The sequence below is a fragment of the Gottfriedia acidiceleris genome (assembly GCF_036421055.1).
GTDB classification, from domain to species: domain Bacteria; phylum Bacillota; class Bacilli; order Bacillales; family Bacillaceae_G; genus Gottfriedia; species Gottfriedia acidiceleris_C.
The window spans coordinates 346,029-403,699 of record NZ_JAZGQS010000002.1; the positions used below are offsets into that span (position 1 = coordinate 346,029).

Below are 57,671 nucleotides of genomic sequence, written 5' to 3' on the forward strand. Positions count from 1 at the left end.
CAGTAAGTCATGCAAGTGGATTAGCCGATCTTTCTGTTCCAGATGCTACTGCAATTGCTGAGAGATTTGCTGATTTAGGCATTTCAATTACTTCTACGGTTCCAATTTTTAGAACCATTCCAATTCCTTTACTAAGTGAAAAAGGTGTAAAAGTTGAACTAGGTAATGACAGCATTACAGATCATTGGACGCCATTTGGAATTGGAGATAATCTTGAAAAAGTTGGAAGACTTGCTGAAAGATTTAGATATATCGAAGAAAAAACACTTGCTAATAGTCTTGGATTTATTACAGGCGGAGTAACTCCTTTAAATAATGAAGGTGAAAAAGCATGGCCAAATGTAGGAGATGAAGCAAACATCGTACTTGTTGAAGCTACTTGCTCAGCTGAAGCAGTTGCAAGACGAGCAAAACGAGCTGCAGTTATTTTTAAAGGTACTGTTGTAAGTGGTTCAATTTCAAATCTTGAATCAACAACAGTTTAAGTTTTATTAAAGAGAGTGATGAGATGAATCAATCATATTGGCTTAAGAATGTAAAACTTGATAGTGGATTTGTATTTGAAGATGGAAAAATTGATAGTACTGAGACTACTCTTTACAATTTACTAATTAATGATGGGAAAATTGAACAATTACAATTGGCTACTTTTCCATTGCAAACAGATCTACCAGTTCAGGACGCAAAAAATTTACTGGCTTTACCTGCATTTAAGGAAATGCATAATCATCTAGATAAGACTTATCTTGGACTTCCATGGAAGGCTTGTATTCCTGCTGCAAATTTGGTAGAGAGATTAAATTTAGAAGCAGCCGAACTTGTAGAACTAGCTGAAACAGGACAACATCGTGCTGAACAAATGCTGCATCTATTATTAAAAGGTGGTGCAACCCATGTTCGAACACATGTTAATATTGATCCGTATATTGGTTTGAAAAATTTAGAAGAAATTCAAAAAGCACTTTATACGTATAAAGATAAAATGACCCACGAAATTGTTGCCTTTCCTCAGCATGGATTACTTCGCACAAATAGCAAATCATTTATGAAAACAGCGATGAGAGAGGGAGCAACAATCGTCGGAGGATTAGATCCTGGGGGTATTGATCAAAATATTGAACTTTCATTATTTGAAATGGTTGATCTAGCAGTACAATTTGATGCTGATATCGATATTCATATTCATGACCCAGGTCATCTTGGTTTTTATACAATACAAAAACTAGTTTCATTTATTGAGCAAGCTGGTTGGTATAATCGCGTAGCAATAAGTCATGCTTTTGCGCTAGGTGACGTACCGCAGAATGAGTCAGTTGAAATGTCTAGCAAACTAGCAAGCTTAGGCGTATCAATTATGTCGACTGTTCCGATTAACAGAGTAATGCCACCTGTTGATTTATTACATTCAAAAGGTGTACAAGTTGCTTTAGGTTGTGATGGTTTCTATGATTCTTGGTCTCCACATGGAACAGGAGATATGTTAGAAAAAGCAGGAAGATTAGCTGAGAGATATAACTGGAAAGATGAATATGGACTTTCTCAAACATTGCAATTTATTACGGGTGGGTTAAGGACTCTTGATGAAAAGGGTAACCAGTTATGGCCAAATGTAGGAGATGAAGCAAGTATGGTTTTAGTAGATGCATCATGTTCTGCTGAGGCTGTAGCAAGACGTGCAAAACGTGCCGCTGTAATAGCTAATGGAAATATTGTTTATGGTGGACTGAATTACGAATCAGCTTTGAAATAAAGTAACAATAGATTACAAGAAGAGGTGAAATTCATGAAATCTAGTTATTGGTTAAAAAATGCTCGTCTAGAAATTGGGTTTGAAAAAGAAAACGGAAATGTGATCGGTACTGCTACTGAATTATTTCATCTTCTTATTGAAAATGGAAAGATCATTCGAATAACAAAAGAAGAAACGGATATTACTAGTGAATTTACTGTTCAAGATGCAGATGGTTTACTAGTTTTACCTTCATTTATTGAAAAGCATGTACATCTTGATAAAACGTTAATGGGTGATGTATGGAGAGCTTGTACGCCAACTTCTAGTGTGATTGAACGATTTGAATATGAAAAAATGGTCTTACCGACGATTGCATCAAGTACGAAGGAACGGGCAGAAGCTTTACTTGAAATCCTTTTAGCCTCAGGATCTACACATGTAAGAACGCATGTTGATATTTATCCAGAGGTTGGAATAAAAAATTTAGAGCAAGTGGAACAAGCATTAATTAACTATTCGAACCGACTTAGCTCCGAAGTTGTTGCATTTGCTCAGCATGGTTTATTAAGATCAAACGCATTCAATTATGTGAGAGAAGCATTAAGAAACGGAGCAGGCATTGTTGGATCAGTTGACCCAGCTGTTGTAGACCAAAATATTGAAGAGTCATTATATCAGCTTTATAATTTAGCAGTCGAAGCAGATGCAGATATAGATATACATTTACATGATCCAGGTCATTTAGGAACATTTACGATGAAGCGTATAGTAGAATTTACTAAGCAAGCAGGCTGGGAAGGCAGAGTAGCGATTAGCCATGCATTTGGAATAGGTGATGTTCCAAGAGAAGAAGCATACGAACTAGCAAACAGCTTTAGAGACGCAGGAATTTCGATTGTCACGAGTGTTCCGATTAATAGACAAATGCCTCCAGTGGATTTACTAAATGAACGCGGAGTCGAGGTAGCTGTGGGGAATGATAATATTTTTGATGTTTGGTCTCCACTCGGAACAGGAGATATTCTTGAAAGAGCTGGAAGACTAGCTGAACGCTTTAGATGGATTGATGAAGTATCATTAGCACAAACATTAAAATATATTACCGGTGGAAAAACGCCATTAGATACTGAAGGGAACCAAGTATGGCCAAAAATAGGTGACCTTGCAAATTTAGTATTGGTAGATGCGACCTGTTCAGCCGAGGCAGTTGCTAGACGCGCAAATCGTAAAGCAGTAATTTATAATGGGAAGGTCGTTAGTGGATCTTTAAGTGAAGAAAGACTGATTCGTAAATAAATAGAACAATTAGAAAGATTAGGATAGGAAAAAGTTAAGTGGGTTTCCGCTAAACCGAAATAGCTAAGATTAAAAAAGGATGCCAAAAGCCTCCCCAAGGAATATAAACATCCAAACATAGACTAAAAACTACCTATCCTGTACGGAAAAATAGGATCAAGGCTTTGTTAAACAAAAATAGTAGAAGAAAAAGGATCTCTAGAAATATCTAGATTTCCTTTTTCATTTTTTCATTAAGCAACAACACATTTGTCTTCTCCTAAAGGCTCGTTTATCGATGAGTTTTAATAATTTGAGAAAGCAGGCTATGAAATGGTTCGTTCTTACCTATTATTACTTTTCTGTGTAATTTGTTGGGGGAGTAATTTTATTTTTGGTTCAATACTAGTAAAAGAATTTCCATCAGTATTATTGTCAGCTTTAAGATTGTGCTTTATATTACTATTTATGGCTTTCTATGCATTAATAAAGAAAAAGTGGAAAAAGATTAAGACAAAAGATTGGTTTATGATTATTTTATTAGGGTTAATTGGTACTTGTATTAATCAATGGTCATTTTATTCCGCTTTAGAAACAACCCATCCAACAACTTCTGCATTAATACTTGCGCTTGCTCCTCTTACTACATCTTTTTTAGCTTCAATATTTTTAAAGGAAAGACTAACAAAAGGTTTTGTATTAGGTTCAATTATAGCTTTTATAGGTGTCTTTTTTGTTATTACAAACGGACAAAAGCTTCAAATTACAATTGGTTTGATTTGGATTTTTCTAACGATGCTCTCGTTTTCAATTTCAATAATTATGATTAAAAAGCTAACTGTTAGCTATGAATCCACCACGATTTCGCTTTACTCGAATTTTATTGGTTTTGGAGGCTTATTACCGATTGCGCTTTTTTCACAAACAACTGGGGCGTTGAGTAAGGAAGAGATGCCTTGGATTCTATTAATTGTAACAGCGATTGTTATGCATGGGATTTGTACTTTAATTTGGAATCATCAAATTCAAATTGTCGGAGCATCAAAAGCGGCTATGTTTCTTAACTTAGAACCTTTTGTTGCAATGCTAGTTGGTTTGATTGTTTTAAAAAATAATATTACTCCATCTCAACTTTTAGGTGGAGCACTCATTATTATTGGTGTTTTTCTATCAACTTCATTAAAATGGAGAAAGGCGATTAATGATCCAGTCTATATAAAAGACACAAAAAATTTTTAAGCAAGAGGAGGAGGAAACTATGAAAAACGTGAGAGTTTCTACTACTCTTTTTTCATCAGTTCAATGGCTATTTTTTATTTTTGCAAATACGATTGTAGTCCCTATATCAATAGGAGCTGCATTTCATTTGCCTTCAGATGTTATTGAAAGTACAATCAGAAGTTCACTAATCTTTACTGGTATAGCATCCGTTTTACAAGGATGGATTGGTCATAAATATCCTGTCATGGAAGGTCATTCTGGTTTATTGTGGGGAGTTATGCTGAATCTAGGATTATCAGCCTCTGCGTTTGGGTTAAGTTATACAGAAATTGGAGGAGGTATGGCAACAGGATTTATTGCAGCAGGTATTGTTACATTACTTTTATCAGCATTCAATTTGATTTCTTTTCTTCAAAAAATCTTTACCCCAATGGTTATGACAGTTTATTTATTTTTACTTTCATTTCAGCTTATTTTTGTATTCTTTAAAGGTATGCTTGGAATTACGAGTAATGGTGAAATCAGTATATCAATCAGTATACTTTCTGTATGCATCGTATTATTTGTTAGTATTTTAAAATTAAAAGGTTCTCGTATTATCAGCAATTTTTCAATATTAATTGGCATTATCGTAGGGTGGTTATTCTATTCGATTTTATTTGGATCAGATGCAAAAGAAGTAGGGGCAGCAAGTGCGCATTTTTCTTTATTCCCTTTAGGCGCACCAAATTTAGAAATAGGTATAATCGCAATCTCATTTTTTGCAGGAATTATGAATTTAAGTAATACATTTGCATCAATTAAAGCTGCATCTGATTTATTAAAAGAAGAAGCGAGTACAAAACAATATCGTTTTTCACTATTTTTCACAGGCAGCTTTACAATTATTGCTGCATTATTTGGAATTGTTCCATATACACCATTTACATCATCACTTGGATTTTTACAAAGTACACAAATATATGAAAGAAAACCATTTATATTTGGAGGGGCACTGCTAGCAATAATTGGTGTACTTCCACCATTAATTTCATTTTTAGCAACAATGCCTGTAACAGTTGGAAATGCAGTATTATTTGTTGCCTATCTTCAATTGTTTGGAACAGCATTTAGTAGTACAAATGGAAAAGTATTTACATCAGATACAATTTTTAGATTGGCAGCCCCAGTTTTAGTTGGAGTAAGCTTAATGAATATCGCTCCTGGAACATTTGGAAATCTTCCTATGATTGTTCAACCATTTTTAACAAATGGACTGATTATGGGTGTCATTCTTTCAATTATATTAGAGAAATCAATTAACTGGAATCAGTTTGAGAAGGTAAAGGGATAAAAAATGGCTCGAGGAAAATATCCTCGGGCCTATTTTAATTTAGAAAAATCAACTAATTTTTGAAGCTCTTTTTTTAATTTAGTACTTGTATGACTAAGCCATCTTTTCGGAATAATTAGATGTTTGCAATTCTTACTATTTAAATAGCTGTAAATAATTTGAGCTTCGTCGATTTCATCGCGGCTTACATCTTTAGAAAATTGAATAGTATTATTTTTGAAGTAATTAAGTGAATTTGAATACATAAGTTCAATTAGCTGATCAAATGAATCGTCTTCAATTTCTACCAATTCACAATGCAATATTTGCGTCCGATGAATCAGAAAGTACTTAAATTTGTTGTCCTCTAATTGTTCAATCGTAATAATAGTATGATTTTGTTCAGTAAATTCAATTAGTTTTTCTTTATTAGTTAAAGACTTAACCATTTCAATCCAATCCCTGTATTTTGCTGCAGCTTCAAAATCAAATTGTTCAGATGCTGATAACATAAACTTTTCCATTTCTTCGAGCAGACCCAAGTCAGTACGATTAAGAAAACGAATCACTTTATCAATTATCATATTGTACTCTTCTAACGCTGATCCACCTCGACATACCCCATTACATGTCCCTAATGAATAATTTAAACAAGCGCTATTTTTAACGGTTGAATGACCACAATTAATTTTAAAGCACTCCTTAATGCCGGTAACTGCTCTTTCAACAGTACTTCTACTTGTAAAAGGACCAAATATAAATACATTTTCACTTTCAATAGGCTCATAGCTAATTTCAAATGAAGGAACCTTCTTATTTAAGTTGATGACTAAGTAAATAAATGATTGCGGACTTTTCATCATACGATTATACATTGGTTTAATTTCTTTAATTAAATGACACTCAAGCATGAAAGCATCGAATTCAGTATCAGTCAATAAATAGTCAAAATCCTTTAAATGGGTTACTAGTTTTTTTACTTTTGGTGAATGTCCCTTTGAATTTTGAAAATAAGATTGAACTCGTTTTTTTAAGCTTTTTGCTTTTCCAACATAAAGGATTTGACCTTTTGAATCCTTCATTAAATAAACGCCAGGGGATAAAGGCAGATTTTTTACTTTTTCTTGTAGATTAATTGTAGTTCATCCCTTTTCTTGTAAGTATAATTTCATTTTAACATGAGAAAGGAATGAAGAGTCAGGACAATTATGTGAAATAACTTCAACAAAACTTTATATAAAAAACATAATTTAAAGTCATTAATATACGCATAAAAGAACGACTACATGCGTAAAAATTGACTACAGATGATTTAAAGGAGAAGTGATTTTGATGAAAACAATCTATACGACATCCTCTTTCTCCAATTGGATTCTAGCTTGTATTGTTAATGTTTTAATTATTTGGTTATGCAGTCTATTTGCTGATTTAGTCAACTGGAAGTATGCTGACATGGGGTTCTTCCTATACTTTGTTATTCTAGTATTCTATATTATTTGTTTAAAACTGAATGAAGGATTCCCAGCACTTTTTCGGAAATTTGTACTCCGAAAAAAATTCGATTTAGTTAAAGTATCTGCTTACGAAGTAACGATTATTTTAGTAGCTATTTTTCATGTAGTAAGAGCAATCGTGATTTATAAGGATGCTCTTAGTACCGTATTTTGATTCAATGTAAAAAACCTTCATAAAAAACGAGGGAATCTTAACAGTCTAATTAGTTAGGAGAACCTCTTTTTTTATTTTAATGGATAAAAGGTCTTTAAAAACTTTAAATAAAGAGCAGTGACAAATTTAAAATAATAGTAGGGGCATTCAAATAAAAAAGAGTGATGACAAAAAAGCTTGAGCTGCAAATAAGTCTTGGAGTGCCGCAATAAAGAGCCATTATGTGGAAATAATAAAATCTGAAAATCGCAATTAAAACTAGCAAAAGTGCCATTAAATTTAGAGAATCGCAATCTGCAATTAAATTTAAGAGAATCACACATAAACGTAGTAATTACCTATACTTGTTAGTGGATTTGAATCGGGGAGTTGGTCGATTGCAGACAGTTTCAATGTAAATCTGTTCTTATTCTTACTAAAACGAATAAAAAATTCATAAAATTAGACAATTATGAATTGATTATGCAAGAAAAAATAAAAACGTAGCTGAGAATTTCAAGACAAATATGATGTAATTCTTTCTAATAAATTTTTAGATTAGGATCATCATTACTGTATAATCTTTATAGGTGATGAAAATGTTTTTAAAAAAAATTAAACTTTTGCGCCATGATGTTAATTCCTTTAGCCAATATCCGTTTTCAATTCCTTCTATTAAATCTTTTGATGAATTAAACCTGAGAAGTAATGTAACCTTTTTTGTAGGTGAAAATGGTTCTGGAAAGTCTACATTATTGGAAGCTATTGCTGATAAATGTGATTTTAATTCAGCAGGTGGGGGACGTAATAATAATTATGAAGTTTTTGCATCGGAGTCAGAACTTGGACATTACATAAGACTTTCTTGGTTACCGAAAATTTCGAATGGATTTTTCTTACGAGCAGAATCATTTTATAATTTTGCTACTTACTTAGATGAATTAGAGGATCCAGAAAATAAAAAATATGACAGCTATGGCGGACAGTCTCTCCATCAACAATCACATGGGGAATCATTTTTGTCCTTATTTTTAAATCGATTTAATGAAACGGCAATCTATTTGTTAGATGAACCTGAGGCAGCGTTGTCTCCAGCAAGGCAATTAACATTTTTAAAAATAATTCATGATTTAGTAGAAAATGAAAATTCGCAGTTCATTATTGCTACACATTCTCCAATTCTCCTCCAATTCTCCTTGGTTATCCAAATGCTGATATTTTAAGCTTTGATCATGGAGAAATTTCCAGAATTGATTATGAAAGTACCGATCACTATCAAATTACAAAATATTTTTTACAAAATAGGGAAAAGTTTTTAAGTGATTTGTTACGTGATGATGAGTGAAGCTAAAAAAACTCAGTTCACCTATGTGAAACTGAGTTTTTTGTTATTCTTGCTCTCTTAATTCATCAGGTAATATAAATTTTCCATTTTCGTCAGCGTGAAGATCAACAACTTTAAAAACAGCATCTAAATTTAACGGTCCATAAATATGAGGAAATAATTGTCCAAAGTTTTCGGTATCTTCATATACGATTTTTGACTTTGTTTTTTTTTCATTAATACAAAGTATTTTTAAATCAGTTGCACCTTTAAAGAATAAGTTTGCGATTTCAACAGTTTGCTTGAGGGTTGAACAATGGATAAAACCCTCGTTTTTTAAACTATCTGGTGAATATTCACCAGAACTATTTGCATTTTGCCAGTCTTTGTTTCTGAGAATATGTAATATCATTTTGGTTCTCCTTTCATCATTACTCAAAGTATAATTTAATTTTTCTTTTCATAGCTTCTTTATTTTCCGCAAATTGTTTATGTCGATGTCCATTCCCGCCAGATGTATGGGGGAATCCGTATAAAATGGAGTCGGATTTTAAATAATCATGCGTCGTTAGATAGGTTAAAACTTTTGAAACATTAACTCCTAATGGGATAATGAGGGGGGTGTCTAGTCTTATAATTTCTTCCGCAAAGGTGTTAACAATATACTTTTTAAGTAGGTCAGTCCTTAGAATATTCGGAGTTGAGCCATTATAGTTTCTTCCTTTATAAAAAACAGGGTATTTAATAACGGACGTAGTTTGGACTAAATGACTTGCTGTACTAAAAAGTTCGCTAGTTGAATGTAATCCAAGATAATGATGTAGTTCCAATTCATCTAACATAGCAATCAAGTTTTTTCGCATCGGTCCTTCAAAGCTAGAATTCTTTTTTACTTCGTGTAAAATTTCTTCTTCATCCATCACTTCGTCTTTAAGTCTAATGACAGTAGAATAAGATTGTTTCATTTGATGTAAGCCGGGAGTAATCCCAACTATGATGACTTTAGCTTGCTCATTAATGTATTCAAAAGGAGCATAATAAATTTCTAAATTTTTCGTTTCATCTTTATCTACTAGAAATTTTTCACTTTTTAATGTACTAGTTTCAAGTGAAGGAGATAAAGAAGATATCAATGTTTTATATTCTTTAAATTTTGCATTAGACAAGATTGCCATATTTGGTCCTCCATCACACCTATTTATAGTTTATTGTATCGAAAGTTCTCTGTGAAATCCAACTGTCTCCCAACCTAGCCTTTAAAGTATAAAAAAGGTGATTTTTGATAAAACTGATTAGCTGAAAGTAAGCTGGCAAATGATGAAAGGATGGAAGATTAAGTGGATTATTCCAATGAACAAAAGAAGCGTTTAAGAAAATATAATTTACGTTCTTCCGTTATTCATACTGAAGGGAATTTAATAGAAAACAGTGATATCATTCAAAAAATTTTTCCGACTTCCGATCTCATAAAAAAACAATTAAAAATTAACGATAAACCGGCTATGCTATTTTATCTGTCGGGTTTAGTTGATGAGAAAAAGATAGATCAATTTATCAATACAATTAGTTCAAATTCAAATGAAATTGATTTATATATTACAAATAATACCGAAAGAACAAGTCGAATATTAGATATTGAAAAATTCATTCTAGATGGGAAGAGTATTCTTTTAATAGAAGGTGATTCAACTTCGTTTGTTTATTCGACTGAAAATTGGCCACAAAGGTCATATATGCCACCTAGCATTGATAACTCTTTAAAAGGTTCTAAAATATCTTTTGTTGAAACATATCAATCGAATATAGCATTACTTCGTAGATTAATCCAAAATCGTGACTTTCAAATTAAGCAAACAGAGCTCGGTAAAGAAAATAAAACAATTGTAGCAATTTCATATATCGATGGATTAGTGGATGAAGATTTACTTTCAGGTATCAACAAAAAAATAACTTCGTTAGACATGAATTCCATACTAAGTGCAAATCATTTAGCACAATTGATGGAAAGGAATCCATTTTCACCATTTCCTCAATTTTTAACAACTGAGCGACCGGATGTTGCAGCATTGGCATTGCTAGAAGGAAAAGTTGTAATAATAGTAGATTGTTCATCTGAAGTTATAGTTTTACCAATTAATTTCGCTATATTTTTTAAAACAATTGATGATTATACTTCTAGAGCGATCGTATCCTCGTTTAATCGCATGCTTAGAATTGTTGCTTTTTTTATAACGATCTTTTTACCAGGGATATATATAGCAATTATTTCGTTTAATTATGAAATTGTTCCATTGAAGTTACTTCTATCGATCGGTGAATCTAGAGCAAAGGTTCCATTTGATCCTTTAATCGAAGCAATTGTGATGGAGATTACATTGGAAATGCTAAGAGAAGCGGCTATAAGACTACCTTCGCCCATTAGTACTACAGTTGGGGTAGTAGGAGGAATTGTTATTGGCCAAGCTGCGGTACAGGCGGGTATTGTTAGTAATATTATGGTAATTGTTGTGGCGATAACAGCTATTTCATCATTTATTATCCCAAATTATGAAATGGCTTCTAGTTTAAGAGTCATTCGATTCCCAGTTATGATTATGGCTTCATTATTTGGATTAATTGGTTTGATTGTTAGTACAATGGTCCTTATCATTCATGGTCTGAGTTTATCAAGTTTTAACAGACCATATACATCGCCTTTCTCTCCAGTTCAGCGCGAGGTATTTATGGACACTTTTATAAGGATTCCACTAAGATATCTTTGGAAAAAACAAAATAAACAACGTAATGAGGAATGAATGTTAGAAGGGATTCTTTCATGATAATTACGAAGTCAAAAATTACACAATTTCAATTTATTTTAATGATTTTTGGTATTCAAGTAGGGATTGGAATGTTGTCACTACCTAGAGAACTAGCTCTAAAAGGAGGTACTAGTAGTTGGATTACAATTCTTATTGGGGGGATAATTTCTACTTTAATTAGCATTGTATTTGTTAAATTAAGAGAGAAGGCTCCTAATTTAAACTACATAGGTTTTTTTACTTTTTATTTAGGAAAACCGATTGGATCGATTGTAGTTATGTTACAAGCAATTTATTTTCTATATGGAGGATATCTCGCATTAGTTAGAGCGATTTTATATATTCAATCCTACATACTTCAAGAAACAAAAACTTATATTTTATTAATCTTATTTCTTTTTCCAACTTATCAGCTAATAAGTGGAGGAATTCATTTAATTGCAAAATATATCGAAGCAATTTTTCCGATTGCTTGTTTTACCTTATTCATGCTGTTATTCACACTTAAAGATGCTGATATAAATTTTATTTTACCAATAATTAAGGATGGTTGGTTGCCGATTTTTAAGACGATTCCATTAACGGCAACTTCATTTCTAGGAATTGAATTAATCTTAGTTTATTACCCATATTTAAAGTCGAAGGAAAAGGCGATAAAAGGCGTAATTATTGGAAATGCTTTAACAACTTTTACTTACGTTTTTGTAACCATTATTTGCTTTGTTATTTATAGTCCATATGAAATCAAAATGACATTTGAGCCAGTAATCGATATTTTAAGTGTAATTGAATTTCAATATGTTGAGAGGTTAGATTTCATTTTATTCTCATTATTTTTAATGATAATTTCGAAATCATGGGTTACGTTTATATGGGCTGGAATGAATGGATTATCAGAGTTATTTAAATTTAGACTATTACCGATTGTCATTATTATTCTATTTCTAATTATTATCATCCTTACATTTATTCAAGTTCCAACATTTACAAATACAACTAATCATTTACATGTTTTAATGATTTCTGGATTATACATCACGATCGGTATCCCCATCCTGTTATTGGTCGGCGGTTTAATAAAAAATAGGTTAAGTAAGGTGAAAATCAATTGAAATATTTTCAAGTATGTTTGCTTAGTATTTTTTTAGTAATCGGCGTTTCAGGCTGTAGAGGGAAAGTTAATATAGAAGATGTCACATTATCGATGATTTTAGGAATCGATGTAAACGATGAAAATAAAGTAGAAGTATTTATGGCAAGTCCGGTCTTTAGTGGGGAAACAAAGGAGAAAACTGAACATTTTAACGTTCAAACTCTATCGATAAAAGAATCTAGAAATTATTTTGATACGCGAGCTAGTGGTGTTACTGGTGGGGGTAAAATTCAAGCAATCTTAATAGGGTCAAAAGTACTTGAACATAAAAATTGGTTTTCAATCATGGATATGTTTTTTCGAGATCCAAAATTTCGATTAAATGCAGATCTTATTTTTGTGGATGGTCCTCTTGCAGATGTTTTTAATTTAAAACCAAAGGATACACCTGAGTTGCCGATCTATATTCCTCAATTAATAAAAACTGCTGATTTTCGAAATGTTGCTTTCAGAACGTCTATCCGACAGTTTCATCAAATGTATTATGAGAAGGGGATTACACCTTTTGCACCTGAACTAGAAATACAAAAAGATCATTTAGTTGTCAATGGAACAACTTTGTTAACTAAAAATAATTTGTATAATCGAACCCTTTCAATGAATGAAACACAACTGTTAAAAATTTTAAAAGATCATTTAGAAGGGCAATTAGTTTTTGCATTAGGTCTTAACAAATTTAAAAAAGATGAAGATGATGTCTTTACAGATAAAGAAACTAGTTTTTATATTAAAGATGTAAAGCGAAAAATCGATAAAAAATATTCAAATGGTCATTATAGTTTTAATGTGAATTTGACATTACCGATCACGTTTACAGAATCTCCAATAGGTTTGACGAATTCAACAGAAGCTATCTTAAAAAAAGCGATCGAAAAAAAATTACAAAAAGAACTAAATAATTTAGTCCAATCTTTTCAAAAAGATAAAGTTGATCCAGTTGGTTTTGGTATTCTTGCTCACTCATTTCAGTATGCTGATTGGAAAAAAAATGAGGATCATTGGCTTGATACTTATCAAAAATCGAATATAAAAGTAAAAGTTAAGATTATTGTTATCGATAAAGGGATTTCGATGTAAATTAAGAAAACCCACCTAATTTGGTGGGTTTTAAATTTTATGCCGCTGCGTTTTCAAGATTTAGCGCTTTTCTTTGTTTACGATCATGCAATAAATAGTAAATAACAGTCGTTGACAATATAGCAATAGCTGTTATTACGTACATAATATGGAAAGATGTTTTCGCAGATACAATACCAAGTACGTAAGAGCCAATTCCCATACCGACATCAAAAAACATAAAAAATGTCGCTGTCGCCATTCCCTTTTTGGCAGGGGCAGCAGTGTTAATCGCTAATGTTTGAAAACTAGGTACGATTGATCCATACCCTAGACCGATTAAAGCAGCGGAAAATAAAAAGATTGTTGGTACAGTTGAAAAGCTCAAGACAACTAGACCAATCGTAAATAAAATGATCCCAGGGTAAACAATTATGTTTGCTCCTTTACGATCAAATAGTTTACCAGTGAACGGTCTTGATCCTAAAATGAAAACTGCATACACAATAAAAAAGAAACTAGCAACTTCTACAAAACCTAAATTCTTTGCGTATAATGTGATAAATGAAATGATACCACTGTAACCGAAAGAGATAATTGCTGAAGTAATTGAGATTGGTAATGCTGAACGCTCAATTAGTTGTGATGGTTTAATTCGAGTTTTTGCTTTTAATGTTTGTTTAGGAATCGCAATGAATAAACCGAAAATAAGTGAAAGAATTGCGAAGAAGCCACAAACAAAAAACAAAATATGGAAGGTGAAATGATTCATTAAATTAATACCAAGATAAGGACCAAATACCATTGCAAGGATCATTGATGAACTATAATAACTCATCCCTTCGCCCCTACGTGTTACTGGAACTATTTCAGCAACAATCGTTCCTGTTGCGGTTGTCCCTAGACCGAAAAATATCCCTTGTGCAAAACGCAATAAAAGTAATAATGCAAAGTTATTTATAAAAGGATATAAAAATGTTGTGAATGTAAAGAAAACTAATGAAATGATTAGTATTTTTCTGCGACCAATTGTATCAAGCCAGATGCCTGCAAATGGACGAATTGCAACTGAGGCGATAAGAAACGCTGTTACTACAAGACCAACTTTACTATCTTCTTGTCCTAAATTATCAATCACAAAAATCGGCAATGTCGCCATCAACGTATAAAATACTAAAAATACAAAAAATCCACTTAAGCTTACACTTAGAAAATCCTTTGTCCATAAACGCTCGTTTTTCAAACTTATTCCCCCTGTTTAGTAACCTCCGACGCTTTCATATTGTTCATCATTTTTTGAAAAACTTGAAGTGCAATATCAAGCTCTTCATCGGGTATATCTTTGATAACATCATTCTCAAATGAAATGATTTGCTCTTTCCAACTATCAAATTGATTTATAGCTTTATCAGTTAGGTGAATCATTTTCTCTCTCTTATCTGTTCCTTCTTTGCGAACGATTAAGTCTAAAGTTTCCATTCTACGTAGAGTTCGTGTCAGTGTAGGTGGCTCAATATTCAAATTCGAACAAATTGTTCGTTGAGTACATGGTCCATGTAAATGGATATAATGAATAACAGACCACTGTGCCAAGTACAATCCAGTAGGAACGAGATGCTCATTAAATGATTTCGAAAACTGACGTGTAGTCTGATTTAATAAAAAAAAGAAAGGCTGCTTTTTGCGCATAAAAAAGTCTCCTTGATAAATTAGTTAGCTAGCTAATTAAAATAGTTGTCTAGCTAATTATATTTGAACAAATTGTGAATGTCCAGTGAATGAACTTATTTAGTATAAATTGAGCATAAGAGCAAATATTAAATGTAGAAAAATTTTACAAAAAAGTTAGGACGGTATTTGAGATGGCAGAAGCAATACATTCTTCAACAAATGTTAAATCTCATAAAAGAAAGATTTTACAAAGAACAATCGCTATGCTAGTTGGGTCATTACTTGTAGCGACAGGTCTTGAAATATTTTTAGTTCCAAATGATGTTATCGATGGCGGAATAACAGGTATTTCGATTATGGTTTCCCATCTTACGGGGCTACCACTTGGCGTATTTCTTTTTGTATTAAACCTACCATTTTTTTATTTAGGCTATAAACAAATAGGGAAAACTTTCGCAATTTCGACGATACTTGGCATCACTGTTCTTTCTTATTTAACAAGTATGTTTCATCATATCCCTGCTTTTACAGAAGATATATTACTTGCAACAATCTTTGGAGGAATGGTTTTAGGGGTAGGGGTAGGATTAGCGATTCGATTTGGTGGAGCATTAGACGGGATTGAGATTCTAGCGATCATTATTAATAGTAAGATTCCTTTTTCCGTTGGTGAAATCATTATGGTTTTCAACTTATTTATTTTAGGGGCTGCTGGATTCATTTTTTCTTGGGATCGAGCAATGTACTCAATTATTGCATATTTAGTCGCATTTAAAACAATTGATATCGTAGTGGAAGGATTAGAACAATCAAAATCTGCATGGATTATTAGTGACAAAAATGAAGATATTGGAGAGGCAATTCTTTTTAGAATGGGCCGTGGTGTGACCTATATAAATGGTACAGGAGCATACTCAGGTGAAACCACAAAGGTTATTTATTGTGTTATCACTCGATTAGAAGAAGCGGAATTAAAAACAATTGTCGATGATATTGATCCAAGTGCCTTTTTAGCCATTTCAGATATTGCAGAAGTACGTGGTGGAAGATTTAAAAAGAAAAATGTACATTAGGATTTTTCAACAAGAGCATTGAAATATGGAGGAAGGTTCAGAATAGTTGGACCTTCTTTCCTTTTATTCTCTTGTTTTTTACTGTATTATTTAATTGATAACTGAATATTTAGAAAACTGTTTTTGTAGATAAATTTATAACTTGATAGATTAGAAGGTTTAAAAGGAGGGAGAAGTAGGATGGAGAAGTTCGATGTGATTGTTGTAGGAGCAGGACTGGCTGGTTTAGTAGCAACTGCTGAGATGGCTGATAGTGGGAAAAGTGTATTGTTATTAGATCAGGAGCCAAAAGCATCAATAGGTGGTCAAGCTTGGTGGTCATTTGGGGGGTTATTTTTAGTAGATTCTCCTGAGCAACGTCGGTTAGGAATTAAGGATTCGAGGGAATTAGCTTGGCAGGATTGGCTTGGAACAGCAGGATTTGATCGAGAAGATGATGAGGATTATTGGGGAAAGAAATGGGCAGAGGCATATGTCGAGTTTGCATCAGGTGAGAAGAGACAATGGCTTTATGATATGGGTGTGAGATTTTTTCCAATTGTCGGTTGGGCAGAACGTGGGGGATATCTTGCAGAAGGTCATGGCAATTCAGTACCCCGATTTCACATAGTATGGGGTACCGGTCCTGGAATTGTTGCTCCTTTCGAACGAAGAGTTCGCGAGCATATGAAAAAAGGTTTAGTAGAATTCAGATCCAGACATCGAGTAGACCAACTACTTACACAAGACGGAGCTGTAGTAGGTGTAAGTGGATCTTTATTAGAATCGAGTAAATCAGAGCGAGGAGAAGATAGTTCTCGTGAAGTAATTGGTGACTTTCAATATGGGGCAAAAGCTGTTTTAGTATCTAGTGGCGGTATTGGTGCGAACTTTGATTTAATACGCCAAAATTGGCCAAGTCGACTAGGTACTCCGCCAAAAAGGATGATATCTGGTGTACCAGCGCATGTTGATGGTCGAATGCTTGCCATTACTGAAAATGCTGGTGGTCGAATTGTAAATCGTGATCGAATGTGGCACTATACTGAGGGCATAAAAAATTGGAATCCGGTATGGAGCAATCATGGGATCCGTATTCTTCCTGGACCATCTTCAATTTGGTTAGATGCAAGGGGACAACGCTTTCCTGCACCAAATTTTCCTGGTTTTGATACTTTAGGTACATTACAAGCCATTCAACAAACTGGTTATGATTACTCGTGGTTTATTTTAACGAAAAAAATTATTCAAAAAGAGTTTGCACTTTCAGGTTCAGAACAAAATCCTGATTTAACTGGAAAAAGCATAAAACAAGTGATGAAAAGAGCAACTTCAGGGATACCAGCACCTGTAAAAGCTTTTATGGAAAAAGGAGAGGACTTTGTCGTTGCAGACACGTTAGAAGAGCTTGTTGAAGGTATGAATCAGATAACCAGGGAAAATTTACTAAAATATGATGAAATCGAACGTCAACTCATTGCACGTGATCGTGAAATGGATAATAAATTTACGAAAGACTTACAAGTTACTGCCTTAAGGGGAGCGCGAAATTATATTGGTGATAAATTAATTCGTGTTGCAACTCCTCATAAAATTTTAGACCCAAAAAACGGTCCGTTAATTGCTGTTCGTTTAAATATTGTCAGTCGTAAAACACTTGGTGGACTTCAAACAAATTTAGATGGTAATGTATTAAATTCTTTAGGTAATCCAATTCCTGGACTATATGCAGCAGGTGAAGTTGCTGGATTCGGCGGCGGCGGCGTACATGGATATCGAGCAATGGAAGGAACATTTTTAGGCGGTTGTTTATTTTCAGGTAGACAAGCAGGGAGAGCGATTGGTAGAGATTTGGACTAATTGAATTAAATCCATGCTAAAGTGAACAGTTTGATCGCAAACTAATCGATTATAAAGTAAAAAAATAAATAGAAATGAGGTATTAAAATGAAACTTACAGGAAATACAATCCTTATTACAGGTGGAAATACAGGGATTGGATTAGCTTTCGCAGAACGTTTTATTAAATCTGGAAATAAAGTCATAGTGACTGGACGACGTGAAAATATACTTAAAAATGCTAAAGAAAAATTTCCAGATCTTATTACACATGTGAGTGACTTGAGCTCTGAAACAGAACGTATTTCATTGTTTGAGTGGATAACTAAGAACTATCCAGAAGTAAATGTGCTAGTAAACAATGCAGGGATTCAACAACGTTTTAATATCTTAAAATCAGATGCCAAGAACGATTGGAAATATTATAATAATGAAATCATAACGAATATTGAAGCACCAATCCATTTGTCTATGCTATTTGCACCATATTTTGCTACAAAAGAAGCTTCAACGATCATTAATGTTTCATCGGGATTAGCTTTTACTCCATTGGTCATTGCACCAATCTATTCAGCAACAAAAGCTGCAATCCATTCTTTTACAATGAGTTTACGTCACCAACTTTCAAAATCATCTGTAGAAGTAATTGAAGTTGCTCCTCCGGCAGTTAATACTGATTTAGGAGGAGCAGGATTGCATACTCACGGAGAACCTTTAGATGATTTCGCGGATGGGATTTTCAATGGATTAAAAGAAGGCAAACAAGAAATCGGATATGGAACTTCAGTTGAACGACTTCGTATGTCACGAGATCAAGTCGATGAACATGTTACAAATATGTACAATATGTTGAAAAACACAATTCAGTAACTATCTATTTTAAAAATGGGCAAGTTCGTTAATTCGGATTTGTCCTTTTGTTATTTTGTCTTTATTTTTACATTATTCCTTATTCCAAACAACCGTATAGCTTGTTCGATGATAGGGTACGAATAAAAAGGGTACTAAAAAACTGAACAAGCTATTGATATTGAAAAGGAGTGGGTGTGTAATGGATAAAATGAAGAATACAGTTAGTCCCAACACACATGCTGGTATGGCACAAAAAACAGTTGGGCAGTTTTTGTTCGATTGTTTGAAGCAAGAAGGAATTACTGAAATTTTCGGAGTCGCAGGGGACTATAATTTTTCATTACTTGATACGTTGGAGCGGTATAACGGAATCCAGTTTATAAAAGGACGGAACGAACTAAACGCGGGTTATGCTTCAGATGGTTATGCAAGAATGAAGGGGATGTCTGCTCTTATTACAACATTTGGTGTTGGAGAGTTGAATGCATGCAATCCGATAGCTGGAGCATATAGTGAACACGTTCCGATTATCCACATTGTTGGTTCGCCAAAACAAAAAGATCAAAAAGAGCATAAGCTGATGCACCACACTCTAATGGATGGGGATTTTAATGTCTTTCGTAATATGTATAAACAGATAACTGCTTATAGCGCGGTACTCACACCTGAAAATGCCATGATTGAAATTCCTGCAGCTATTCGTATTGCAAAAGAAAAGAAACAACCTGTTTACCTCGTTGTGGCCGATGATTTAGTCGATCAACCAATTATAGAGCGGATCGAGCCAACACCACAACTAAAAACATCAAACTTAAAATCTCTTCAAGCTGCGACAGATCATGTCCGTCAGCTACTTGAACGTTCAAAGCGGCCGGTTATTCTAGTGGATGCAAAAACCATGCGATTTGGCCTTCAGGCTGACGTTCTACAGCTGGCAGACGCCATGAATATCCCCGTTGCATCCATGATGTTCGGTAAAGGGGCATTTGATGAAACCCATCCAAATTATATCGGAATGTACTTAGGCTCGTTTGGATGTTCTGAAGTCCAAAGTACGGTAGAAAATGCAGACTGTATTATTGCGATTGGCTTGGTACCCGCCGACACCAACACAGCGAATTTTACCGCAAAACTGAATTCAACATTGATAATTAATATCCAATCGGACCTAGTCAAGATTGCTGAGGCGGTATATCCGAACGTTCTTGCTACTGACATGCTTCAGGCGGTACAAAATGTTGGATATAAAGGTCAAGGATTGCCAGGAAAAGTGTCATTTCCATACGATCAATACAATGAAAGTAACGATGAACTTCTTAAGGCAGCTGGCTATTATCCACTTTTTCAACGGATGCTGAAAAAGGACGATATTATGATTGTTGAGATTGGTACATTCTACAATGGTATGGCAGAGGTGAGATTGCCTAGTAATAGTACCTATATTGGACAAGGAGGTTGGGGCTCCATCGGATATGCAACCCCCTCTACGTTCGGTGTTTGTGCCGCAGCAACAGAACGTCGGGTGTTGCTGTTTACAGGTGACGGTTCACTACAGCTAACTGCACAAGAAATCAGTTCGATGCTCTATTACGGCTGTAAACCGATAATTTTTGTCTTAAACAATGACGGTTATACGATCGAAAAATATTTAAATGTTAAAACTAAAAATCAAACATACAACAAAATCCCTAGGTGGTCTTACACTAAGTTAGCGGAAGCCTTTGGAGGCAATGCGTTTACTGCTATTGTTCATACTTATGGAGAGCTTGAACAGGCAATAAACCAAGCTGAAATTGAATGTTCCGAAAGACTCTGCATGATTGAAATGATTGTAAAAGACCCATTGGACGCACCAGAAAATATGAAAAAGATGTATAAGTATTTGGAGAAGCAGGCGATGCAACAAAGTAAAAAATAGTAGTCAGTATAACAAAAAAAGTTGGAATCAATAAAATGATCATTCCAACTTTTTTTAATTGTTATTGAGCTATTTTTCTTAAGTCTATTAGTTCAATAATTCGAGTGATCCAAAACCTGAATTTGCTTTAATATAGGATATATGAAATTTAATTTGATTTTTTCTCTTGACTTGAAATCGATTTCATAAATTAGATTGAAAGTAAGTTGATTTTCAACGAGACGTGAAAAAAGATGAACTTAAGCTTTCTACACGAAGTAATAACCATTGTTTACCCTTACAGTGGGGATAGGAAATCTTTGAAGATTTGTATTTAATTTATAAAGGATTATAGATAGTAAGAATTAAACGATAAATGGAAAAATCGTGCTGGTTTGAATGAGAAAGGAAAGAATTGAACTTTCTTTAAACGGTTTTTAACAATTTGAATGTAATGAGTGTTGGAGGTGTAAGATGACAAATATTAACGATATTGCAAGATTAGCAGGTGTATCAGTCTCTACTGTTTCTAGAGTACTTAATAAATATAAATATGTTGCGAGTGATAAACGAGAGGCTGTTCTTAAAGTCATTGAAGAAATGAATTATACACCAAATAAAAATGCAATTGATTTAATAAGAGGAGAAACAAGAGCAATTGGTGTTATTCTCCCATATAACAACAATCCAGCATTTGATCAAATATTAAACGGGATACTGAACAAGGCATTAGAGAAAGATTTTTTGATAACGGTACTTCCTTCAAATTATCGTAAAGAAAAAGAAGTCGAGTATTTGCAAAAATTAAAAAGCAAGCTTTATGATGGCATCATTATCACTTCACGAGCAAATGATTGGGAAACAATTATTCCATTTAGTAAATATGGTTCAATCGTAGCTTGTGAATATACGCAACACAAAGAGATTGGCTGTTCCTATTTAGACCGCTATTCGTCTTATCTAGATGCCTTTCAATTATTAAAAAACAAAGGACATGATGTGGTAGCATTTACAACTGCTAGGTTAGAAAGTAATAGCACGAAGCAAATGATTGATGCTTATACTGAAATATTTGGTGAACTTCAACCTGAATACCATCTTTCAGAATGTCATTGTTTAGAAGACGGATATGAGGCAGCAAAGAAATTTATGCATTTACGAAAAAAGCCAACAGCTATCTATGCAAATGGGGACGAAGTGGCTGGTGGTATGTATTTATACGCAAAGTCGCAACAATTAGAAATCCCTACTGATTTAGCAATCATAGGTCAAGCAAATCAACCAATTGGGATCGGTATGGGAATTTCTACAGTGGATCATCAATTAACGAAAGTTGGTGAACAAGCTTGTAGCCTTGTAATAAAAAAATCTAGAGACAAAGTAAAAATACCTTATCGAATTATAGAAAGAGATTCTGTTTAAAGTAAATTAAAGATAAAAAATAGAGAAAAATGGGGAAAGAAAATGAGGGGAAAATTTATTGTTTTTGACATAGATGGAACATTACTTACGACTGAAATGAAGTTTCTAGACAGTACGAAACAAGCTTTGGTTTCTCTAAAAGAAAATGGCCATGAAATCGTAATCGCGACGGGAAGAGACTACAATTCTGCAATTTCCATTGTTGACGAACTTGAAATTGATACTTATGTTTTATGCAATGGATCAGTAGGGTATGTGCGTCATGAATTAGCTCATGAGGAGATATTTTCAAAAGAATCTATAATGAAACTAATTGAAATTGCGAAGGAAAACAATGATCAGATTGTGTTCCAAACATTGAAAGGGGTAAAAAGACATTTTGAAGAACCTGGAGAGTCATTAATTAAGGCCTATGAAAGTCTAGGTTTGCTTATACCTGAATATGATGAGAGGTATTGGAAAGAAAATTCTATTATTCAGGCTATGCTGTTTTGCAAGACTGACGATCTCCATAAATATGATATCAACGAATTCCGATATGTGAGTTGGCATCAATTCGGCTCAGATGTCATACCTAAAGAAGGTTCGAAAGCAAAAACAATTTTGAAAATTGCTAAGGAAAATGGATTTAAGCGAGAAGATATTGTCTTCTTCGGTGATGGAATGAACGACATAGAACTAATGGAACTTTCAGGAATTGGTGTTGCAATGGGAAATGCTGAAACTGCAGTGAAAGAGAAAGCTAATTTAATTACAGATAGTTGCAATGAACATGGGATTTATAATGCTCTTAAGAAAATGTTATTAATTTAATACTTGAAAGAAATTAGATAAAAGTCAAAAAGCGCTAACACTTTGTAGCCTTGGCTTGAAAATTGATAATACTGGCTTAAATACTGTCTTCATGTATGATAATGTTGGAAAAACGAATAATAAGCTTCAGTTAACTCTTTTATCAGGAGGATAAATATGAAGCGCACTTTTAAAATCATTGGAATTTGTTTACTTATAATGATCATAATTGGTGTTGGATCGGTATTTCTATCCCCAAGACCTGTAACGTGGTTTTTGAAAAAGTCTTTTGCCGGTGGAATTGAAGTAGAGGCAGCTGATTATGGGATAGCAAAACAAAAAACAAGAATGGATACTGATATTGAGTACTCATCAAAATATAAAAGTAGTACATTTGACATAATTAAGTATAAAGGTGATCTACAATACGTTCCAACCATTTTTTGGATTCATGGTGGTGCTTTTGTAGCGGGCGATAAAAATGATGTACGGAAATACGCTACATATATAGCGAGTCATGGGTATAATGTAGTGAATATAAATTACCCCTTAGTTCCGAGTGTTGCTTATCCTATCCCTTTACAACAAATTGATCAAGCATACCGATTTATTAAAAAAAACGCTGGTAAATATGGACTGGATTTAAACAATATTTATATTGCTGGAGATTCGGCTGGAGCCCAGCTTACAGCTCAATTTGTAAGCATTCAAATAAATAAAAACTACTCCAATACAGCTAAAATAGATCAAAGCGTCGATCCAAATACAATACGTGGGGCAATACTTCTTTGTGGTCCTTATGATATGAAAGAAGTTCAGACACACGCTTCATCAAGGTTGATGAAATTTGTATTTAAGCGAGTTGGTTGGGCTTATTTTGGAAAATACAACTGGGAAGATGAAAAGATGACAAAAGAATCATCCCTTTTAAGAAATATTCCAGAAAAATTTGTTTCAACATTTATAACTGACGGAAATACAGGTTCCTTTGAATCACAAGGTAAGAAATTTGCAACATTACTAGAAAAAAGAACAGGTGTTAAACAAGTCTTTTATAGTAAATCAGAAGGAAAACTAGGTCATGAATACCAGTTCCAAATGAATACGAAAGCTGCTCAAAACACGTTTAGTGAATTACTCAATTTCTTGAATGGTACGAAAGTTTCTCAATAAAAAAGAGATGGAATTTTTTCGATTTCTGTTTCTATTCATAAAAAAGAGCCTCATAAGTAAAGTACTTCCACTTATGAGACTCACTTTTATTTATAAATTAAATTATTTTACACCAACTGCATCAAATGCATTATTAACAGTTGTTACTTCAGCAGAGCTTGCACCATATAAGTCAGCAGCAGATTGTACAAGTGCTGCACGAGCTTGACTAAATGTTGCTGAAGAAGTTAAGTAAACAGTATTTGCGCGATAGAAAATTTTTGCTAATTTATCATTACCGATGCCTGTTACAGATACACCATAATGAGTTCCACCTACTGCGATTAAGTAAGCAGCTTTATTGATGATACTACTATTTGTATGAACTCCTCCATTATCAGAAGTTCCAGTGTAACGTTTTGAGTAGTGATCTGGATCACCGTATTTAGTTGGATCACTCATTGAACGAAGTGAGTCACCAGCAATACCTGGTGTGTAGATATCTTCACCAATCTCGTAATCTGGATTATTATTATTATAGAACTCAATTACAGTTCCAAAAATATCCGAAATAGCTTCGTTTAATGCACCAGATTCATTTTGATAGATTAAATTCGAACTTCTTTCTGTAACAGCGTGAGTTAACTCATGCGCTACTACGTCAAGTCCACCTGATAAGTAAGTAAATGTTGTTCCATCACCATCACCATAAACCATTTGAGAACCATTCCAGAATGCATTGTTATAACTACGGCTATAATGGACAGTTGATTTTAAGGCAGCACCATTACCATCAAATGAATTACGTCCAAAAACAGTTTTATAATAGTCGTATGTTTTTCCAGCATAATAATGTGCATCAACTGCTGCAGCTTCACTTGTGCTATTTAGTAGTGTGTCAGTGCTTGACAAAAGAGTACCAGGAAGAGTAGTACGATTAGCTCCATTATATGTGAAAATACCGTTACCTCTTGTATTATCTTGTAAATAATAAGTTGAACCAGATTGAGTCATATTTAATGTTTTTGTATCACCAAGTACACCTTTACCTGTTGCAGTTACATTTGTACCAGTAACGGATGGTTTAGCAACTGATGCTCCAGCTGATTTACTAGCAGCGTGGATGCTGTCCATTGTATCAATACTATTGTATTTATTTAAAATTTTTCCTGTTGAAGCTTCAATGAAATAATTATAGTTTCCGGGTTTAGGAGAAAGGAAGTTTAAATTTACTACATAAGCATACGTAGCATCATCACCTTTTGTATAAACTACTAGTTGAGCTGTCGGGTCTTTTTCATAGACAGGGGTATATCCCAGGTCTGCTTCTGCGATTTTGATCGATTTATTTGCGTTAACTTTTTTAGTAGATTTTAACCCTTTTTTAGTATCTAAGTTTGGAATAACTGTACCAGAGAAAACATTTAGAGTTCCACTATCTCCAACTACAGCTGTTTGAGTAGATCCCCATACAGGAACACCGTTATAAACTTGTTGTAGTCGAAGTGCGGTACCATAAGTATCTTTTTTGCTAGACTCAACAATAAACGATTCTTCTGCGGATTTTGAACCAAGTTTGAACTTATCTTTGTTTGCATTTACATACCCTTTTACAACACTTTCAGCACTCTTAGCTGATGGTTTTGTCAGCTGGCCGGAAACGAATTCAGGTGATCCAACTGATTTATTGTACTTGTAATTTGATAATACATTTTTTGGTGCAGCATATGTATTAGTTACTGATAAACTACTTGCCGCCAAACCTACAGATAATCCAACCGCTAAAACCTTTTTGTTCATTAAAAAATTCCTCCCCTTAGTTAACAATGTGGTATTGAGGAATTCATCGTATCATCTGAAAAACTGGTTTATCAAACTACAAAATTCGTCATTTTTTGCGTTTTGTGAGGGAAAAATAAGCGGAAATATCGAAGAAAAAATAAGTCAGAATCTTTAAAATAGTTAAAAAGTATCAATTTTAGTTAAAAAATGGTAAATAAAAAATCGAATTTTATTAAGAATATGTATGATTTTGGTTAAAATTAACTCAAAAAAACAGAGCTTAAAGAGAAGAAAAACATTGGAATTATTATATTAGTAAAAGATTATTTTCTAATAGTTAGAAAGTAAACGGAACCTTTTCTAATGATATTTTAATTAATATCATTAATGGAAGACATTTAATATACGTTTTTTTAAACTATATGTATGATAAAGTTTATAAGCTCTAACGATTGTTACACTGTCAAAGCCAAGTATAAAATCACCCTAAAATTCCCAAAATAAAAAATAAAAACTAGTAAAAGGGTGATTTTCTTGAGTATCGAATTCCAAGTCGGAAAAGATTATGAAAATGGTTCGATTAAAGACGTTTTAAACGATTTAGGTTTTCAAGAAGATGGTAGAGCATTTAAAAAAGACGGTAAAAGATATAAATACGAAGGTTGCGATAAATATCAAAGCTATATCTTCTCTGTGACAATGAATCAATTAAATTAAAGTAATCTAACGAAACGACCTATCCAAATTTGGATATGGTCTTTTATTTTGTCCTGAAAATTTATGAATAAAGTTTACTAGAAAAATTTAAATTTTATTGTTTACTTTAAAAAATGACAAACTTTCCCAGAGAATTGGGTCGAAATATGTTCTTTTTTATTTGACTAGTTGATCTTACTGGTAATCAATAACCCGATTGACGATGAAAAAGTATTTTAAATAAGATGGTTATATAAAAGATAAAAGATTTTGATCGATTAAAATTAATGCATCTCATTCACTTCAATTAGGTAGTATGTACGGTGAAGCAGTTTATAAATTAGATCCAACTGGGTTACCAATTAAACTATTTGATTATTCGAAAATGGGAGCTTCTGTTAAAGTGTTTGATGAAGCTGGAAATCAATTTACAGGAAAAGTTTTAGAAGATCCTAATTTTGAAGTGGGATAACTGCCATGAAATAAAGAAAAAAATTAAATGTTAGAACTGGATATACCAGGGCATTTCACAATTCATAAGCGTTTCTATATTGGTTTAGACGATAATGTGGGTGAGAAAAAATACATTTGTACAAAATTGGCTAGTGCTGGTGATGTGAACAAAGACAATGTAATTGATATTTTAGACGCTATTTATTTAGAAGAACATTGGGGAACGAAATGACTATAAAGGAGATATTAATTTTGATGGTTTAATTAATATGAGAGATATGAACTATATTAAACAAAATTTCCTTAAAGAAAATCCAACAATTTCTCATCAAAATGTACCGAAAGCGACTGAAAATGGTCGTACACTGGATGATATAATTAATAAATTAACGAAATAGATCATGAAGCAATCTTTTTAAGTAAATGCTCTTTGGGAAATGTGTAATTCATACAGATTTTTCAAAAGAGCATTTTTTTTACCTATTCTTTTTCGCAAATTCAATAGCAATAAGAATGCGCAAATCCCTTCCAAATTCACTGTCGAAAGCAGTCGAAAAAACAGGATTTTTTTCGTATCGTTGATCTTATCACTCCAAAATAACCCGGTTGACCGTAGAATTAATTTTCTGAATAATTAAAAATGGAAGTTTGTATGATTGTGTCGTAAAAAGATAGAAACATGGAGGACGAAGATGGGGAGAAATATAGGTAAAAGAAAGATCCTAAAAGGTATGACTGTTATAGCGCTATCATCAAGTTTTATTTTGGCCTCTTTAGGAAATGTAAGTCATGTTTCAAAAGCCGTCAGCCATTCAAAAGCGGAGGATATACTTGCAAAATTAACACCGGCGCAAAGGGATTCTTTAAATGAACTTACAACAAATGAACAAAAAGGGCTACAAATTTCTTCTAATATTGATTTAAATTCAAACGAACAAACAAATGTTATTGTTGAATTTGTTAATAAGCCTGCAAAAGTCGCTCAAATTGAAGCAAGTTCATATGGTGAACAATTAACTAGGGCAGAAGCTGAAAACCTTGTAGACAAAGATCATGAAGACTTTCAAGATGATGTTAGTAAAGTTTTGATAGATGAGAAAAAATCAAAAGTAAATTTCAAAATTAATCGTTCATATAAAAACGCATTCAATGGTGTAGCGATGAGCCTACCAGCTGATCAAATAAAGAATCTATTAAAATCAAAAGCTGTCAAAGCTGTTTGGAGCAATGAAAAGTTCTCAATTGACCCACCTAAACAAGCAGAAAATAATGAGCAGTTAAAAGCTGATGAGTTTAATGTAGCAAATTATTCTCCATATGATGGCTTAGACCGTTTACATGCAGAAGGTTTTACAGGAAAAGGAATCAAAATCGGAATTCTTGATACTGGAATTGATTATAACCACCCAGATTTAAAGGATGCTTATAAAGGTGGTTATGATTTTGTTGATAATGATAACGACCCGATGGAAACAACGTATGCTGATTGGAAAAAATCAGGATGGCCAGAACTTTCGGGCTCAAGTAAATATTATACTGAACATGGTACACATGTCGCTGGGATAATTGGTGGTCGTGGTGTAGCAAATAGCGAATATAAAACAGTTGGAGCTGCACCAGAAGCAGAACTTTATGCTTATCGAGTACTTGGACCATATGGAAGTGGATCGAGTGCTAATATGATTGCTGCGTTAGACAAGGCTGTGGCAGATGGTATGGATGTTATTAATATGTCCTTAGGTGCATCAATAAATGATCCACTTTTTGTGACGTCAGTAGCTGTAAATAATGCTGTTTTAAGTGGGGTAACGACAGTAGTTGCTGCGGGTAATAACGGTGATAAGATGTATACTCTTGGTTCTCCAGGAACAGCAGCGTTAGCATTAACTGTTGGTGCTTCTTCAACTGCGATTAATATGTTCCAGTTTACTGGATTACAAAATGGTAAAAATTATACTGTAAGAGAAATGGCAAGAAATTATCTAGATGATTTAACATCTTTAAAAGGAAAAACGTTTAAATTAGTAGACGTTGGGCTTGGCAAGGCAGCAGATTATAACGGTAAAGACCTAAACGGAAAAATAGCTTTTATTTCTCGTGGAGACACTGTATTCGTAGATAAAATTAAACTAGCAAAAAGTAAAGGTGCAGCTGGTGTCATTATTTATAACAATGAAGTAAATAAAGCAGAAGGACTGATTCAAGCGTATTTAGGGGAATCGGTCAACTCAATTCCTAGTTTTACAGTTTCATATGAAGACGGACTAGCAATCTTATCAGCTATGAAAACAGGTGATACGGATTTCACATTTGGCGATTTTTCAAAAGTAAAGACGCCAGATGATGAATTAGCAGTATTTAGCTCAAGAGGTCCTTCAAGAGTAAATTATGATATAAAGCCTGAAGTTACTGGACCTGGTGTCGCGGTTCTTTCAACTGTTCCATTTTATGTAAATAATAAAACTGCAGATGGTACGAAGCCCGAAGATTATAAAATAGCTTACGAGCGCTTATCTGGTACATCGATGGCAACTCCTTATGTTGCCGGGGTTTCAGCACTATTACTTCAATCAAATAAAGATCTACAACCTGCAGACATAAAATCAATCCTAATGAATACTGCTGACCCTTTATCAAAAGATTACAGTGTATATGAGATTGGTAGTGGAAGAGTAGATGCTTATGAAGCTATTCATTCAAACGTTGAATTTAGTGTTGTTGATAAAACGTCAACAATCATTGATGGAAAAGAGAAATTAATTAGTGAGTTAACTGGTGCGATGAGTTTTGGATCAATTAGTTTTAATGATAATGACCAATCTTTAGCTCGAAATATTTCTTTAAAAAATAGAAGTGAAAAAGCGAAAACCTTTAGGATTGAAGCTAAATTTCAATCAGGACTAAGAGGTTCAAAAGATGCTGCAAAAAATAATGTAACAATTTCAGGTCCAACTTCCGTTAAGATAGAAGGCATTAGTTCAAAAACAATTAAAATGAATTTAAGCATTCCAAAATCTGCAGAAAAAGGAAATTACGAAGGCTATCTCGTTTTTACAAATAATGCCGACCCAACTGAAAATTATCAAATTCCATTTGGCGTACATTATGTAGAAGATGGATTTAATTCTATGGCAACATACAATAAGATGCAGACTTCAGACTACAATAATTACTATCCTTTATTAAATTACACTACTGGAGTTGTTTTTAACGTTAGATCGAGTATGGAAACAATTGATTTTGTCTTATTAGACAGTGAAACAGATCAAGAGATTGGCTATTTAGGAAAAATCAATTCATCTCAGATTAATGAAAATACGGATTATTATCAAGACGGAGTATTTGGCGGCTATTATTTTCCATTCACTGGAAATCCGAAGCAACCAATATCAGCTACAAAGGTTAAGGTACCATATGGACCTGGACATTATAAAGTAAAAATAATTGGTACAAATCGTGAAGGTAAAACATTTACGATGATTGACCATACGATGATTGATATTACAGGTCCCAAATTTACAACAGATTTAGAAGAAGGGGTTATTGAGTATAAGCCTGGTACAAAGTCTTATCCAATTTCAGGGAGAGTATTTGATATCAATCAGGATGAATACAAAAAACAAGGCATTTCAATCGATCAAAGTGGCAATTTCGTCATGGAAAAAAATAATAGTTCATTATTTACTAACGGATTTCACGTGGATGCAACCGGAAACTTCACATACAATATTCCAATAAGTGCGAAAAGCTTTAATGTAGAACTTGCAGGATATAACTCAGCGGCGATTGGTGACCGTTATAAATACTATACTTTTATTCCAGAAGGCACGCCAATTGTATATGGAAGTGTAGATAAAAAGATCGTAAATCAAGGTGAAAATGTTAAGGTGACATTAACGGCTAGTAATCTTACAGATGCGAAAAAGTTGGATACTAGTTTTGCATTTACAAGTAGCCAATTAGAGGTTATAGACGTGAAATTGAATCCGGCGATTGAAAAGTTTGGTACTGCTAAACTTACAACTATCTCTGTTCCAACTGGTTCTTTAAAAGTAAATGTAGAAATGACAGACGGTAAAGTAACAGGTGATGTACCATTTGCAGAAGTAACATTTAGGGTAAAAGATGACGCATTTAATATGCTATCAACATTCAGATCACCAACAGCCTCTTATGTAAATGAAACAAACCAAACTATCTCTATGTTTTCAACAATTACGCCAATTTGGAGCAAATCAATTAAATCAAAAATTTCTGGTGGCATTGGTATACCGGATTCATTGAAAAGAGAAGGTAGAAATTCGTGGAGGGTAGACCCTTCAAAAATTGGCGCGGTTCTTTCTGTAAAGGACCAAAGCGGTAAAAGCTATCCGGGAGTCATTAGTTCATTAGGTTTACCATCCGTTGAAAAGTTACCAGTTACAATAGAAGAGATGAATGCTTCACTTGATATACCTGGTCATTTCACAATGTATGTGCCTTTCCACGTAGGCTTTTTAGATGACGAAGCAACGCCAACTGCACACTGGAATCCAGAAGTAAACTATAGTACACCAATTGCAGGAGATGTTAACAAAGACAATGTAATCGATTTAATGGATGCATTATACATCCAAACATATTGGGGAACGAATAAACGAAGTGCAGACATTAATTTTGATAATATTGTTGATTCAAAAGATTTTGCTTTCTTCGAGAAAAATTACTTAATGCAAAATCCAACGGTTGGGGATGCACCAAAACCGGTTAAAAAATATAAAGGTAAAACGATTGATGACATTAAGGTAGAGTTAGGAATTAATTAAATAAGTATATGAGACAAACCCTTCTAGATGATGGCTAAAGTAGTTTTCTAGAGGGGTTTTTAATATGCTCTTTAGATTAATTTAGCAGTGAAATAGAAGAATCCATCGCCTAGTCCAATTGTATCTTATGGAAGCAAACAAATAAAACTTTAGAGGTATAATTAGTAGACATGCTAAATAGAATGATACAAAGAACTAGTCCTAAGTAGGTTTTAATAATAGGACTAGTTCTTTTTACGAAAATCGTTGTTCTATATAAGTAGGAGGGGCAATTATGAACTTTACAGATTATCTAATAAATGTAAAAAAACTAAATGAAGTAAGAGCGAGTCAATATAATCATAGACTTTCAACTTTAAAAAAATATAGAATTTATAACAATGAAAAAGTATTAAGTGTTCATATGCTAAAGAGGATTAAAAGTCTTTCCAAAGATACAACAAAACAATATTTAAGGACAATTAATTATCATATTGAATTTTTGAATGATCATTATAGGATGTAACAAATGTTCATTCCTTCTACAATTTGTTTATCTATCAAAAATAATGTTTGAAAGGACACTCTAAAGGATAAAATCCTGATAGATTGTCTTTTTTTATTAAACAGTTTTTGAAGGGGATGTAGTAAAGATGAAGAATTTTTATAGAGGAAGTATTTTATTTGTTTTAATGCTTTTTATCATGACCGGATGTAATGGGAAGACACTTCATACAACTAAAATTTCAGATGAGACAAAGGTGGCGAATGTTACAATGAACCCTTCTTTTTTTGTGGATCCATCAATTGACATTTCAACTAACCAAATGACTTCAATTATTATTGAATTTAAAACGAAGCCTGCTGTGGTAGCTGTTAAAGAAGCGGAGGCAGAGGGAAAACAACTTACTTTGGAAGAAGCAACTAAGCAAGTAGAAGAAAGTCATGCAAAATTTCAAGAAGAATTAAAAACGCTTCTAGAAGATCAACATGTACCGTATACGGTCAGGCATGTTTATAAGACTGCACTCAATGGCGTATCAATGGAACTACCTGGCAAGGATATTAAACGATTATCACAATCAACAGTGATTGCAAGAATCTATCTAAATAAAAAAGTGCATATTATGCCTCCTGTTACACCATTTAATCAGAAATAATCATTCATTTCCTGAGTGCCTCAAAAGTTTACACACTTTTGAGGCATTTTTTTTAGAAGGAAAATTTGAAATTTAACAATCACCTCATATACTATTTTATTAAAAACGATTAATGAAGCGTTTTTAATCTACAAAAACAAAATAAATTTGCTATTATGATATAAAAAAGCTAGAAGTGAAGGTGAAACACGATGGAAATTCATTTAGTTGCAAAAGATGAGTTAGAAGCTTCAGGGATTAGGTGGGTCGTGGAATCTCACTTTACTGGTATTAACCTTGTTTCTTGGAAAACGATGGGGGAGTTTGAAAAGGCTATTCAAAAGCAAAAGCCCGACCTGGTCATATTTGATATGGATCATTGGAAAAATGAGAGTGAGAGATTTGGTGATTTAATCCAAAAATTTTCAATTCATTGGTTAGGTATTTCGTCCGAGCGAATTTTTCAAACTGCCTATCTTGCATTACAATACAAAGCGGAGGATGTATTGTTTCGCCCCTTTTCTCCTACTGATTTAATAAAGCATATTCAACAATTACGTTATCAAATTCGTAATAAAGAAAGATACTTTACTAGCAACATAAATGAAGAAATAAACTCATTTAAGATAGATTATCCTGACCTTTTTTTGAATGAACGGTTGTATGATGGTCCGATTACGATGGTTGCATTTTTGACACCGAATTCAGGTACACTTCCTCTTGTTTATAAAGCATTAGAACGAAATCCTTTTACCGGGCAAAATCGTTTATTTGTAGGTTCTGACTTTATTTTATCCGTACATGAAGTCGATGAAGTGTTATTGCAGGACGAATATAATGCATTTCTTGCTCGCTGGAAAGAAATGATGGATGAGCCACTTGCAATCGTAATGAAAGTCGGAACTCAGGAAGAAACATTAAAAGATATTTTCGAGCAAACACTTCAGTTAACAAGAAGAATCTTCTTTGAAGGATATGATATTATTTTGGCTGAAAACGAACCGATGCCATTTCAAGAGAAGGATCCATTCCTGACACCTCTAGAACAACGCCAATGGATTGAAATGCTAGAAAGAAGAGATGCAAAAGCGATTCGAGACTGGATGGAACGAGAATTTTTAACATTTCAGCAACCTTACCCTGATCCAGAAATTGTTCGAATCCGATTAACAAGTGTGCTTGCACAAATAAGAAGATATATGAAATCAAATAATCTTCAAAATGCATCTTGGGAAGGTACTTACTATGATATTTTCCAAAAAATTGTACATGGACCAATCATCTATCAAATTGTTCAAGAATTGCTTGATTTTACAACAAGACTATTGCTACAAGGGCATGATTCTTCCCAAGAAGGCCATCGTACATTGGTTGAGAAAACAAGAGAGTTAATAGAATCCAATTATTGGGATGCCGGATGGAGTTTAACCGATTGCGCTGATGCACTTCGAATAAATAAAAGTACACTTAGCCGTCGCTTTGCGGCCGAATCAAATCATTCGTTTAGAGAGACGCTCCATGAAGTACGAATTAGAGAAGCTAAACGATTATTAGATGAAACAGACTTACCACTAGATGAAATTTCAAGATTAATTGGTTATTCTCACCAATCATATTTTAATGCAAAGTTCAAACAACTTGAGGGATGCACGCCTTTAGTTTATCGATCAGGATTGTAAAATTTGTTTAAGCTGCTAATATATAACAACGATTGACTGCTATTGCGATAGTAGTCTTTTTTTTGTCATATTAGTATTATTGTCCATGTCAAATGGTTCAGCAGCTTAAAAATATAAAGGTGAATTTCAAGACCTAGATTTGTGATGAATTTATAGATCAATTGATTTATCGAAAACCTTGCATAGTCATGTTGGAGTTTTTTGCTCAATTCTTGAGTATGTTGGGTGGGAAGAAGTTAATCAGTTAGAAAATCAATTAGAGGCTGTTCTAAACAGGTTATGTGAAGAGTATGGTTTGTCCATTCAGGAGTTTAAATAATTTAAAAAACGATAGTAGTTTACAAGGTTATCTATTTCAATGTAATTATAGTAAAATGCATCGTCATCATGCTAATGCATCATAATTAACTTTTTTCTATTGATTAATTATTATAAAATTAAATTTTGTGTAGAAAAAAGTGAAAGGGGTTGCAACTATGTACGAGTGGAACAAATTACTATTAGTTGGAGAACAAGACGGCGTAAAAGGAGATTTTAATACATTAATTTCTATGATGAATTATGTAAGATATACAACTTTGGAAGCTATTAATGATATTACAGTGGAAGAGTTAGATTACCTGCACACCCCAACAGGTAATACAATAGGGATGTTATTAACTCATATGGCAGGAGTTGAGTATTGGTATCAGCTTAATACTTTTGAAAATCGAGATTTAAATTCAGAAGAAGAAGAGAAATGGTTACCTGGTTTAGATTTAGATGATCATGCTAGAAAGACGATAAAAGGGAATGATGCAGACTATTATATTAAACTGTTAAACTCGGTTCGAGAAGTAACTTATGCAAAATTTAATACACTTTCAGATGAGTGGTTGTATGAGCAGACAGAGTTTGGTCGAGCAAAAGCTACAAATTATTTTAAATGGTTCCATGTTTTTGAGGACGAAATCAATCACCGTGGTCAAATCAGAATGATCCGTAAATTATATAAAAATGCTTAAAAATAGCCTGTATCATCGAATTTTAATAACGATGATACAGGCTTTAAATTATGGATTTTCTCCTACTATTCGCCCATATTACTAGTACAGATCATTAACACATTTCCATCCAAATCTTCAAAGTTAAAATATGCAAACTCTCCAATACGTTCAATTTCTTTTACGATTGTAATCTTATTTTTTTTCATAAAGTTATATGCAGCGTCTATATCTTCAGTGTGGAAATTAAATAACACATTTTTTGAAGGTTCAAACTTAAAAGTAGGATCAAAAGTATGATCATCTAATGTAAGTCCAGTAGTACCTGTTAGTGGGATGTTGAAAACTGGGGATTCAAACTGGCTATGATCGAGCGTAATACCAAGAAGTTTACAATACCAATTAACTGATTCTTTTAGATTTTTAACATGGATAAACACATAGTTAACTTTACTAGTAATTGGGGAAACTGTTGATTTCATTACGATACCCACCTTTCGATTTAATCAATGAATAAATTCAACATCACCCTATTTAAAACCTTTCTTATATTCCTAGTTTTCTTTTAAAAAGACTAACTAATTAATAAAAAATGAGATAATTTATAAAATTACAAATTAAAGTTAAGTAATGTGAAATGAATTATAAAATAATCATCATTTTATAATTAAATATCGGAAAATTCATGTTAGACTGAAAATATCACATCAAGGGGGTATGAAATTATGAATACGGTTACAGTAGATAAAGTAGTTAGATATAGAGGTACGGAATTAAATACAAAAGGTTGGCAACAAGAAGCAGTTCTTCGTATGTTAATGAATAATTTAGATCCAGATGTAGCAGAACGTCCAGAGGATCTTGTAGTATATGGTGGAATTGGTAAAGCAGCTCGTAATTGGGAGTGCTTCGATGCAATTGTTGATTCATTAAAAAATTTAGAGAATGATGAAACATTATTAGTTCAATCTGGTAAACCAGTAGCAATTTTTAAATCTCATACTGATGCGCCACGTGTTTTAATTGCAAACTCAAATCTAGTACCTGCTTTTGCTAATTGGGATACTTTCCACGAGTTAGATAAAAAAGGTTTAATGATGTACGGGCAAATGACAGCAGGTAGTTGGATTTATATCGGTTCTCAAGGTATTGTTCAAGGAACTTACGAAACATTTGCTGAATTAGCAAAACAACATTTCAATGGCACACTTGCAGGTACAATTACTGTTACTGCTGGTCTAGGTGGAATGGGTGGAGCTCAACCACTTGCTGTTACAATGAATGGTGGGGTTTGTATCGGAATCGATGTAGACGAAACAAGAATCGATCGTCGTATCGAAACTAGATATACAGATGTAAAAACAGATTCATTAGATGAGGCAATTCGTCTAGCTGAAGAAGCGAAAAAAGAAGGAAAAGCATTATCAATCGGTCTTGTAGGAAATGCTGCTGATATTTTACCAGAAATGATTGCTAGAAACTTTATTCCAGAAGTATTAACTGACCAAACTTCAGCGCATGATCCATTAAACGGTTATACACCATCAGGAATGTCATTAGAAGAAGCTGCAGAATTAAGAGCTTCAAACCCAGAGCTTTATGTAGCTCGTTCTAAAGCTTCAATGGCGACTCATGTAAAAGCAATGCTTGAAATGATGGAAAAAGGATCTGTGACATTTGATTATGGTAATAACATCCGTCAAGTTGCGAAGGATGAAGGCGTAGAAAATGCATTTGATTTCCCAGGATTCGTTCCAGCTTATATCCGTCCACAATTCTGTGAAGGGAAAGGACCTTTCCGTTGGGTAGCATTATCAGGAGATCCTGAAGATATTTACAAAACTGACCAAGCTATTTTACGTGAATTTGCTGATAATGAGCATTTATGTAACTGGATTCGCATGGCTCAGGAAAAAGTTCAATTCCAAGGATTACCTTCTCGTATTTGCTGGTTAGGTTATGGAGAGCGCGCTCGTTTCGGTAAAATCTTAAATGACATGGTTGCAAGTGGCGAATTAAAAGCTCCAATCGTAATTGGACGTGACCACTTAGATTCAGGTTCTGTAGCATCTCCAAATCGTGAAACTGAAAGCATGATGGATGGATCAGATGCAGTAGCAGACTGGCCAATCTTAAATGCAATGATTAATGCAGTAGGTGGAGCTACTTGGGTATCAGTTCACCACGGTGGTGGAGTAGGAATGGGTTACTCATTACACGCTGGTGTTGTAATTGTTGCAGATGGTACGAAAGAAGCAGAAGCACGTATTGAGCGCGTATTAACAACAGACCCTGGAATGGGTGTAGTTCGTCATGCTGATGCAGGTTATGAGTTAGCTAAACAAACTGCTCGTGAAAGAGGAGTAAATATTCCAATGCTTGATAAAGGGACTGATAAGTAATGACAAAACCACTTTGGATTAAAAATGCAGCTCAATTAGCAACGCTTTCTTCAACAGTGAAAGGACCACGCTCAAAGGAAGCAATGTCAGAGCTTGGTTTAATTGAAGACGGTAGCTTATGGATTGAAGATGGAGTAATCCAAGCTGTTGGTACAACAAAAGAAATTCAAGATCGTTATGCAGAAAAAATTCATGAAGCAGAAGTAGTTGATGCATCTAACCAACTTGTTACTCCTGGTCTAGTAGATCCACATACACATGTTGTGTATGGTGGAAGCCGTGAGCGTGAATTTGAAATGCGTCTTGAAGGTGCAACATATATGGATATTATGAATGCGGGTGGCGGAATTCATGCGACTGCCCGCATGACTCGTGAAGCGACTGAAGAAGAATTGATGGCACAAACGATGCGTCGTCTAGATTCATTCATTGCACATGGCGTTACTACTGTAGAAAGTAAGAGCGGTTATGGTATGGATTTAGAAACTGAGTTAAAACAGTTAAGAGTTATGAAAAAATTAAGATATATGCATGCAGTTGAATTAGTTCCTACTTTTATGGGTGCTCATGCTGTGCCAAAAGAGTTTAAAGGAAGAGAAGATGAATTTGTTGATCACCTAATTAACGACATGCTACCAATCATCGCAGAAGAGAAATTAGCTGAATTTAATGATGTATTTTGTGAAAAAGGTGTATTTACACCAGATCAATCAGAACGAATTTTAGAAGCAGGTAAGAAATATGATCTAATTCCAAAAATACATGCTGATGAAATTGAACCGTATGGCGGAGCGGAATTAGCTGCAAAAGTTGGTGCTATTTCAGCCGAGCATTTATTAAAAGCTTCTGATGAAGGTATTGCTGCAATGGCTAAATCAGGAACAATTGCTTGTCTTCTTCCTGCAACCGCACTTTATTTACGTGAAGATGCTGCAAAAGGAAGAAAAATGGTTGATGAAGGGGTAGCTGTAGCCATATCAACGGACTGCAATCCAGGTTCTTCACCAACAACTTCCATGCCACTTGTAATGAACTTAGCTTGTATTTCTATGAGACTTACTCCAGCTGAAAGCTTAACAGCAGCAACATATAATGCTGCTTGTGCAATTAACCGCCAAGATCAGATCGGCTCACTTGAAGTTGGAAAACAAGCAGATATTGTATTATGGAATGTTAAAAACTATCAAGAATTACAATATTTATTCGGCGTTAACCATGTGAAATCTGTTTGGAAAAAAGGTATTAAGGTTGTGTAATGAGTTGTAGAAAATGATAAATCAATGGGGGTCCCTTCTGATAAAAATTTAATAGGAGGAACTAGCTTAAATGAAAAATAATTATAGATTTTTTATCATTTTTATGATCATTATGATCACGATCGTTAATTATATCGACCGAGGTGCAATAGCATATGCACAGGCCGAAATCATAAAAGAGTTTGGATTAAGTCCTATAAGCTGGGGCGAGATTCTAGGTTACTTTGGATATGGCTATATTTTTGGAGCATTATTTGGTGGAGCGTTTGCCGACAAAAAAGGACCTAAATTTATGTGGTTACTTGCCGCAACTGCCTGGTCAATATTTGAAATAGGCACTGTTTTTGCTGGTAATTTAGGCGCAACTTTATTTGGTGGATCAGCTTTAGCTGGATTTGCAGTTTTCCGAGTATTATTTGGACTTGCAGAAGGGCCTACCCTCTCAACAATGAATAAAACAATGGCTAACTGGGTTTCTCCTAAAGAAAGAGGGTTTGCAGTTGCGCTTGGTTTAGTAGGTACACCAGTAGGAGCACTGATTACAGCACCAATCGTAGTTGGCCTATTATCAGTTGCAAGTTGGAAAGTGACATTTATTATTCTTGGAGTAGTCGGTTTAATTTGGGCATTTATATGGTCTAAAGTATTTACAAACCTTCCAGAAGAAAATCCAAAAGTTACAAAACAAGAACTTGAGTTAATCCGTTTGAATAATCCTGTTAGTGGTAAAAGTGAAAAAGAATCGACACCATGGTACTATTTTTTCAAAAATCCTACGCTAGTAATGAATGCAATTGGTTATTTTGCCTTTTTATATGTAAATATACTATTACTTACTTGGACGCCTAAATATTTACAAGATGAATTCGGTTTTTCATTAGCATCACTAGGAATAGTAGGAATGATCCCATGGATTGGAGCTATTTTTACAGGTTTACTTGGCGGGAAAATATCAGATGCACTTCTTAGAAAAACAGGGAATTTACGTATTGCTAGATCGTGGTTTACAGTTATTTCATTATTCTTTACAGCAATTTGTTTCATGCTGATTCCAACAGTTCACAGTGCTACAGCAGTCCTAATCTTAATGTGTATTGGTAATGCATTTAACTATTTACCAAACTCAATTTATTGGACAGTAGTATTAGATACGGAACCAAAAAAAGCTGGAACATTTGGTGGTGTAACACATTTCATCGCAAACTTAGCTACAATTATTGCACCTACCTTAACAGGTAGCCTAGTTGCAAAACACGGATATAGTGCAATGTTTATCGCAGCATCAATCGCAGTAACAGTAGGAATGGTAGCCATGATCTTTGTTAAACCAGGGAATCGAGAACTAACTGCTAACCCTTCAAATGATCTTGCAGGTTAGTAAAAATGAAAAAAGAGAAATTGTTTCCGCAATTTCTCTCAGACTGTTGACAAACGCTCGCTTTCTTCGTTACTTCGCCTGTCTACGGTGCTCATTACCATCTAGGGTAACTCCGCTCCTCACCAGGCTTCGTGCCTCGAAAGACAAGCGCTTGCAATCAGTCTGAAAATCAAGTTTTTAGTACTTTGTCTACACACTGAGAGAAATTGTTTCCGCAATTTCTCTTTTTGCTTTTGAATTCACTTCCAAAAAAGATGATTTTTTATTTACATTTCAATACTCTAGTTAATTTCTATCAATTGATAGAATCCTCCGCTAAGTAAGTCATTCATTTACGAACGGTAGTATAACTTCTATCGTTGTACCTTTGTTTACTTCACTCTTAATATGGATTTCGCCAAAATGGTTATCAATGATTTTTTTACTAATCATAAACCCTAAGCCTGTTCCTTTTTCTTTTGTCGTATAGAATGGTTGTCCCAACTTATTGATTGTATCTTCGGACATCCCGCCTCCTTCATCAATAAATTGGATCATCAATTTTTCATCATCTCTTTTTTTTGTTTGAATCGTTAATTTTCCACCTTTATTCATAGCTTCGATTGCATTTTTAATAAAGTTGATAAACACCTGTTTCATTTGATTTTCATCACAATTAATATGAATATCTTCCGTAAGATACTCCGTGAAAATTTCAACATTATTCATAATTGCTTCAGTTTTTAATAGATCGACAATTTGAGTTAATAACAATTGAATATTTGAATGTTCCAGTTTATTAATTTGTGGTTTTGCTAGAATGAGTAGTTCGCTAAGGATTCCTTCGATTCGTTCACATTCTGATGACATAATTTTAAAATATTCTTCTTTATCTCCAAATCCATTCTTCATCAAATAAATGAATCCTTTTATAGCGGTGATAGGGTTTCGGATTTCATGGGCAATTCCTGCAGCTAATTGGCCAGCAACAGATAGTTTTTCGGTGTTTTGTAACATTAATTGAGACATCTTCCACTCCGTAATATCCCTTAAAGTTACTGACCAACCATCCAAATTCCCTTGTGCATCGTGAATGGGCGCTGCTGATAATATAACATCTACCTTAACTCCATCCTTTCGAACTCGGACTGTTTCTTCTCCGAAAATAAACATTCCTTGTTTAACTTTACCTTCAAATCGTTTAACTTCTGCCATAATATCGTTTGGAATAGATTCTAAATCATACAAATGCACACCCTGTATCTCTTCTTGTGTCCAACCAAACATTTTGTCATATGCTTTATTAGAATGTACTACTTCACCATTCTGATTAAAAATTAATATGCCATCTACATTGTTTTCAATAAATGATTCAAGTTGTTTCGATTTAATTTTGAGGGTCTCCTCTGTTTTTTTTCTTGAAGTGATATCACGGCAAATACCTGTGATTCCGATCACATTTCCTTTCAAATCAAGAATAGGGGACAGGGTTGCACTTACTTGAATCAGACTACCATCCATACATTTTCTAATCGTTTCTAGACCAACAACAGATACACCAGTTCTTACTTTACTATGTACTTCTTGAATAAAGTTATTTAGAAAATCGGGAACAATCGGTAAAATCCTCCCTATAATACTTTCAGCTGAATAACCAAACATTGTTTCAAATGAAGAATTAATCTCTAACACTCGATTTTCTAAATCAATAACCCAAATTGCATCTGCATTGTTGTGAACAAAAGATTCAAGTCTTTCTTTCGTTTTGCGTAGTTCATCCTGCTCCAATTGACCATCTGTGATATCTTTTGCAATTCCATAAACTCCAACGATCTTACCGTTTACAATAATCGGCATATTTGTAACATATAAATTGATAACAGTGCCATTTTTATGCAATGTTTTTACTTGGTATCTTTGGGTAATGCCCTCGGTAGCTCTTTTATAATGTTCCATAGCTCTATCCACGTCTATTTTACTTACTAGAGGTACAAATGACATCTGCAATAACTCCGATTCACTATATCCTAACATTCTTTCCATAACTGGATTTACAGTAAGATAATTTCCATTTAAATCAAAAGAACATACTGCATCTGGATTTTGTTCAAAAAGGGATTTGTAATGCTCATCTTTTTCTGTTTGTAATTGCTTCCTATCCGATATAACTTTGAAATATACACTTAATCCGCTTAATGAAGGATACGCTTTCACTTCATACCACGTATCGAGTGGGGGAAAATATGCTTCAAAATTATCTGGTTTTTGTTCATGTATCGCTTTATGATAATGCCTATAAAACGCTAACTCTATTGCTTCAGGAAATTCACTCCATATATTTTTACCAACTAAGTGATCCCGCTTACGAAAAAGTAGACGGGCAGCTGCTGAGTTTACATAAGTAAAATTCCAATTTACATCTAACGCAAAGAATCCATCAGTAACTCTCTCTAAAATCTCATAAGCGTTTCCTACTGTGTTACTCATCTGCTACCTCTCTGTCCATTTATATTTATTATTGTCAGTGTAGTCTACTCATTAGTAATGATTAATTCCTCTTCTTCCTCAATAACTATTCTTGTCGAATATACCAAAATCCTGCTAATAACAACTTCATTTAGCTTTTTGGAAAAAAGGAATCATTTGTTTTGTAACTGATTATGTAAATTAGCTATTTAATTGAATAACTTTTGGTAAAAAAATTAAGAGAAATAACAAGGATTGATTCATTTCAGGTTATACGAAAAATGAATGAATGAACTTGACGTGCAACTAGTTGGTTGCTTACTATTTAAATAGTAGGGAGGTCGAATGAAATAGATAAGGTTTTTAAAGCACTTGCCGATTCGAATCGTAGAAAATTACTTGATGAATTATTTATAAATAACGGACAGACATTAAGTGAATTGTGTCAACATCTTGAAATGAGTAGACAAGCAGTAACTAAACACCTATTGATACTAGAAGAAGCAAATCTTGTTGTTGTAGAGTGGCATGGTCGAAATAAACTGCACTATCTAAATCCTGTACCCATTAGCGAAATTTCAAAGCGATGGATCAACAAGTTCGAACATAATCGATTAGATGCATTAAATGAATTAAAAATACTTGAGGAGGATTTGAACAATGAATAAACCACAATTTGTTTATGTTACATACATTGCAACTACACCAGAAAAACTATGGGAAGCTTTAACAAGCACTCAATTTACTGAAAAATACTTTTTCGGAACTGCAATTGAATCTGATTGGCAAGTAGGTTCAACGGTTTCTTATTTGCGAAATGGTGAAGTTACAGATTATGGAACGATTTTAAAATGTGAGCCATTTCGTTTACTATCATTCACATGGAATCATACAAATGATCCGACGAACCGTAAAGAACCCTCAATCGTTACATTCGAGTTGAAAGTATTAGAGTCCACAGTAAAATTAACACTAAAACATGAAAATCTAGAACCGACTGATTTAGTAGATCGTGATGACACATTTGAAGGATTAAACAACGGCTGGCCAGCAATTTTAAGTAACTTAAAAAGCTTGCTTGAAACAGGAAAGACATTGCCACCTGTTTCGATTTAAGATAGTTAATATGGATTTAAAAAGGCTGTCATAAACGATGTCCCTTTTTTGACGTTGTAATTGGGATTCCGGGTATGGTAGTTATGTTGCTGATTATAGGAGTAGCGCTTCCTTCAATCGGTCTTGGCATTATTGGATGGCTTGTTTATATTTTTGCTCAAGGCATAGTGGTAAAACATTTGTTTTAATTTTCGCGACTCTTTTTATATTTTTGATAAAAAGCTTTGATATAATGAGATAAAACGCAATTATAGGAGAAAAAATGCTTAAAAAATTAAAATTATGGGCGAAGAAATTAAAGCGACAAGTCTTCACACTTTATTTTGCATGCAAAGATGAACGTGTTCCTTGGTATACTAAAGCATTCATAGTTTGTGTAGTAGCATATGCTTTTAGTCCGATTGATTTAATACCTGATTTTATCCCAATTTTAGGTTATTTAGACGATGTTATTCTCATTCCTTTAGGTATTTATATCTCTTTAAAACTAATACCAGATAATGTAATAGTGGACTGTGAAATGAAAGCAGAAAAAATGATGAAAAAAGGTAAACCTAAAAATTGGATAGTCGGATCATTCATTTTGATGATTTGGTTAGCGATTTTTATTTGGGTAATTTTCAAGGTTTATCAATTAATTAGTTAATATTTTTAGACTGAATGAAAAAACGGCTGTCCTAATTAGGGTAGTCGTTTTTAATTTCATATTAAACGACAATTAAAAACTCAAAAAATCATTACAAAAACAGAGTTAAATATGTCAACTATCCCTATAAATCCACATTTAATATTCATCCCATCCACACAGTGTACGACTTAATCCAATTCTCTACAAAATATAAAAATATTGAAAAAAAGAATTAGTTATGAAATAAAAGCTTACTTGAATATAAATTTAATAAAACCTGTCTATGGAGGACTATTTATGGCTTTTGTTGCAATCTTTACAGTTGGTATGCTAAAACACCCATATGATCACTCTGCCTCTCGTCAATTTTTTTCTGTAGGAAATGATATCTTTCGTCAGGCTACTAAATCAGGTTACATGATTGATGCGTTTTCATCTGATGGAATCTCTCTCCCAGATGATGCTAATAAGGGGGATGGGTATCCTATAATCACTCTAACGATATGGAAGAATCTAGAATCCTTATATCGTTTTACCTACTCAGGATACCATAAGCAAGCGTTGAAAGATCGTAATAACTGGATGGAATCTTATAAAGAGAAGCACCTTTCATATGTTGTGTGGTGGACTGAGAAGCCAAGCGATGTTTCGTGGGAAGAGGCCTTTAAAAGATATGATTATTACATTCAAAATGGATCAACATCTACTGCTTTTGATTTTAAGCATGCATTTGATCAAAATGGTGAAGTATTTTTAATTAAGTAGTAATAGATTTCTAGATAAATTGTATCTAAATGATAGAAAAGTAGGAATTTTACAAAATATTAATAATTCCTACTTGATTTATAGGAATACTTGTATTAGTATTTTCGTAAATTAATATTATTAAAAGAAAAGGGGGAGAAAAATGAATACATTTCTTATCTGCGTAAACGTAGTAATCTTATTAGTACTTATGTATGGCTTGTATTTTATGCAAAAGAAGCATGTATCTTTTTCAAAACGTGTATTCGCAGGTTTAGGTTTAGGTCTTATTTTTGGTTATATTATTCATCTAATCTATGGAACTGAACATGATGTTACAGTCGGAACAATCGACTGGTTTAGCATTGTTGGTAGCGGTTATGTAAAACTATTACAAATGATTGTTATGCCGCTAGTATTCGTTTCAATTGTCGGAGCATTTACCAAATTAAAATTAACGAAAAATATCGGTAAAATTAGTGTCCTTGTTATTGGGATTCTACTTGGTACAACAGCTATTTCAGCAGCTATTGGAATTGGATCCGCTTTAGGTTTTGGACTTGATGGATTCAAAATTTCAGCGGGTGCTGCAGAGACTGCTAGAATTACAGAATTACAAGGGCGTGTTCCAACTGTAGAAGCGATGACAATCCCGAAACAAATCCTTGAATTAATTCCAAGTAATCCATTTTTAGATTTAACTGGTGCACGTGCAACATCTACAATTGCTGTTGTAATTTTTGCAGCAATTGTTGGAATTGCCTACCTAGGAGTAAAGCGTAAAGAGCCTGAAACTGCAGAGTTTTTTGCTAAAATTATTGATACCGTTTATACAATAACGATGAGAGTTGTATCGTTAATTCTTCGTTTAACACCTTATGGAATCCTAGCAATCATTACAAAAGTAGCAGCAACAAGTGATTATGATGCAATCGTAAAATTAGGTAAGTTTGTCATAGCGTCTTATGTGGCTTTAATCTTAATGTTTATTGTGCATTTATTATTATTATCATTTGCAAAACTTAGCCCAGTAAGATATGTGAAAAAAGCCTTACCAACTTTATCATTTGCATTTACATCACGTACAAGTGCTGGAACATTACCAATGACAATCAAAACACAAACAAAAGATTTTGGTGTTTCAGAAGGAATTGCAAACTTCGCTGGTTCGTTTGGACTTTCAATCGGTCAAAATGGATGTGCAGGTATCTACCCAGCAATGTTAGCTGTTATGGTAGCTCCATCAGCTGGTGTTGATCCAACAAGTGCATCATTTATTATCTCTCTAATTTTAATTGTAGCAATCAGTTCATTCGGTGTAGCTGGTGTCGGTGGAGGAGCAACTTTTGCAGCTCTTATCGTACTATCAGTTATGAATCTGCCAATCGCAATCGTTGGATTACTAATCTCAGTTGAACCTCTAATTGACATGGGCCGTACAGCTTTAAACGTTAGTGGAGCAATGACATCAGGTATCCTAACAAGTAAGGCTACAGGAGAATTCGAAAAAGAAGTTTATCAGCAAGCTAATGTTGTAGACGTTGTAGAAGGATAAATTTTAAAATGGATAGCCTGAATTGGCTATCCGTTTTTTTATATTATAAATAGAAAAAGCCAAGTAGAAATTAACAGTTCTTCCCTTGGTAGAAGAATAATTAAACTTTACATACTTCGAATCTCGCCTTTATACTTTAATTGATTTGAATTTTCTTTCAATTATAAGTAATTTAATTTTGAATGATATTTTCAAAAATAAAACGAATAGTTCAACGATTAAGCTTTTGAAAGTTTGGATAGTTTATTTTAATGGGAGGAGATTTAAATTGGCTCGAATGGCTCGTAGAATTGTAACGTCAGCACTATCGCTTGCTTTGGTTACTACAACAGGTTCTGTCAGCTATGCTCAAACAAATGCAGAGAAAACCTCAATTCAGGCAGAGGTGAATGGAATGATATTAAACAAACATAGTGATAGCTTTCCTGTATTAAGCAAAGTAAAACGTCCTGAAGAGGTTGGATTTTCATCAGAGAAATTAAAACAAGTAGATGAATTAATCCAGCAGGATGTAAACAATGGTTTTCCGGGCGCAGTTCTAATGATTATAAAAGATGGGAAAATTGTTAAAAACTCTGCTTATGGGTACGCGAAAAAATACGATGGGCTGTCACTACTGAAACATCCTCAGAAAATGAAGACTAATATAATGTTTGATTTGGCATCAAACACTAAAATGTATGCAGTTAACTTCGCTTTACAACATCTTGTTAGTATCGGAAAAATAGACTTGAATTCAACTGTACAATCATACTTTCCAAATTTTAAAGACAAATCAACTGATACGATTAAAGGGAAGGACTCCTTACGCTTAATCGATATTTTACACCACACTGCTGGTTTTCCAGCTGATCCGCAATACCACAATCTAACTATAGCAGGTTCATTGTATACACAAGATCGTAATGAAACTTTTGAAAAAATCGCTGAAACACCTTTAGAATATGTACCCGGTACGAAAAACATTTATAGTGACGTAGATTATATGATTCTTGGTTTTATTATTGAGAAAATAACTGGCCAAAGACTAGACGAATATGTAGAAAATACGATTTATAAGCCATTAGGTCTAAAAAACACAATGTTTAACCCTTTGCAAAAAGGATTTAAACCGAAAGATTTCACGGCAACCGAGTTAATGGGGAATTCACGTGACGGTATCATCTCCTTCCCAAATATTCGTACATACACAATACAAGGAGAAGTGCACGACGAGAAGGCATACTATTCTATGGGTGGCGTATCCGGACATGCAGGACTTTTCTCAACGACGAGCGATTTAGCGGTTCTTTTGCAAGTAATGCTAAACGGAGGTGGATATGGAAAAGTAAAACTTTTTGATCAAAAGACGATTGATCAGTTTTCAGCACCTTCCGATTTAAATCCAACATATGGTTTAGGGTGGAGAAGAAATGGCTCTGCAAGTATGTCATCTACGTTTGGATTGTATGCAAGTCCAAATGCGATTGGACATACCGGTTGGGTAGGCACTCTGACTATTATAGATTCAGATAATAATTTAGGAATTGTCTTATTGACCAATAAAAAACATTCACTTGTAATTGATCCACTTATAAATCCGAACAAATTTGTAGGGGATGACTATGCTACAGGACAATACAAAGCCGTGGCGACTGCTGTGTATGAAGCATTGATTAAGTAATTATTCTTAAATAAGGAAAGAGAAAAATCTTCTTAAATTAATGATTTTTCTCTTTTTTATTATTATGCGAAATACCATTGGTCAATAGTAAGATTCATCGTACATATCCATTAAGAAAAATATTGCAAATGCAACAATATTAGATTAGATTTAAATTGAAGTACTTTTATTGCATTTGCAACAAAAAAGATTATGGAGGTAATACGAATCATGTATATTCCAAAAAATTATAAAGTAACAAATCCTGAAGAAATTTGGGATTTCATTCAAAAAAACTCTTTTGGGACAATTATCACAACAAAGCAGAGTAGACCAATTGCTACACATTTACCTTTAGGTATAACGAAAAAAGGTGAAGATTATTATATTACTGGGCATATCGCATATGGAAACCCACAATGGAGAACATTTGAGAATAGTGAAGAAGTACTTGTTATGTTTCAAGGACCTCACGCTTATATTTCATCTTCTTGGTATGAAGTTGAGGAAGTTCCAACATGGAATTATCAAGCCGTGCATGTTTACGGAAAAGCAAGCATATTAGAAAGAGATGAATTAGTAGAAGAATTAACAATCATGCTAGAAAAATATGAACAAAATCGTGAAAACCCAGTATTATGGGATAAACTTTCTCCACAACTTTTAGAAAGTGAGCTAAAAGGTATAGTAGGATTTAAGATTAAAGTGGAAGAAATTCAGGCCTCCTATAAATTAAGCCAGAACCGAAGCGAAAAGGATTATTATAATATCATTGATAATTTACAAAAAGAAGAAGATCCACAATCTAAACAAATGGCTGAACTGATGGGCAAGAGATCAGAGCATTTATCGAAAGTAAGATGTAAATTTGATTGTAAAAAAATGAAATATAACTAGTACAATTCATTAACCGCATATAAATTATTAAAAGCTGTCTTTTTGGATAGCTTTTTTTGGTCAAAAACAATTAAGTATGACATAGGAATCTCAGATAAAGGATGTGAAGATCGGTGTTGATTGTGCTATTAGCGGTACCAATCTTATTATTAGGATTATTTTGTTTATGGGTCTCAATTTTTAATAAAAATATGCGTTTCTTAAAGAAGATACTTTACTTCTTATTAGGGGTAACCATGTTGATAATCGCCATTTATCTATTAGATTTCTATTTGTTTTTTCGTATTTAGTGCCATCTTTTGTTAAAGAAAAAGTTTTTTATATTTAAGTCATCAAAAAATTTTTGCTAATTAAAATTATTTTATAGAAGAACATAAGAATGATCAGAAGCTATGTTAAAATTAAATTACATATCTTTCCAATTCAGTAGAAAATGAACTGTTTTTACTTTGAATTTTAAATGAACTTTAATTAAGAGTTAGCTAATAAAAAATATAAAAATACATAATATAAAAATACTAGTGATGAGGAGTAAAGAATGAAAGAATTTTTCCAGCTTTTAAAAAAGGGTAATAAATCTGCATTATTAGCAGCTATTGTTAACGCTGTAATAGCAATAATAAAAGGAATAGGGTTTAGTATGACAGGAAGTGTTGCACTTTTTGCTGAGATGATGCACAGTGCTGCCGATACTGCTAACCAACTTTTTGTTTTTAGCGGTTCAGCTTTAAGTAAAAAAGCACCAACAGATCGGTTTCCAAATGGATTTGGCCGACTTGTTAATTTAGTTTTACTTGGTGCAGTATTAATTGTAGGAATTATGGCATTTGAAACGATTGTCGAAGGAATTCAGCATATTATACATCCAACCCACTCTTCGGGGCTGACTATTACTCTTACTATTTTAGGTGCTTCAGTAGTACTTGAAGCATATGTACTTTACAAAGCAATGAAAGAAATTAGTCATGAATTAGGAATAACAACAAGTGGTTTTGGAGTGGTTACCGAGGCAATTTCTAATTTAGGAAAAGCAAAACCAGCTACAAAATTAGTTTTCTTAGAAGATACAGTAGCAACTCTAGGTGGATTATTAGCGATGATTGCAGTAATTATTGCTTACTTTACACCTTTTCATCAAGCGGAAGGTATTGCTTCTGTCATCATTGGTATTTTGATGTTCCTTGTTGTTGGAAAAGTTTTTCTTGATAATGCTGCAGGTGTAATTGGTGAATCTGATGAGGAAATGGAAGACAAGATTGGTGAAATCGTAATGGATGATCCAGATGTTAAAGATATTCAAGCTCTTACGGTTGTTAAAGAGGGAGAAGATTTACATGTTGAATTGGAAATTGAACTAGATCCTAACTTAACAATCGCTCAAGCTGATGACATAAAAGATCGATTAGAAGAAAAAATCATGAAAGAAAAAGGTGTAACGGACGTAATTATCGAATTGGACGAAGATGACGGTGTTCAAAATTGGACTGATGATAATAAAACAGAATTAATTGAAAAATGAACTTATATAGGAGAAGGACTTGGTTATATTTCAAGTCCTTTTTCTTAATATGAAACATAATATTTAGCTTTCTAGTTGATTATTTAGTTCTGTAACTCATCATTTATTCAATTCCGTTCCTTCTTCTTCTGTCGATACATTTTTAGGTAACTAAAACTCTAAATATAATACTATTTTTTTCAATTCTATTCTTCCTTATTTATAAATGAAATTGATAGAAAATAAATGTGGAAATAATTTATCCTACATGTATATATTAACAAATTTTACTTGAAACATCGTGCGAGTAAGTGTATATATTGTGAATTTATTAACAAAATATATCGTGTAGTAGTGTTTTCTCATAAATCAATAGATTCTTAAAGGATTCAATCAAAAATAAAAGAATTATATTAATTGTACAAACTTTTTAATGAAAATTTGTTACGAAGTTAATAGAGATATTACATTAAGATGTTAAAATACATGTTTTAGTTAAAGGTATATTAAGGAAAAATTATCAAAAAGATAATAGGTAGTTTTCTTGTATAGTAGTGTTAGGGGAATTAGGACAATTCCATGTCTTTAAGTGAATTGGATAATTCTAATCTACTATTACGTACATAAAAAGATAAATCTTAGAATGAAATTGAATGGTTCTTTGAAAAACGTGAAATTATGTAATCGGTATGACGAGGAGGAATGATCATGTTTGAATTTGAAAATATAGAACAGTTTGCAAGAATAAAGGTTATTGGTGTTGGTGGTGGCGGAAATAACGCCGTTAACCGAATGATTGAAGACGGTGTAGAAGGTGTTGAATTCATTGCTTTTAACACAGATGCACAAGCACTAAAACAGTCAAAAGCTGAAATTACAATGCAAATTGGTGCAACGCTGACGCGTGGTTTAGGAGCAGGTGCAAATCCTGAAATTGGAAAAAGAGCTGTTGAAGAAAGTAAGTCACAAATTGAAGAAGTACTAAAAGGGGCGGACATGGTTTTCGTTACAGCTGGAATGGGCGGAGGAACAGGTACAGGTGCAGCACCTGAAGTTGCGAAAATTGCTCGTAAGCTTGGTGCCTTAACAATTGGAGTAGTAACTCGTCCTTTCAAATTTGAAGGTAAAAAGCGTGCAACAAATGCTGAAGGTGGAATTAAGGAACTTAGAGAAGCAGTTGATACATTAATAATCATTCCAAACGATCGATTATTGGAGCTAGTAGACAAAAAAACACCGATGCTTGAAGCATTCCGTGAAGCAGATAATGTACTCCGACAAGGGGTTCAAGGGATTTCCGACTTAATCGCAGTACCAGGATTAATCAATCTTGACTTTGCTGATGTTAAAACAGTCATGTCTCATAAAGGGACAGCCCTTATGGGAATCGGTATTGCAAAAGGTAAAGATCGCGCTACAATCGCTGCTCAGAAAGCATTAAATTCTCCTTTACTTGAAACTTCTATTAATGGAGCTCATGGCGTCATTATGAATATTACAGGTGGACGTAACTTAAGTCTGTTTGAAGTACAAGAAGCTGCTGATATCGTAGCTTCTGCATCTCACGAAGAATTAAATATGATTTTCGGTTCGGTAATCGACGAAAATTTAAAAGATGAAATTATTGTAACGGTAATTGCTACAGGATTTGCAGATAAAGAAGAGAAAATGGTAAGAACTCCTTCTAGACCAATAGAAGAAGCACCTAGCTTATACAATAGAGAACAACGATTCCAACAAGATCAGAGATATCGCGTAGACCAACAGCAAGATTACGGTCGCTATCATGAACAGCAAGACACAGGTCGATACACAGAACAGCAAAATTATGGACGTTACAATGAACAGAAGGATCATAATCGATATAATGATCAACAAGATTATGGACGATATAATGACCAACAAGATTACGGTCGCTATAATGAGCAGCCAGAATATAACCGTTATCCAGAGCGACAAGATCATAATCGTTACACAGACCAACAAGATTACAGCCGCCATAATGATCAACAAGATTATGGTCGATACAATGAGAAAGAAGATTCAACTTCATATATTCCGGCATTCTTACGTAATCGAAAAAACAGAAATAGATAGACTGATAGATGTAGAGAAGGACATGAGTTTTAATGCTCATGTCTTTTTATTTTTATTCAAATTTCCATTTCACTCCGATTTAGCGCTGATTTTTGCTCTTTCTTTATTTTTTTTCTTCCAATCTATAAATATTAATAATAATGGGCCTGTACAAAAAAATAATACCTGTAACAAAAGAACATACAATTTATACTGATGAAACTCCGGGCCAACTATAATCAATACTGTAACATTATGTAAGAAAATATAATTAATATATTTCTTGCTAGTTTCATAATATTATCCTCCTGTTTTAAATGGTGTGTTGTTATGAATAAAAATAATAGCATTAGTCAATTTAAATATTTATCAAAATTTAGGCAAGAAACGATAAAATTAAATAAAAAAATAAAGTTAAAAAAAAGGGTATCTATAAAGTTGTAATACTCCCCTTATAGTAGACAGTTAAAAGCAAGGTGCTGTACTGTCAACTATAAGGGAATTTTTTTGGTGAAAATTAAATTTATTAAAACTTTTTTAGCTCTCAGGAGTCTAATGTATAGAACATCGAGATGGAGGGATTGAGATTGCAGGATCATAGTCTAGTGAAAAGGGCTATCAAAGGAGATGAGCATGCATTTTTATCAATTATGCATGAGCATAAATTATCATTATATAAAACTGCATTAGCTTACTTGAAGAATAAAGATGAGGCAATTGAAGCAATTCAAGAAGTGACCTTTAGAGCTTATCAAAACATAAAAACATTGAGAGAACCAAATTATGTAAAAACATGGCTTATTCGGATTATGATTAATTACTGTCAGGATTTTATAAAGAAGAATGATAGAATAACCTTCGACGATGACTATATTTCGCAGCAAGGTATGAACGAAGACTATGACTATATTGACATAGAAGAAGCAATGTTACAGCTTGATGATACACAACGACAGCTATTACATTTAAAATACTTTCACGATGTTAAAATCAAAGATATTGCAATTATGTGGAATCGCCCGGAAGGTACGGTAAAGACTTGGTTAAATAAAGCATTGAGATCATTAAGAGGAATCCTTGAAGGGAAAGGAGAAAAAGGCAATGTTTGAAAAAGAAGAAAGAGAATTAAAAAATTTGAAAGAAAAATACGAAAACGTCGAGTTACCTCTTGATGAAATTGACGAGGCTATCCAAATTGGTTTTCAAAATGCAAAAGAAGTTAAGATGATCACAAAACCGAAAAGGAAATTTAGAATTTGGTCAATAATTGCAGCTGCCATTTTTCTTTTTGGAATTCTAGCAAGTATACGTGTATCTCCAACGTTTGCTGATTATTTAACAAAAGTACCGGGAATGGAGAAAATTGTTGAAATGGTTCGTGTGCGTCATGATAAGGGTCTACTTTCAGCGGTAGAAAATAGATATGCCCAAAAGATTGGTACTTCACAAGAAAAGAATGGTATTAAAGTTACAATCGATTCTGTTATTGCTGATGAACAAGACATCGTTTTATTTTATACGATTGATAGTACCTCAAAAAAGAAAAATTTCGAAATCCTTGAAGCATATCTTAAACCGAGTAATGGGGAAAAATTACCCGAACACTCTTTTTCTTTTGGAGGTACTGTCGATAAAGTTAAAGGTCAATATACTAGCACAGTAGAATACGATTTTGATAAACCATATGAACAGCAAGATTTTAAGTTAGTTTTAAAAATTAAGAATGAAAAGCAATCTGCACAATTTTCGATTCCACTTTCAATAAGAAAACATAAAAAAACGAATCAAATATATGAACTTAATAAAACGGTAATAATTGAAGATCAAAAGATCAAAATTAAAAAAGTTACTATCTATCCACTTCGTGTAGCAGTACAAGTTGAAATGGATCCAAGTAATTCAAAGAAAATACTAGATTTCTCTGATATAAAACTTGTTGATCAAAATGGTGAGGTATGGTCAAAAATAATTAATGGAACTGCTGCAAAAATTATTAGCGATAATGAAAGAATTATCTTTTTGCAGAGTAATTATTTTAAAGATCCAAAAGAATTATATTTTGTCATAAATAAAATTCAGGCAATTAATAAGGAAGATGAGAACCTTATAATTGATACTGAGAAACAAAGAATTCTGAAACAGCCAACCGGCAATTATTTAACTGACCTAAAAAAAGAAGGAGATACTATATTTTTTACTTTGAATACAAAAAAGGAATTTAATTACGACATGATTGGATCAATCTTTGATGCAAATGGAAAAGAGATTGAAATGAATGAATCTTATATGGAAGGCAATGTTAATAATAAGCAAATAATAGGTTTTAAGATTTCATCTCGACAAAAGTATATGAATCCGATAAAAATTAATCTTGTATCTTTTCCTTCATATATCGAAGGAGATGCAGAAGTAAGGGTTAAATGAATTACCTTACGAACCTGAATTAGAAAAAACAAAAACGTAATCTTTTCTATGTTTATCTAGAAAAGATTGCGTTTTTTAAGTTACTACAGACTATTCACCTTTTGGCAATATGGTTCAGGTGGATAGTTATGTTTAAACTTTTCAAAATCCCAAGTTCCTAGGAATTTTTTTGCGGCTTGGTATCCGTTTGTGAAAAGTGCTTCTTTTTCTTTTTTATTTAAATTAAAATCTGTGCTTGAAATTTCACCAGTTGGGATTTTTATTGTTCGTTCATTTACTTCTGCTGTTAGATGTCGAATGTCATGTGCTTGTCTCATCGTTATAAATATTGATTTGTAAAATGAGATTGGGTTATGTGCATCCAGCGGTTTTGCAATAATTTCTTCATCTATTAAACGAAATCCAAAAGTCGGCCATTCTTGGTGGTCATCGAAAATCCAAATTGGAAAATTACTTAGTATTCCACCATCAACAATTAAGATTGGATAATCATAAATAGGAGTTTTTAGTTTAATGGGTTGAAAGAAAAAGGGAATTGTACCACTCATTCTTACTGCTTGAGAAATTGTTATATCTTTTGCTGATAAGCCGTAATCTCGTAAATCATCAGGTAAAACGACCATTTTACCATTACTAATATCAGAAATAATGATTTTTAATTTTCCTTCTTCTAAATCATCGAAATAGCGAATACCTTTTTTGGATAATAAAGCTTCTAACCATTCTTCTTCAAAGTCATTTTTATATAACCCATTTTTAAATAAGATATTTAATCCTAATCCGATTAAAGGAATAAAGTGCAACCATGTTTTTGTAATAAATTTCTTATAATCTAGATGATTCATAATTTCCTTTAATTCTTTCCCTGTATAGCCACATGCTAGAAGAGTAGCAACAATAGCGCCAGCAGAAGTGCCTGCCAAACGTGCCCATTCATAACCTTCTTCTTCTAAAGCACAAATAGCACCAACATGTCCGATTCCTCGAACTCCTCCTCCTTCAAAGATACCATCTACTTTCATTTTGTTACACCTACCTTTTTAGAAAAATGAATTATACTAATATAATATATGGAGGTTCTCTTTAAGTGTGATTAGCTACTGATGCAATCATATTTATCAATTAATTTATTTTTTGGAAAATAATCTGACAATCTTTGCAGATAAATTAAGATTTTCAAATATCACTTTATTTGCTACAAAATTTCGGATGTAAAAAAGTAATAGAAATATTTAGATGATGAATATTTTAAATTACATATGAAATACTAACAGCAATCTGATAGTTTATATCAGAAAATTTTATTAAAAGGGGCTACATATCATGGCAAATAGATCTTCAAATCAATATGTTTCACCAAATGCTGAATCTGCTATCGAACAGATGAAGTATGAAATTGCAACAGAATTTGGAGTACATTTAGGTCCAGATTCAACGTCTCGTGCAAATGGTTCTGTAGGTGGAGAGATTACAAAACGTTTAGTTCAAATGGCTGAACAAAGTCTCGGTGGCTATTCAAGATAAAATATTTATTTTGAGAGATGAGTTAATGATAGGTAATTTTGTTACCGATTAATTAACTCATCTCTTTTTGAATTCTTAAAAAAATTAAATTAAATTAACTAATACTAAAAAATATAGGGTAAAAAAGATATAAATTCAGAAAAATCAATAAAATTTTTAAAAGTTTGTATTAATATATGTAAAAATGAGTCGATATAAGTAGAGAGAAAATTAAAATAATTTGGTATTATTAAACTAAACTCAATGTAACTATAGAGAGAATTATATTGAGTAGATAAAGAGATAGAAATAAATGGGGAGTTGCAAGTATGAAATCAACTGGAATTATTAGAAAACTAGACGATCTTGGAAGAATTGTTCTACCGAAAGAAC

The 57,671-nt window shown here is 33.3% G+C and carries 49 protein-coding genes and 2 pseudogenes (2 of these 51 cut by a window edge); 42 read left to right on the forward strand and 9 right to left on the reverse strand.

Translation table 11 applies throughout. From position 1 onward, the window contains the following. From RAH41_RS04370 to RAH41_RS04390, 5 genes are all read left to right on the forward strand, one after another. Positions 1-485: the 3' portion of an amidohydrolase family protein gene (locus RAH41_RS04370; RefSeq protein ID WP_419471560.1), read on the forward strand. 787 nt of this gene lie to the left of the window's left edge; only the last 485 of its 1,272 coding nucleotides appear in the window; its start codon lies off the left edge, out of view; it ends in the stop codon at positions 483-485. A 23-nt stretch (positions 486-508) separates the two neighbouring features. Next, the gene (locus RAH41_RS04375) at positions 509-1,750 is read left to right on the forward strand and encodes an amidohydrolase (RefSeq protein ID WP_331220956.1); all 1,242 of its coding nucleotides are present in this window, start codon (positions 509-511) and stop codon (positions 1,748-1,750) included. A 33-nt stretch (positions 1,751-1,783) separates the two neighbouring features. After that, complete coding sequence (locus tag RAH41_RS04380) at positions 1,784-3,028, forward strand: amidohydrolase (protein WP_331220957.1); 1,245 nt, start codon at positions 1,784-1,786, stop codon at positions 3,026-3,028. 312 nt (positions 3,029-3,340) lie between these two features. Beyond that, positions 3,341-4,246 carry a DMT family transporter gene (locus tag RAH41_RS04385; protein WP_331220958.1) on the forward strand — a complete coding sequence of 302 codons (906 nt, stop codon included), beginning with the start codon at positions 3,341-3,343 and terminating at the stop codon, positions 4,244-4,246. Between the two features lie 19 nt (positions 4,247-4,265). Continuing rightward, complete coding sequence (locus RAH41_RS04390) at positions 4,266-5,561, forward strand: uracil/xanthine transporter (protein WP_331220959.1); 1,296 nt, start codon at positions 4,266-4,268, stop codon at positions 5,559-5,561. A gap of 29 nt (positions 5,562-5,590) precedes the next feature. Here the strand turns inward: RAH41_RS04390 and RAH41_RS04395 are convergent, their stop codons facing one another. Then, on the reverse strand, positions 5,591-6,676 hold the full coding sequence (locus RAH41_RS04395; RefSeq protein WP_331221048.1) for a GIY-YIG nuclease family protein: 1,086 nt from the start codon (positions 6,674-6,676) through the stop codon (positions 5,591-5,593). A gap of 193 nt (positions 6,677-6,869) precedes the next feature. Here RAH41_RS04395 and RAH41_RS04400 point away from each other — a divergent pair, with 193 nt between their 5' ends. Both RAH41_RS04400 and RAH41_RS04405 read left to right on the forward strand, forming a co-directional pair. Then, on the forward strand, positions 6,870-7,208 hold the full coding sequence (locus tag RAH41_RS04400; protein WP_331220960.1) for a hypothetical protein: 339 nt from the start codon (positions 6,870-6,872) through the stop codon (positions 7,206-7,208). A gap of 578 nt (positions 7,209-7,786) precedes the next feature. Beyond that, positions 7,787-8,532 (forward strand): annotated as a pseudogene (locus tag RAH41_RS04405) (AAA family ATPase). Positions 8,533-8,575: 43 nt separating this feature from the next. On the opposite strand, the gene RAH41_RS04410 reads toward RAH41_RS04405, so the two are convergent. Both RAH41_RS04410 and RAH41_RS04415 read right to left on the reverse strand, forming a co-directional pair. Then, positions 8,576-8,923: a DUF952 domain-containing protein gene (locus RAH41_RS04410; protein ID WP_331220961.1), complete on the reverse strand. Its 348-nt coding sequence runs from the start codon at positions 8,921-8,923 to the stop codon at positions 8,576-8,578. 19 nt (positions 8,924-8,942) lie between these two features. Next, on the reverse strand, positions 8,943-9,686 hold the full coding sequence (locus RAH41_RS04415) for a hypothetical protein (protein ID WP_331220962.1): 744 nt from the start codon (positions 9,684-9,686) through the stop codon (positions 8,943-8,945). A 162-nt stretch (positions 9,687-9,848) separates the two neighbouring features. On the opposite strand from RAH41_RS04415, the gene RAH41_RS04420 reads away from it, so the two are divergent. Genes RAH41_RS04420 through RAH41_RS04430 form a run of 3 tightly spaced genes read left to right on the forward strand, consistent with a single transcriptional unit; the run spans position 9,849 to position 13,542 of the window. Continuing rightward, positions 9,849-11,306, forward strand: coding sequence for a spore germination protein (locus RAH41_RS04420; protein ID WP_331220963.1), 1,458 nt, complete (start codon positions 9,849-9,851; stop codon positions 11,304-11,306). A 20-nt stretch (positions 11,307-11,326) separates the two neighbouring features. Then, positions 11,327-12,424 carry a GerAB/ArcD/ProY family transporter gene (locus RAH41_RS04425; RefSeq protein WP_331220964.1) on the forward strand — a complete coding sequence of 366 codons (1,098 nt, stop codon included), beginning with the start codon at positions 11,327-11,329 and terminating at the stop codon, positions 12,422-12,424. Continuing rightward, positions 12,421-13,542 (forward strand): Ger(x)C family spore germination protein, encoded by a 1,122-nt coding sequence (locus RAH41_RS04430; protein ID WP_331220965.1) that lies wholly within the window; start codon positions 12,421-12,423, stop codon positions 13,540-13,542. The genes RAH41_RS04425 and RAH41_RS04430 overlap by 4 nt, the downstream gene beginning before the upstream one ends. A 37-nt stretch (positions 13,543-13,579) precedes the next feature. On the opposite strand, the gene RAH41_RS04435 is transcribed toward RAH41_RS04430, so the two are convergent. Next, complete coding sequence (locus RAH41_RS04435) at positions 13,580-14,764, reverse strand: MFS transporter (protein ID WP_331220966.1); 1,185 nt, start codon at positions 14,762-14,764, stop codon at positions 13,580-13,582. Positions 14,765-14,766: 2 nt separating this feature from the next. Continuing rightward, entirely contained in the window at positions 14,767-15,210 is a 444-nt protein-coding gene (locus tag RAH41_RS04440; protein WP_129688185.1) for a MarR family winged helix-turn-helix transcriptional regulator, read from the reverse strand. Positions 15,211-15,383: 173 nt separating this feature from the next. On the opposite strand from RAH41_RS04440, the gene RAH41_RS04445 reads away from it, so the two are divergent. The 7 genes from RAH41_RS04445 to RAH41_RS04475 all read left to right on the forward strand — a co-directional run bounded on the left by RAH41_RS04445 (position 15,384) and on the right by RAH41_RS04475 (position 24,219). Continuing rightward, the gene (locus RAH41_RS04445) at positions 15,384-16,265 is read left to right on the forward strand and encodes a YitT family protein (protein ID WP_331220967.1); all 882 of its coding nucleotides are present in this window, start codon (positions 15,384-15,386) and stop codon (positions 16,263-16,265) included. Positions 16,266-16,445: 180 nt separating this feature from the next. After that, positions 16,446-18,104, forward strand: coding sequence for an FAD-binding dehydrogenase (locus RAH41_RS04450; RefSeq protein WP_331220968.1), 1,659 nt, complete (start codon positions 16,446-16,448; stop codon positions 18,102-18,104). An 87-nt stretch (positions 18,105-18,191) separates the two neighbouring features. Next, positions 18,192-18,953: an SDR family oxidoreductase gene (locus tag RAH41_RS04455; RefSeq protein WP_331220969.1), complete on the forward strand. Its 762-nt coding sequence runs from the start codon at positions 18,192-18,194 to the stop codon at positions 18,951-18,953. A gap of 181 nt (positions 18,954-19,134) precedes the next feature. Beyond that, positions 19,135-20,853: an alpha-keto acid decarboxylase family protein gene (locus RAH41_RS04460; RefSeq protein ID WP_331220970.1), complete on the forward strand. Its 1,719-nt coding sequence runs from the start codon at positions 19,135-19,137 to the stop codon at positions 20,851-20,853. A gap of 453 nt (positions 20,854-21,306) precedes the next feature. After that, complete coding sequence (locus RAH41_RS04465) at positions 21,307-22,254, forward strand: LacI family DNA-binding transcriptional regulator (protein WP_331220971.1); 948 nt, start codon at positions 21,307-21,309, stop codon at positions 22,252-22,254. 42 nt (positions 22,255-22,296) lie between these two features. Continuing rightward, on the forward strand, positions 22,297-23,067 hold the full coding sequence (locus RAH41_RS04470; protein ID WP_331220972.1) for a Cof-type HAD-IIB family hydrolase: 771 nt from the start codon (positions 22,297-22,299) through the stop codon (positions 23,065-23,067). Between the two features lie 156 nt (positions 23,068-23,223). After that, complete coding sequence (locus RAH41_RS04475; protein ID WP_331220973.1) at positions 23,224-24,219, forward strand: alpha/beta hydrolase; 996 nt, start codon at positions 23,224-23,226, stop codon at positions 24,217-24,219. 102 nt (positions 24,220-24,321) lie between these two features. Here the strand turns inward: RAH41_RS04475 and RAH41_RS04480 are convergent, their stop codons facing one another. Then, a complete protein-coding gene (locus tag RAH41_RS04480) occupies positions 24,322-25,998 on the reverse strand; it encodes a M4 family metallopeptidase (RefSeq protein WP_331220974.1) in 1,677 nt (558 codons plus the stop codon). 516 nt (positions 25,999-26,514) lie between these two features. Between RAH41_RS04480 and RAH41_RS04485 the strand changes: the two genes are divergently transcribed. The 9 genes from RAH41_RS04485 to RAH41_RS04525 all read left to right on the forward strand — a co-directional run bounded on the left by RAH41_RS04485 (position 26,515) and on the right by RAH41_RS04525 (position 35,735). Then, complete coding sequence (locus RAH41_RS04485; protein ID WP_331220975.1) at positions 26,515-26,697, forward strand: hypothetical protein; 183 nt, start codon at positions 26,515-26,517, stop codon at positions 26,695-26,697. A 295-nt stretch (positions 26,698-26,992) separates the two neighbouring features. After that, positions 26,993-27,148, forward strand: coding sequence for a hypothetical protein (locus RAH41_RS04490; protein WP_331220976.1), 156 nt, complete (start codon positions 26,993-26,995; stop codon positions 27,146-27,148). Positions 27,149-27,175: 27 nt separating this feature from the next. Beyond that, positions 27,176-27,361, forward strand: a complete 186-nt coding sequence (locus tag RAH41_RS04495; RefSeq protein WP_331220977.1) for a hypothetical protein — start codon at positions 27,176-27,178, stop codon at positions 27,359-27,361. Between the two features lie 37 nt (positions 27,362-27,398). Further along, positions 27,399-27,527: a hypothetical protein gene (locus RAH41_RS04500; RefSeq protein ID WP_331220978.1), complete on the forward strand. Its 129-nt coding sequence runs from the start codon at positions 27,399-27,401 to the stop codon at positions 27,525-27,527. 294 nt (positions 27,528-27,821) lie between these two features. Then, positions 27,822-31,934, forward strand: coding sequence for a S8 family serine peptidase (locus RAH41_RS04505; RefSeq protein WP_331220979.1), 4,113 nt, complete (start codon positions 27,822-27,824; stop codon positions 31,932-31,934). 274 nt (positions 31,935-32,208) lie between these two features. Further along, positions 32,209-32,439, forward strand: coding sequence for a hypothetical protein (locus RAH41_RS04510; protein ID WP_331220980.1), 231 nt, complete (start codon positions 32,209-32,211; stop codon positions 32,437-32,439). 127 nt (positions 32,440-32,566) lie between these two features. Then, the gene (locus RAH41_RS04515) at positions 32,567-33,073 is read left to right on the forward strand and encodes a protease inhibitor I9 family protein (protein ID WP_331220981.1); all 507 of its coding nucleotides are present in this window, start codon (positions 32,567-32,569) and stop codon (positions 33,071-33,073) included. Positions 33,074-33,264: 191 nt separating this feature from the next. Beyond that, positions 33,265-34,731 (forward strand): helix-turn-helix transcriptional regulator, encoded by a 1,467-nt coding sequence (locus RAH41_RS04520; protein ID WP_331220982.1) that lies wholly within the window; start codon positions 33,265-33,267, stop codon positions 34,729-34,731. Positions 34,732-35,207: 476 nt separating this feature from the next. Next, positions 35,208-35,735: a DinB family protein gene (locus RAH41_RS04525; protein WP_331220983.1), complete on the forward strand. Its 528-nt coding sequence runs from the start codon at positions 35,208-35,210 to the stop codon at positions 35,733-35,735. Between the two features lie 65 nt (positions 35,736-35,800). Here the strand turns inward: RAH41_RS04525 and RAH41_RS04530 are convergent, their stop codons facing one another. Continuing rightward, a complete protein-coding gene (locus tag RAH41_RS04530; RefSeq protein ID WP_331220984.1) occupies positions 35,801-36,196 on the reverse strand; it encodes a VOC family protein in 396 nt (131 codons plus the stop codon). Positions 36,197-36,439: 243 nt separating this feature from the next. On the opposite strand from RAH41_RS04530, the gene hutU reads away from it, so the two are divergent. The 3 genes from hutU to RAH41_RS04545 all read left to right on the forward strand — a co-directional run bounded on the left by hutU (position 36,440) and on the right by RAH41_RS04545 (position 40,750). Then, positions 36,440-38,116, forward strand: coding sequence for a urocanate hydratase (gene hutU, locus RAH41_RS04535; protein ID WP_331220985.1), 1,677 nt, complete (start codon positions 36,440-36,442; stop codon positions 38,114-38,116). Continuing rightward, positions 38,116-39,372: an imidazolonepropionase gene (gene hutI, locus RAH41_RS04540; protein WP_331220986.1), complete on the forward strand. Its 1,257-nt coding sequence runs from the start codon at positions 38,116-38,118 to the stop codon at positions 39,370-39,372. The genes hutU and hutI overlap by 1 nt, the downstream gene beginning before the upstream one ends. 70 nt (positions 39,373-39,442) lie before the next feature. Then, positions 39,443-40,750: an MFS transporter gene (locus tag RAH41_RS04545; protein ID WP_331220987.1), complete on the forward strand. Its 1,308-nt coding sequence runs from the start codon at positions 39,443-39,445 to the stop codon at positions 40,748-40,750. A gap of 324 nt (positions 40,751-41,074) precedes the next feature. Here the strand turns inward: RAH41_RS04545 and RAH41_RS04550 are convergent, their stop codons facing one another. Then, positions 41,075-43,216 carry a PAS domain S-box protein gene (locus RAH41_RS04550; RefSeq protein ID WP_331220988.1) on the reverse strand — a complete coding sequence of 714 codons (2,142 nt, stop codon included), beginning with the start codon at positions 43,214-43,216 and terminating at the stop codon, positions 41,075-41,077. A gap of 392 nt (positions 43,217-43,608) precedes the next feature. Between RAH41_RS04550 and RAH41_RS04555 the strand changes: the two genes are divergently transcribed. From RAH41_RS04555 to RAH41_RS04605, 11 genes and pseudogenes are all read left to right on the forward strand, one after another. Beyond that, positions 43,609-43,863 carry an ArsR/SmtB family transcription factor gene (locus RAH41_RS04555; protein ID WP_419471562.1) on the forward strand — a complete coding sequence of 85 codons (255 nt, stop codon included), beginning with the start codon at positions 43,609-43,611 and terminating at the stop codon, positions 43,861-43,863. After that, positions 43,856-44,311, forward strand: a complete 456-nt coding sequence (locus RAH41_RS04560; protein WP_331220989.1) for an SRPBCC family protein — start codon at positions 43,856-43,858, stop codon at positions 44,309-44,311. The genes RAH41_RS04555 and RAH41_RS04560 overlap by 8 nt, the downstream gene beginning before the upstream one ends. Before the next feature lie 262 nt (positions 44,312-44,573). After that, a complete protein-coding gene (locus RAH41_RS04565) occupies positions 44,574-44,957 on the forward strand; it encodes a YkvA family protein (protein WP_331220990.1) in 384 nt (127 codons plus the stop codon). A 279-nt stretch (positions 44,958-45,236) separates the two neighbouring features. Continuing rightward, positions 45,237-45,704 carry a DUF3291 domain-containing protein gene (locus RAH41_RS04570; RefSeq protein WP_331220991.1) on the forward strand — a complete coding sequence of 156 codons (468 nt, stop codon included), beginning with the start codon at positions 45,237-45,239 and terminating at the stop codon, positions 45,702-45,704. A 142-nt stretch (positions 45,705-45,846) separates the two neighbouring features. Beyond that, a complete protein-coding gene (locus RAH41_RS04575) occupies positions 45,847-47,238 on the forward strand; it encodes an L-cystine transporter (protein WP_331220992.1) in 1,392 nt (463 codons plus the stop codon). Positions 47,239-47,632: 394 nt separating this feature from the next. Beyond that, entirely contained in the window at positions 47,633-48,901 is a 1,269-nt protein-coding gene (gene pbp4b, locus RAH41_RS04580; protein WP_331221050.1) for a penicillin binding protein PBP4B, read from the forward strand. A gap of 210 nt (positions 48,902-49,111) precedes the next feature. Continuing rightward, a complete protein-coding gene (locus RAH41_RS04585; RefSeq protein WP_331220993.1) occupies positions 49,112-49,777 on the forward strand; it encodes an FMN-binding negative transcriptional regulator in 666 nt (221 codons plus the stop codon). 538 nt (positions 49,778-50,315) lie between these two features. Then, positions 50,316-51,296: a cation diffusion facilitator family transporter gene (locus RAH41_RS04590; RefSeq protein WP_331220994.1), complete on the forward strand. Its 981-nt coding sequence runs from the start codon at positions 50,316-50,318 to the stop codon at positions 51,294-51,296. Between the two features lie 687 nt (positions 51,297-51,983). After that, a pseudogene (gene ftsZ, locus RAH41_RS04595) lies at positions 51,984-52,932 on the forward strand (cell division protein FtsZ); the annotation flags it as partial. 1,006 nt (positions 52,933-53,938) lie between these two features. Continuing rightward, the gene (locus tag RAH41_RS04600; RefSeq protein ID WP_331220995.1) at positions 53,939-54,460 is read left to right on the forward strand and encodes a sigma-70 family RNA polymerase sigma factor; all 522 of its coding nucleotides are present in this window, start codon (positions 53,939-53,941) and stop codon (positions 54,458-54,460) included. Next, a complete protein-coding gene (locus RAH41_RS04605; protein WP_331220996.1) occupies positions 54,453-55,775 on the forward strand; it encodes a DUF4179 domain-containing protein in 1,323 nt (440 codons plus the stop codon). The genes RAH41_RS04600 and RAH41_RS04605 overlap by 8 nt, the downstream gene beginning before the upstream one ends. An 83-nt stretch (positions 55,776-55,858) precedes the next feature. Here the strand turns inward: RAH41_RS04605 and RAH41_RS04610 are convergent, their stop codons facing one another. Then, positions 55,859-56,797 (reverse strand): patatin-like phospholipase family protein, encoded by a 939-nt coding sequence (locus tag RAH41_RS04610; protein WP_331220997.1) that lies wholly within the window; start codon positions 56,795-56,797, stop codon positions 55,859-55,861. Positions 56,798-57,098: 301 nt separating this feature from the next. On the opposite strand from RAH41_RS04610, the gene RAH41_RS04615 reads away from it, so the two are divergent. Together RAH41_RS04615 and RAH41_RS04620 are read left to right on the forward strand one after the other, a co-directional pair. Next, positions 57,099-57,299 (forward strand): alpha/beta-type small acid-soluble spore protein, encoded by a 201-nt coding sequence (locus RAH41_RS04615; protein WP_098843962.1) that lies wholly within the window; start codon positions 57,099-57,101, stop codon positions 57,297-57,299. A gap of 308 nt (positions 57,300-57,607) precedes the next feature. Beyond that, positions 57,608-57,671, forward strand: the start of a protein-coding gene (locus RAH41_RS04620) for an AbrB/MazE/SpoVT family DNA-binding domain-containing protein (protein ID WP_331220998.1). 368 nt of this gene lie beyond the right edge of the window; 64 of the gene's 432 nt are visible here — the first part of the coding sequence; its start codon is at positions 57,608-57,610; the stop codon falls past the right edge of the window.

What these genes read in the sequence shown, in the direction of transcription:
- RAH41_RS04520 (WP_331220982.1), top strand. Translation starts at nt 33,265, where the DNA reads ATGGAAATTCATTTAGTTGCAAAAGATGAGTTAGAAGCTTCAGGGATT.
- RAH41_RS04585 (WP_331220993.1), top strand. Translation starts at nt 49,112, where the DNA reads ATGTATATTCCAAAAAATTATAAAGTAACAAATCCTGAAGAAATTTGG.
- hutI (WP_331220986.1), top strand. Translation starts at nt 38,116, where the DNA reads ATGACAAAACCACTTTGGATTAAAAATGCAGCTCAATTAGCAACGCTT.
- RAH41_RS04495 (WP_331220977.1), top strand. Translation starts at nt 27,176, where the DNA reads ATGTTAGAACTGGATATACCAGGGCATTTCACAATTCATAAGCGTTTC.
- RAH41_RS04490 (WP_331220976.1), top strand. Translation starts at nt 26,993, where the DNA reads ATGTACGGTGAAGCAGTTTATAAATTAGATCCAACTGGGTTACCAATT.
- RAH41_RS04470 (WP_331220972.1), top strand. Translation starts at nt 22,297, where the DNA reads ATGAGGGGAAAATTTATTGTTTTTGACATAGATGGAACATTACTTACG.
- RAH41_RS04515 (WP_331220981.1), top strand. Translation starts at nt 32,567, where the DNA reads ATGAAGAATTTTTATAGAGGAAGTATTTTATTTGTTTTAATGCTTTTT.
- RAH41_RS04475 (WP_331220973.1), top strand. Translation starts at nt 23,224, where the DNA reads ATGAAGCGCACTTTTAAAATCATTGGAATTTGTTTACTTATAATGATC.
- RAH41_RS04525 (WP_331220983.1), top strand. Translation starts at nt 35,208, where the DNA reads ATGTACGAGTGGAACAAATTACTATTAGTTGGAGAACAAGACGGCGTA.
- RAH41_RS04440 (WP_129688185.1), bottom strand. Translation starts at nt 15,210, where the DNA reads ATGCGCAAAAAGCAGCCTTTCTTTTTTTTATTAAATCAGACTACACGT.
- RAH41_RS04460 (WP_331220970.1), top strand. Translation starts at nt 19,135, where the DNA reads ATGGATAAAATGAAGAATACAGTTAGTCCCAACACACATGCTGGTATG.
- RAH41_RS04505 (WP_331220979.1), top strand. Translation starts at nt 27,822, where the DNA reads ATGGGGAGAAATATAGGTAAAAGAAAGATCCTAAAAGGTATGACTGTT.
- RAH41_RS04465 (WP_331220971.1), top strand. Translation starts at nt 21,307, where the DNA reads ATGACAAATATTAACGATATTGCAAGATTAGCAGGTGTATCAGTCTCT.
- RAH41_RS04415 (WP_331220962.1), bottom strand. Translation starts at nt 9,686, where the DNA reads ATGGCAATCTTGTCTAATGCAAAATTTAAAGAATATAAAACATTGATA.
- RAH41_RS04510 (WP_331220980.1), top strand. Translation starts at nt 32,209, where the DNA reads ATGAACTTTACAGATTATCTAATAAATGTAAAAAAACTAAATGAAGTA.
- RAH41_RS04570 (WP_331220991.1), top strand. Translation starts at nt 45,237, where the DNA reads ATGGCTTTTGTTGCAATCTTTACAGTTGGTATGCTAAAACACCCATAT.
- RAH41_RS04500 (WP_331220978.1), top strand. Translation starts at nt 27,399, where the DNA reads ATGAGAGATATGAACTATATTAAACAAAATTTCCTTAAAGAAAATCCA.
- RAH41_RS04425 (WP_331220964.1), top strand. Translation starts at nt 11,327, where the DNA reads ATGATAATTACGAAGTCAAAAATTACACAATTTCAATTTATTTTAATG.
- RAH41_RS04445 (WP_331220967.1), top strand. Translation starts at nt 15,384, where the DNA reads ATGGCAGAAGCAATACATTCTTCAACAAATGTTAAATCTCATAAAAGA.
- RAH41_RS04565 (WP_331220990.1), top strand. Translation starts at nt 44,574, where the DNA reads ATGCTTAAAAAATTAAAATTATGGGCGAAGAAATTAAAGCGACAAGTC.
- RAH41_RS04390 (WP_331220959.1), top strand. Translation starts at nt 4,266, where the DNA reads ATGAAAAACGTGAGAGTTTCTACTACTCTTTTTTCATCAGTTCAATGG.
- RAH41_RS04560 (WP_331220989.1), top strand. Translation starts at nt 43,856, where the DNA reads ATGAATAAACCACAATTTGTTTATGTTACATACATTGCAACTACACCA.
- RAH41_RS04455 (WP_331220969.1), top strand. Translation starts at nt 18,192, where the DNA reads ATGAAACTTACAGGAAATACAATCCTTATTACAGGTGGAAATACAGGG.
- RAH41_RS04385 (WP_331220958.1), top strand. Translation starts at nt 3,341, where the DNA reads ATGGTTCGTTCTTACCTATTATTACTTTTCTGTGTAATTTGTTGGGGG.
- RAH41_RS04610 (WP_331220997.1), bottom strand. Translation starts at nt 56,797, where the DNA reads ATGAAAGTAGATGGTATCTTTGAAGGAGGAGGAGTTCGAGGAATCGGA.
- RAH41_RS04530 (WP_331220984.1), bottom strand. Translation starts at nt 36,196, where the DNA reads ATGAAATCAACAGTTTCCCCAATTACTAGTAAAGTTAACTATGTGTTT.
- hutU (WP_331220985.1), top strand. Translation starts at nt 36,440, where the DNA reads ATGAATACGGTTACAGTAGATAAAGTAGTTAGATATAGAGGTACGGAA.
- pbp4b (WP_331221050.1), top strand. Translation starts at nt 47,633, where the DNA reads ATGATATTAAACAAACATAGTGATAGCTTTCCTGTATTAAGCAAAGTA.
- RAH41_RS04410 (WP_331220961.1), bottom strand. Translation starts at nt 8,923, where the DNA reads ATGATATTACATATTCTCAGAAACAAAGACTGGCAAAATGCAAATAGT.
- RAH41_RS04380 (WP_331220957.1), top strand. Translation starts at nt 1,784, where the DNA reads ATGAAATCTAGTTATTGGTTAAAAAATGCTCGTCTAGAAATTGGGTTT.
- RAH41_RS04590 (WP_331220994.1), top strand. Translation starts at nt 50,316, where the DNA reads ATGAAAGAATTTTTCCAGCTTTTAAAAAAGGGTAATAAATCTGCATTA.
- RAH41_RS04605 (WP_331220996.1), top strand. Translation starts at nt 54,453, where the DNA reads ATGTTTGAAAAAGAAGAAAGAGAATTAAAAAATTTGAAAGAAAAATAC.
- RAH41_RS04545 (WP_331220987.1), top strand. Translation starts at nt 39,443, where the DNA reads ATGAAAAATAATTATAGATTTTTTATCATTTTTATGATCATTATGATC.
- RAH41_RS04375 (WP_331220956.1), top strand. Translation starts at nt 509, where the DNA reads ATGAATCAATCATATTGGCTTAAGAATGTAAAACTTGATAGTGGATTT.
- RAH41_RS04550 (WP_331220988.1), bottom strand. Translation starts at nt 43,216, where the DNA reads ATGAGTAACACAGTAGGAAACGCTTATGAGATTTTAGAGAGAGTTACT.
- RAH41_RS04615 (WP_098843962.1), top strand. Translation starts at nt 57,099, where the DNA reads ATGGCAAATAGATCTTCAAATCAATATGTTTCACCAAATGCTGAATCT.
- RAH41_RS04480 (WP_331220974.1), bottom strand. Translation starts at nt 25,998, where the DNA reads ATGAACAAAAAGGTTTTAGCGGTTGGATTATCTGTAGGTTTGGCGGCA.
- RAH41_RS04450 (WP_331220968.1), top strand. Translation starts at nt 16,446, where the DNA reads ATGGAGAAGTTCGATGTGATTGTTGTAGGAGCAGGACTGGCTGGTTTA.
- RAH41_RS04575 (WP_331220992.1), top strand. Translation starts at nt 45,847, where the DNA reads ATGAATACATTTCTTATCTGCGTAAACGTAGTAATCTTATTAGTACTT.